46 protein-coding genes and 2 tRNA genes (1 of these 48 running past the window's edge) are annotated in these 57,671 nt (G+C 51.1%); 6 read left to right on the top strand and 42 right to left on the bottom strand.

Annotation, left to right across the window (positions count from 1 at the left end; genetic code table 11):
• The 15 genes from AB1483_10165 to AB1483_10095 all read right to left on the bottom strand — a co-directional run.
• A protein-coding gene (locus AB1483_10165) for a transketolase (protein ID MEW6412822.1) crosses the window boundary here: on the bottom strand, positions 1–1,569 show its 5' portion. Its footprint begins 444 nt before the window's first position; 1,569 of the gene's 2,013 nt are visible here — the first part of the coding sequence; its start codon is at positions 1,567–1,569; its stop codon lies beyond the left edge, outside the window.
• A 74-nt stretch (positions 1,570–1,643) separates the two neighbouring features.
• A complete protein-coding gene (coaE, locus tag AB1483_10160) occupies positions 1,644–2,228 on the bottom strand; it encodes a dephospho-CoA kinase (protein MEW6412821.1) in 585 nt (194 codons plus the stop codon).
• 119 nt (positions 2,229–2,347) lie between these two features.
• Entirely contained in the window at positions 2,348–3,040 is a 693-nt protein-coding gene (locus AB1483_10155) for a hypothetical protein (protein ID MEW6412820.1), read from the bottom strand.
• Positions 3,041–3,142: 102 nt separating this feature from the next.
• Positions 3,143–5,863 carry a DNA polymerase I gene (gene polA, locus AB1483_10150; GenBank protein ID MEW6412819.1) on the bottom strand — a complete coding sequence of 907 codons (2,721 nt, stop codon included), beginning with the start codon at positions 5,861–5,863 and terminating at the stop codon, positions 3,143–3,145.
• Positions 5,863–6,474 (bottom strand): nicotinate-nucleotide adenylyltransferase, encoded by a 612-nt coding sequence (gene nadD / locus AB1483_10145; protein MEW6412818.1) that lies wholly within the window; start codon positions 6,472–6,474, stop codon positions 5,863–5,865. The genes polA and nadD overlap by 1 nt, the downstream gene beginning before the upstream one ends.
• Entirely contained in the window at positions 6,458–7,393 is a 936-nt protein-coding gene (gene bamD / locus AB1483_10140) for an outer membrane protein assembly factor BamD (GenBank protein MEW6412817.1), read from the bottom strand. The genes nadD and bamD overlap by 17 nt, the downstream gene beginning before the upstream one ends.
• On the bottom strand, positions 7,390–8,034 hold the full coding sequence (locus tag AB1483_10135) for a lytic transglycosylase domain-containing protein (GenBank protein MEW6412816.1): 645 nt from the start codon (positions 8,032–8,034) through the stop codon (positions 7,390–7,392). Before AB1483_10135 ends, bamD begins: the two co-directional genes overlap by 4 nt.
• 3 nt (positions 8,035–8,037) lie before the next feature.
• Complete coding sequence (gene rimO, locus AB1483_10130; GenBank protein ID MEW6412815.1) at positions 8,038–9,366, bottom strand: 30S ribosomal protein S12 methylthiotransferase RimO; 1,329 nt, start codon at positions 9,364–9,366, stop codon at positions 8,038–8,040.
• 1 nt (position 9,367) lies between these two features.
• Entirely contained in the window at positions 9,368–9,964 is a 597-nt protein-coding gene (locus tag AB1483_10125; GenBank protein ID MEW6412814.1) for an outer membrane lipoprotein carrier protein LolA, read from the bottom strand.
• A 36-nt stretch (positions 9,965–10,000) separates the two neighbouring features.
• Complete coding sequence (locus AB1483_10120) at positions 10,001–12,325, bottom strand: DNA translocase FtsK 4TM domain-containing protein (protein ID MEW6412813.1); 2,325 nt, start codon at positions 12,323–12,325, stop codon at positions 10,001–10,003.
• 102 nt (positions 12,326–12,427) lie between these two features.
• Positions 12,428–12,703, bottom strand: a complete 276-nt coding sequence (locus AB1483_10115; GenBank protein ID MEW6412812.1) for an HU family DNA-binding protein — start codon at positions 12,701–12,703, stop codon at positions 12,428–12,430.
• 138 nt (positions 12,704–12,841) lie between these two features.
• Positions 12,842–16,288 (bottom strand): putative LPS assembly protein LptD, encoded by a 3,447-nt coding sequence (locus AB1483_10110; GenBank protein MEW6412811.1) that lies wholly within the window; start codon positions 16,286–16,288, stop codon positions 12,842–12,844.
• Positions 16,281–17,471 carry a hypothetical protein gene (locus tag AB1483_10105; GenBank protein ID MEW6412810.1) on the bottom strand — a complete coding sequence of 397 codons (1,191 nt, stop codon included), beginning with the start codon at positions 17,469–17,471 and terminating at the stop codon, positions 16,281–16,283. Before AB1483_10105 ends, AB1483_10110 begins: the two co-directional genes overlap by 8 nt.
• 93 nt (positions 17,472–17,564) lie before the next feature.
• Positions 17,565–18,335 (bottom strand): fumarylacetoacetate hydrolase family protein, encoded by a 771-nt coding sequence (locus AB1483_10100; protein ID MEW6412809.1) that lies wholly within the window; start codon positions 18,333–18,335, stop codon positions 17,565–17,567.
• 95 nt (positions 18,336–18,430) lie between these two features.
• Positions 18,431–19,801, bottom strand: coding sequence for an MATE family efflux transporter (locus AB1483_10095; GenBank protein MEW6412808.1), 1,371 nt, complete (start codon positions 19,799–19,801; stop codon positions 18,431–18,433).
• A 163-nt stretch (positions 19,802–19,964) separates the two neighbouring features.
• Here AB1483_10095 and AB1483_10090 point away from each other — a divergent pair, with 163 nt between their 5' ends.
• Positions 19,965–20,630 carry a hypothetical protein gene (locus AB1483_10090; GenBank protein MEW6412807.1) on the top strand — a complete coding sequence of 222 codons (666 nt, stop codon included), beginning with the start codon at positions 19,965–19,967 and terminating at the stop codon, positions 20,628–20,630.
• A 37-nt stretch (positions 20,631–20,667) separates the two neighbouring features.
• Entirely contained in the window at positions 20,668–21,327 is a 660-nt protein-coding gene (locus AB1483_10085; GenBank protein MEW6412806.1) for a hypothetical protein, read from the top strand.
• Positions 21,328–21,338: 11 nt separating this feature from the next.
• On the opposite strand, the gene AB1483_10080 is transcribed toward AB1483_10085, so the two are convergent.
• The 14 genes from AB1483_10080 to AB1483_10015 form a co-directional block, all read right to left on the bottom strand.
• Complete coding sequence (locus AB1483_10080) at positions 21,339–22,925, bottom strand: M3 family metallopeptidase (protein ID MEW6412805.1); 1,587 nt, start codon at positions 22,923–22,925, stop codon at positions 21,339–21,341.
• A gap of 3 nt (positions 22,926–22,928) precedes the next feature.
• The gene (gene aroQ, locus AB1483_10075; protein MEW6412804.1) at positions 22,929–23,369 is read right to left on the bottom strand and encodes a type II 3-dehydroquinate dehydratase; all 441 of its coding nucleotides are present in this window, start codon (positions 23,367–23,369) and stop codon (positions 22,929–22,931) included.
• Positions 23,362–24,474: a 3-dehydroquinate synthase gene (aroB, locus tag AB1483_10070; GenBank protein MEW6412803.1), complete on the bottom strand. Its 1,113-nt coding sequence runs from the start codon at positions 24,472–24,474 to the stop codon at positions 23,362–23,364. The genes aroQ and aroB overlap by 8 nt, the downstream gene beginning before the upstream one ends.
• Positions 24,455–25,024, bottom strand: coding sequence for a shikimate kinase (locus AB1483_10065; GenBank protein ID MEW6412802.1), 570 nt, complete (start codon positions 25,022–25,024; stop codon positions 24,455–24,457). Before AB1483_10065 ends, aroB begins: the two co-directional genes overlap by 20 nt.
• Before the next feature lie 10 nt (positions 25,025–25,034).
• Positions 25,035–25,880, bottom strand: coding sequence for a shikimate dehydrogenase (locus tag AB1483_10060; protein ID MEW6412801.1), 846 nt, complete (start codon positions 25,878–25,880; stop codon positions 25,035–25,037).
• Positions 25,877–27,220 (bottom strand): 3-phosphoshikimate 1-carboxyvinyltransferase, encoded by a 1,344-nt coding sequence (gene aroA / locus AB1483_10055; GenBank protein ID MEW6412800.1) that lies wholly within the window; start codon positions 27,218–27,220, stop codon positions 25,877–25,879. The genes AB1483_10060 and aroA overlap by 4 nt, the downstream gene beginning before the upstream one ends.
• Positions 27,220–28,233, bottom strand: coding sequence for a 3-deoxy-7-phosphoheptulonate synthase (gene aroF, locus AB1483_10050; GenBank protein ID MEW6412799.1), 1,014 nt, complete (start codon positions 28,231–28,233; stop codon positions 27,220–27,222). The genes aroA and aroF overlap by 1 nt, the downstream gene beginning before the upstream one ends.
• 121 nt (positions 28,234–28,354) lie before the next feature.
• Positions 28,355–30,154 (bottom strand): arginine--tRNA ligase, encoded by a 1,800-nt coding sequence (argS, locus tag AB1483_10045; GenBank protein ID MEW6412798.1) that lies wholly within the window; start codon positions 30,152–30,154, stop codon positions 28,355–28,357.
• A gap of 109 nt (positions 30,155–30,263) precedes the next feature.
• Positions 30,264–31,589, bottom strand: a complete 1,326-nt coding sequence (locus tag AB1483_10040) for an MFS transporter (GenBank protein ID MEW6412797.1) — start codon at positions 31,587–31,589, stop codon at positions 30,264–30,266.
• Between the two features lie 16 nt (positions 31,590–31,605).
• Positions 31,606–32,451, bottom strand: coding sequence for a diaminopimelate epimerase (gene dapF / locus AB1483_10035; GenBank protein ID MEW6412796.1), 846 nt, complete (start codon positions 32,449–32,451; stop codon positions 31,606–31,608).
• Between the two features lie 92 nt (positions 32,452–32,543).
• On the bottom strand, positions 32,544–33,752 hold the full coding sequence (locus AB1483_10030) for a PLP-dependent aminotransferase family protein (GenBank protein ID MEW6412795.1): 1,209 nt from the start codon (positions 33,750–33,752) through the stop codon (positions 32,544–32,546).
• Between the two features lie 259 nt (positions 33,753–34,011).
• A complete protein-coding gene (locus AB1483_10025; GenBank protein ID MEW6412794.1) occupies positions 34,012–34,566 on the bottom strand; it encodes an Ig-like domain-containing protein in 555 nt (184 codons plus the stop codon).
• Between the two features lie 276 nt (positions 34,567–34,842).
• Positions 34,843–36,255 carry a type I glutamate--ammonia ligase gene (gene glnA, locus AB1483_10020; GenBank protein ID MEW6412793.1) on the bottom strand — a complete coding sequence of 471 codons (1,413 nt, stop codon included), beginning with the start codon at positions 36,253–36,255 and terminating at the stop codon, positions 34,843–34,845.
• A 100-nt stretch (positions 36,256–36,355) separates the two neighbouring features.
• Positions 36,356–36,428 (bottom strand) — tRNA-Thr (locus tag AB1483_10015).
• A 230-nt stretch (positions 36,429–36,658) separates the two neighbouring features.
• On the opposite strand from AB1483_10015, the gene AB1483_10010 reads away from it, so the two are divergent.
• The 4 genes from AB1483_10010 to AB1483_09995 all read left to right on the top strand — a co-directional run bounded on the left by AB1483_10010 (position 36,659) and on the right by AB1483_09995 (position 40,885).
• Positions 36,659–37,315 carry a DUF5752 family protein gene (locus tag AB1483_10010; protein MEW6412792.1) on the top strand — a complete coding sequence of 219 codons (657 nt, stop codon included), beginning with the start codon at positions 36,659–36,661 and terminating at the stop codon, positions 37,313–37,315.
• Positions 37,312–38,553, top strand: a complete 1,242-nt coding sequence (locus AB1483_10005) for a glycosyltransferase (GenBank protein ID MEW6412791.1) — start codon at positions 37,312–37,314, stop codon at positions 38,551–38,553. The genes AB1483_10010 and AB1483_10005 overlap by 4 nt, the downstream gene beginning before the upstream one ends.
• A 9-nt stretch (positions 38,554–38,562) precedes the next feature.
• Entirely contained in the window at positions 38,563–39,336 is a 774-nt protein-coding gene (otsB, locus tag AB1483_10000; GenBank protein ID MEW6412790.1) for a trehalose-phosphatase, read from the top strand.
• Between the two features lie 118 nt (positions 39,337–39,454).
• On the top strand, positions 39,455–40,885 hold the full coding sequence (locus AB1483_09995) for a trehalose-6-phosphate synthase (protein MEW6412789.1): 1,431 nt from the start codon (positions 39,455–39,457) through the stop codon (positions 40,883–40,885).
• 256 nt (positions 40,886–41,141) lie between these two features.
• Here AB1483_09995 and AB1483_09990 read toward each other — a convergent pair.
• From AB1483_09990 to AB1483_09930, 13 genes are all read right to left on the bottom strand, one after another.
• A tRNA-Leu gene (locus tag AB1483_09990) sits at positions 41,142–41,230 on the bottom strand.
• 312 nt (positions 41,231–41,542) lie between these two features.
• Positions 41,543–44,287, bottom strand: coding sequence for a TrlF family AAA-like ATPase (locus AB1483_09985; protein MEW6412788.1), 2,745 nt, complete (start codon positions 44,285–44,287; stop codon positions 41,543–41,545).
• Between the two features lie 66 nt (positions 44,288–44,353).
• Positions 44,354–45,379, bottom strand: a complete 1,026-nt coding sequence (locus AB1483_09980; GenBank protein ID MEW6412787.1) for a thiamine-phosphate kinase — start codon at positions 45,377–45,379, stop codon at positions 44,354–44,356.
• Positions 45,380–45,450: 71 nt separating this feature from the next.
• Complete coding sequence (locus AB1483_09975) at positions 45,451–46,752, bottom strand: phosphotransferase (GenBank protein MEW6412786.1); 1,302 nt, start codon at positions 46,750–46,752, stop codon at positions 45,451–45,453.
• An 18-nt stretch (positions 46,753–46,770) separates the two neighbouring features.
• A complete protein-coding gene (locus tag AB1483_09970) occupies positions 46,771–47,487 on the bottom strand; it encodes an HIT family protein (protein MEW6412785.1) in 717 nt (238 codons plus the stop codon).
• Between the two features lie 547 nt (positions 47,488–48,034).
• The gene (locus tag AB1483_09965) at positions 48,035–49,093 is read right to left on the bottom strand and encodes a hypothetical protein (protein ID MEW6412784.1); all 1,059 of its coding nucleotides are present in this window, start codon (positions 49,091–49,093) and stop codon (positions 48,035–48,037) included.
• Between the two features lie 40 nt (positions 49,094–49,133).
• Positions 49,134–50,699: a hypothetical protein gene (locus AB1483_09960; protein MEW6412783.1), complete on the bottom strand. Its 1,566-nt coding sequence runs from the start codon at positions 50,697–50,699 to the stop codon at positions 49,134–49,136.
• A gap of 13 nt (positions 50,700–50,712) precedes the next feature.
• On the bottom strand, positions 50,713–51,654 hold the full coding sequence (locus AB1483_09955) for a cytochrome c3 family protein (GenBank protein MEW6412782.1): 942 nt from the start codon (positions 51,652–51,654) through the stop codon (positions 50,713–50,715).
• 317 nt (positions 51,655–51,971) lie between these two features.
• On the bottom strand, positions 51,972–52,676 hold the full coding sequence (locus AB1483_09950) for a hypothetical protein (protein MEW6412781.1): 705 nt from the start codon (positions 52,674–52,676) through the stop codon (positions 51,972–51,974).
• A 290-nt stretch (positions 52,677–52,966) separates the two neighbouring features.
• On the bottom strand, positions 52,967–53,764 hold the full coding sequence (locus AB1483_09945) for an endonuclease (protein ID MEW6412780.1): 798 nt from the start codon (positions 53,762–53,764) through the stop codon (positions 52,967–52,969).
• Between the two features lie 22 nt (positions 53,765–53,786).
• Positions 53,787–55,112: a DNA methyltransferase gene (locus AB1483_09940; GenBank protein ID MEW6412779.1), complete on the bottom strand. Its 1,326-nt coding sequence runs from the start codon at positions 55,110–55,112 to the stop codon at positions 53,787–53,789.
• A 105-nt stretch (positions 55,113–55,217) separates the two neighbouring features.
• On the bottom strand, positions 55,218–56,432 hold the full coding sequence (locus AB1483_09935; GenBank protein ID MEW6412778.1) for an MFS transporter: 1,215 nt from the start codon (positions 56,430–56,432) through the stop codon (positions 55,218–55,220).
• A 131-nt stretch (positions 56,433–56,563) separates the two neighbouring features.
• Positions 56,564–57,271 (bottom strand): RNA polymerase sigma factor, encoded by a 708-nt coding sequence (locus AB1483_09930; protein ID MEW6412777.1) that lies wholly within the window; start codon positions 57,269–57,271, stop codon positions 56,564–56,566.
• Positions 57,272–57,671: the final 400 nt, after the last annotated feature.

Genomic DNA, 57,671 nt, shown 5'->3' with positions numbered 1-57,671 from the left:
TTCGCCGCGATAGCGGTAAACATTGGCCTCACCGAAAACGAACGGCGTATCCGGCTTCGTGACAATGGGAGTAGCCTCACGGGCAAAGCGCAGATATTTGGGACCAACAACATCGAAAAGCAAAGCCCGGGTCATCTTCTCCGTCTCGACAGCGTCGCAAGGAACCGCCACTCTCATATTCGGAAGACCGGTCATTTGAAAAAGCGCTTCGAGTTCCTGATGCGTGGCGCCATCCGGCCCAACCGATACTCCCCCATGAGCGCCGACCACCAGGGCATTATAATCGCCGTAGCAGACCGAAACGCGAAGCTGGTCGAGATTGCGGGCGGACGAAAAGACACCATAGGTGCCGAAGACCGGCAGTTTGCCTTCTTTGGCCAAACCCGCTGCTATGGTAGTGGCTCCCTGTTCAGCCACACCGACAGAAATAAAGCGCTTCCGTCGCTCCGCGTGTTTTTTGTAGAAGTCGGATATGGTGATAGAATCGGAAATGTCCGCGCCGATACAGACGACCCTCTCGTCATCGCCATATTTGTCAAGCGTCCGGCCCATGCCTTTGCGGGTTGGATCCATCTCCACTTTCATATTGTCAGATTTATTCCACCAGTAATCGCGTTTGAATTTCGGAAGACCGTCATCGAGTTTCCTGTCCATTTCGGCTTCGTATTCGGCGCCATAGGCGATGAGCGCATCGACGTCGATTGTCTTCTCCAGCCCAAGCTCCTTAAGCGCTTTCCCCAGTTCTTCCCTGCTCGGCGGTTTGCCGTGCCATCCAACCACGTTTTCCATAAACGATACACCGCGCCCCTTGTTGGTGTGACAGATAAGCGCGACGGGTTTGCCGGTGTCGTTGTTGTTGCGGGCTTTGTCCAGCTTGCTGACGATATCACTCATGTCATGACCATCAACTTCGAGCACGTGCCATCCAAAGGCCTCGTACTTATCCGCCAGCGGGTCGATATTCATGACCTCTTTCACTGCACCGTCAATCTGAAGACGATTTTTATCTATAAGCAGAATCAGGTTGTCAAGCTTGTGATGGGAGGCCGACATGGCCGCTTCCCAAATAGACCCCTCCTGCTGCTCACCATCGGAGCTAATTACGAAAACGCAGTAATCCTTTTTGTCGAGCTTTGCGGCCAGCGCAATGCCGACCCCGACAGAGAACCCCTGTCCGAGCGAGCCGGATGAAATTTCCACCCCGGCGAGATCTTTACGATGCGGATGTCCCTGAAAAGGCGAGCCGAGCATCCGGAGCTTCATCAGTTCACGCTCGGGGAAATACCCCGCGAGCGCCAGCGACGTGTACAGCGCCGGGGCTTTGTGGCCGGCTGACCAGATTATGCGGTCACGGTCTTCCCAATCGGGATTCTGGGGATCGTGACGGGCTATCTTAAGATAAAGCGCGGCGCAGATGTCCATTATTCCCAGTGTACCGCCGCTGTGACCCGACTGCGCCGAGCAAAGCGCCGTGAGGTTCAGACCCCTCATGTAATTGGCGGTTTCTATGAGCTTTTCGATAGTATATTCGCTTTTATGGATATTTCGAGAGGAGCCGGTCGTTGTCATTTTTCAAACCTCTTGATAGGTAATATGCTGTACCAGTCAGTTAACACAGGATTAATGGTAGCAAATATATCAAATTAGTCAACCGATTTGGCGATAACCTTTTGAAGTTTCAGTTTGAGCTCTTGCGGTGTTCCGTTGTTGAAAATAACATGGTCCGCGCGCTTGCGCTGCTCGGTATAACTGAGCTGCTGTCTCTGGCGGGCGAGTGCGTCTTTGCGCCCTATCCCCCGCTCTGCCAATCGCCTGAGTCGAATTTTCTGCGAAGCGTGTATCAAAATCACTTTGTCAACGACCTGATCGAGATTCCAGTAAAGCAGCAGGGCGGCATCGATCACGACGAGCCTGTGCCTTTTGGCCAATGACTTCATCTGCCGGTTGAGTTCTTTCAAAAGGTATGGGTGGACAAGTCGGTTGAGCATGTCGCGGGTGTCGTTATTGCGGAATGCGAGCGCAGCCAGCTTTTTTCGGTCAAGCTTGCCTTTCGGCGTCAGAATCTCATCGCCGAACCGCTTGACCAGTCCTTTCAACAGAGCCGGATTCTGCTCGACCACCTCGCGGCCAATCTGGTCGGCATCAATAACCACCGCCCCCATTTGCTTCAGGAGCCTGGCTGCCGTCGATTTGCCGGAGCCGATTTGACCGGTAATCCCAATAATCATATCAGGCAAGAAACGTAAAATCGGGCTTTTAGACAAGTCGAAGTTTGAGGGCGGACATCTCTAAAGCAAAAAGGCCCGGCATTTGCCGGGCCCATTAAATTGTACTGTGACAATAAGTCTTAGTTGCCATCTAAACTAAAACTATAGGTCAATCCGGCGGACAGGAACGTCTTGTATTGGTCGAATCCGAACGGTATCATCCGAAGGTTCGAGTTGGCATCGTAGTAGTTATCCGAGTCGAAACTTGAGAATATTCTGTGAGTAACTTCGGCAAAAGCAGAAACCCGTCCGCTCACCGGTACTTTGAGACCAAGGGAAGTCGAAAGATCATAGTAGCTTCCACCGGGCGAATTAGACAGATATTGGGCGTTGGAGATAGCCCCCTCTTGAATGTACCGTATATCGGAGACGTTGTTCGATCTTTCGAAATACCCGAATCCGCCCGTGAAGGTGGCGTACGGCTTCAGACCGGGACCAATGTGCGCTTCGGCGTAGGGGGCAATAGAAACACGAAATGAGTACTCCGTGCCCTCAACAAACTGCGGGTCGCCAAAAAGCTCATCGATGCTTTGCACGGAAGTATTATATAGGTTTTTCACATAGCCCAATGTGGTACGAATGGCAAAGTTCTGTGAGACATAGAAGTCGCCCGCAACAGCTCCTCCGAGGAACCGATTACCGGAGGCTAAGTCCTGTGTCTCGGAGAGGTTGATCAGCACCATCGGGGAGACATCGATTCGCTTGACACCACCTGCGGCGCACAGCGGAGCCATAAGGGCAATAACGGCTATCACTAATATCTTTTTATTCATAACACTTCCCTTTCAATTCTCTACAGGTACCTTCATCATATATAACGGAGACCGGACGGCAAAAGTTGTATCGCGGCGGTCATTTGACGGAAAGTCTGCGACTTATTTGGCGTCGAGCCAGTTATCCCCCACTCCGAGGTCGGCCACAATAGGGACTTTGAGCTTCACCGCCTTTTCCATACCATCTTTGACCAGCTGCCTTAAATCGTCGAGTTCGCTCTTGTGAGCGTCGAACACCAATTCGTCGTGAACCTGAAGAACCATCCGGGATTTCATTGACGCCATGTTCTTGTGAATCTTTATCATGGCAACCTTGATCATATCGGCGGCTGTTCCCTGAATGGGCGTGTTTATGGCAATGCGTTCGGCAAACTGCCTGACATTAAAATTCTTGCTGGTTATTTCGGGTAAATAGCGGCGCCGATTGAACAGCGTGGTCACATAACCCTGCTCGCGCGCGATCCGTTTCATACTGTCCATGTACTGGCGTATGCCGGGGTAGCGCTCGAAGTAGGTATCAATGAACTCTTTCGATTCACCGAGGTCAAGTTCGGTCTGTTGCGACAGACCGAAAGCCGACACTCCATAGATGACCGCGAAATTGGCCGTTTTGGCCGCTCGACGCATCTGAGGCGTAACTTTTTTTATGTCCACGCCGTACACCTCGGCTGCGGTGCGGGCATGAATATCTTCTTTGTCGCGAAACGCTTTAATAAGACCCTTATCTTCGCTGTAGTGCGCCAGTATTCTTAGTTCGATCTGGGAGTAGTCGGCAACAAGTAAGACGTGGTCGTTGTCGGCCGGTATAAACGCTTTACGTATCTGGCGGCCTTCTTCGGTGCGCACAGGGATATTCTGAAGGTTAGGGTCGGTGGACGACAGTCTGCCCGTTGCCGCGATAGTCTGGTTGAACGACGTGTGCACTCTGCCGGTCCGCGGGTTGACCAGCCTGGGAATTGCGTCGATGTAAGTTCCGGTGAGTTTGGTTAGTTGCCGATATTCCAGAATCAACTTTGGAAAGGGATGTATCTCCGCCAGTTCCTCCAGTACTTTTACGTCGGTCGAGTAACCCGTTTTTTTGGTGGTCTTCCCTTTGGTAGGCAAGTTTAGTTTTTCAAACAGAATGTGCGAAAGCTGCTGAGTCGAGTTGATATTGAACTCGCCTCCGGCGATCTTGTAAATCTCTATTTTTAGATTATCAATTTTCTTATCCATCTCGCCGGACAGGCCTGACAGAAAGTCAGTGTCAACCCTGATTCCCGCCTGCTCCATGTCAGCCAGTACCTTCACCAGAGGCAGTTCAATGTTGTAATACAGATTGTTCATCTCGTGATCGTCAATGAGCGGAGCCAACTTACCGCGCAGCCGGAAGGTGTAGTCGGCATCTTCGGCGGCATAGAAAACAGCTTTGTCCACCGATACGGTATCAAAGGTCTTCTGGTTCTTGCCGCTGCCAATCAGATCCGTGATGGGCTGCATCTGATAATCAAAATACTTCATGGCAAGGAAATTCAGAGAGTTTTCGCGGCTGGAAGGATCAAGCACGTAAGACGCCAGCATGGTGTCAAAACCGATTGGCGTAATGTCTATACCGCAACGCCGTAGGACATGCAGATCATACTTTATATTCTGCCCGCCCTTTTGCACTCTGGGGTTTTCCAGAAGCTTCTTCAGCTCTTTGATAGCGCTGTCAAAAGGGAGGTTTTTGTTTTTGTCGAAAGTGTGGCCAAGCGGGATGTAATATGCTTTACGCGCCTGTCCCGCCAGAGAAACACCTACGAGGTCAGCTTCGAGGGCGTTGATGGAAGTCGTCTCGGTATCGACGGCAATCTCCTTCTTTGAGGAAAGCTCTTTGACAACTTCCTTTAACTCCTCGAGGCTGGAGACGCATAGATACTCCACGTCGGCGACTCCCGGCGCGGCGTCTTCGACCGTCGAAGCCTGTTGTTCGGGAAGTAATTGTTTCAAGAGCCGGTTGAATTCGAGTTCTAAAAAGAGCTTTTTGGCCAGTTCGTAGTTGATTTCTTTGCGCCGGATCTGCTCCACATCGAACTCCATCGGAACATCCGTCTTGATGACAACAAGCTCTCTGGATAGCAATGCCTTATCTTTATTGCTGCCGACTTTTTCACGAACGCCTTTGGCCTTTATCTTGTCGCTTCCTTCCAGAACCGCTTCAAGCGAACCAAACTGCTCCAAAAGTGTATCAGCCGTCTTCGGTCCGATGCCCGGTATGCCGGGAACGTTGTCGGAGCTATCCCCCATTAAAGCGAGCTTGTCAATGACGAGCTCCGGATAGACGCCAAACTTCGCCTTTACTTCTTCCGGGCCATATTTGTCAGCTTCACCAGCCGAGCCTTTGGGATTATATATACCTACGTTATCAGTTACGAGTTGGAAGAAATCCTTGTCACCGGTGACACACCAGACCCGGTGACCTTTTTTCTCAGCCTGTTTGGCCATCGTACCGATAAGATCATCCGCTTCGTATCCCTCCCTTTCGAAGCTGGCGATATTGAGAGCCTCGACCGCCTGGCGGATTCGCGGCAGTTGCTCCACCAGCTCATCGGGCATTTTCGCACGGGTCGATTTGTACTCCTCGTACATTTCATGCCGGAAAGTCGGCTGCTTGGTGTCGAAAGCGACGGCAATATAGTCGGGCTTTTCGTCGTTGATAATCTTGATCAGCGAGTTAACGAAACCATAGGTGGCTGAGGTGTTTTCGCCTTTTGAGTTAATGAGCGGGTTGCGAATAAACGCAAAGTAAGCGCGATAGAACACCGCGGAGCCATCGACCAGGTACACTGTCTTCTTGGAAGTCATCACCGGTACAACTTTCGCCTTATAATATACTCTTTGATTTCGCTCCCCACCCATCGGTCCAGAACGCTGAGATCACCACCTTGGCCGATCAACTGTCTGATTTCGCTCGATGACACGTTAACCGCAGAGGTCTCGACAAATTCAATACGGCTTAAAACAGCGTCGCCATGGTGATCCAAGGTGTATGACGGCCTGGTACCGGCCACGATATGGATTTCATCGAATATTTTCTCGAACCGGTGCCAGTTTCTGATTTGCGAGATGTTATCGGCGCCAATGATGAAATAGAACGTAACCCCCGGGTGCCGTTTCTTGACGGCCCTGATAGTATCAAGGGTGTATCCGGAAAGATTGTTTTGCTGTTCAATCTTAGAGACACCAAGACAATCATGATTCGCGACGGCAAGTTTCAGCATCTGCACCCGGTCTTCGAAGGAGGCGTAGATGGTGCCTTCTTTGAACGGGTGGTTACCGGCCGGGACAAGCAGGACCCCGTCGAGGCCTTTGGCAATGCAGATGTCGTTGGCGAGTGTGATGTGTCCCGTGTGGACAGGGTCGAACGTTCCCCCCAGAATTCCCCAGTTTTCTCCTTTTTCAGGAGTTGTCGTCATCTTTTTTGATTTCCGCAGACGGCATGGCCTTGAGTTGCTCGAGCAGCTTGCGAGCGTCATCTACTTTTTCGTGGTCGGGGTAAGTTTCCAAAAATGATTCGAGACGCTCCTTGGCCTGGGCAAACTCCCCGGCCTTGTAAGATTCTTCACCGCTCTTATAAGCAGCCTCGGGAGCTTTTTCCAAGGCCTCGGCCGCCCACTCGTGTTCGGGAAAAACAGCCGCAAAGTTAGCGAATTTTTTGGAGGACTCAGAGTACATGCGCCGTTTATATTCCATTTCCGCGATCTTATAGGTGGCCTGGGGCGCAAATTCGGTATCGGTGAAATCATCCACCACCTTCTGAAAATATATCCCAGCCGACTCGTAGGCTCCCAGCCGGTTATAGACAACACCGCTGTTGTAGTATTTTTTCGCAAGACGAGTACGGGCGAGCAAAAGATACCGCTGAGCCTCAGGCACGAGTTCCGCCTCGGGATAGTCGATAATGAAGTCGTCGAACTGCTTGATGGCCGTCTCAAGATCGGATTGGTCGAGCCCATAGTGCCGAGGAGTGCCCTCAAAGAAGCACACCGCCTTCATAAAAATAGAGTGTTCGAAATAAACCGATGACGGATAGTTCACCAGGAGTCGGTTGAACTCAACCTGGGCCAGCTCGTATTCGTGGTTGCCGAAATATGAGAGCGCCAGGTAGTACTGGGCAGTGTCGACCATTGACTCACCGGGATAGTTGTAAACAATAGCCTGAAAATATTCGATCGCATCGAAATAGTCTTTTTCGCTGTATTTAGCTTTACCCTTATCAAACAATTCCCTGGCAGTAAGATTGGCAAGACTGGGTCTTCCGCCGCAGCCAACAAAATTTGACACAAAAATTGTCAGGAGCGTGAGCATGATTGCGTGAGCGAGTGTGCGTTTCAAACTTTATATGTCTCCTTGAGCATCTTGTAGTTCTCCATGACCTTGTTCAGGTAGCCCTTGGGCAGCGGCTTGTTTTCCCGAATCATCCCCCTGAGCTTGGCCTCTCCCATATTATATGCCAACAGGGCTTTTTTGATGTCACCAAACTTAAGAATTTGCTCGAAAAGATGGAATGTCCCCAGCTTGATATTAGTTTCGGGTTCCAGCAGCATCTGTGAGCCTTCCCATTCCAGACCGGTGCGGTCGGCAAGGTCTTTCCCGACAAAAGGCACCACCTGCATCAGCCCACGAGCGCCTTTATTGGAGATCTGACCCCTTTTGAAGGATGACTCGGTCAGGATTACAGCCAGAACGAACATCGGATCATAATGATATTTCTTGCTTTCGCTATATATGACATCGGTGACCTGGCGGACTTCATCATCATTGAATCCGATCTGGAAATCATCGATCGCCTTAAAAATCTGGAGCTTTTCCTCGAGCTCGTTAATTCGGTTATGCTGAAAAGACACCTGTTTTTCAAGGTCAAACCTGTTTTTGATCAGATAAACCAGCAGACCCGACTGGATCAGGTATATCACAACCAGCAGCACGGCTATGGGTTTGGATAGAAATATGCCCAATTTGTCGAATTGTATCATAGGCTATTCCCTGCTAAAGTGCCCTTCTAAATCATATCCCTGTGAGGCTGTAATGGTGACGCGACAGATATCGCCGATCCCGGGATTCCCCCCTGTGACATACACTTCCTGGTCAATCTCGGGACAGTCCGCACAGGTGCGTCCAATCGCGCCGCCATCATCACAAATCGCATCTATGATAACATCCCGCTGACTGCCTATCAAGGAGTTATTTTTGGCAAAGGCTATTTCCTGCTGCAGCATCATAAGCTCATCGAGTCTCCGGAATTTCTCCTCCTCAGAAATCTGGCCCGGGAGATCCGCCGCCGGCGTATCGTCTTCAGGCGAATAACCAAACACCCCCAACCGGTCGAACTCAAAGTCCGACACAAAGCTCTGCAACTCGCCGAACTGCTCGATGGTCTCGCCGGGGTACCCTACTATAAAAGTGGTTCGTATGGTCGCCTCAGACGAGGCTCGCCTTATTTTGTCCAAAAGTCCGATAATCCCATCGCGGTCGATTTTGCGGTTCATGGACTTCAGAATTTCCGAATTTATATGTTGCAACGGCAAATCGAAATACGGAAGGGTCTTGCTGCCGGATACGAGATACTCGACAAGCCCATCCGCAACATGGGCCGGATGAAGATACATCAGGCGAATCCACTTCACCCCCTCGATCGACTCCAGTTCTTTCAGGAGAGAAACGATGTCGACCTTCGCCGACGCCGGGTAGTCGTGGCCATACAGAGTTGAGTCTTGAGATACGAGTATCAACTCTCTCTTGCCGTGCTCGGCGAGATACCTGGCCTCGGCCAAAATCGATTCCATTGGGCGACTACGATACTGGCCCCTGATCCTGGGGATGGCACAATAAGCGCAAAGATTATCGCAGCCATCGGAGATCTTAAGGTATGCGTAAGGAGAGTCAGCATCAATGAACCGTTCGCCAAAATCCAGATAAGCCAGTCGGCGGGAATCCACTACCACCGGCTTGCTTGAAACTGTACCTTTCTTGACAGCATCAGCGATGGCATCGAGCTGACCCAGCCCGAAAGCGCCGTCCAACTCCGGCATGCCCTGAAGCAGTTCTTCCCCGTTGCGTTGCGAAAGACAACCGGTGGCGAAAAGAGTTTTAACGCCGGCGGATTTCTTCAGTTGGCCAAGGCGCAGCAACTCGAAGATGGACTCCTCCTTGGCCGGAAGAATAAACCCGCAGGTATTCACGATAATCGATTCCGCCTGCTCGGGATCGAACACCGGCTGATGGCCATCGGCCATCAACCGCGCCGAAATATAATCGGCGTCGACATCGTTTTTCGGACACCCCAGCTTATGGATATAGAATTTCAAGCTACAGCCTTACTCTCTCGACAGAATCCGGAAAATTGGGTTGAAACCACGTATCATCACAGTTAAGACGATAATCCTGTTTGAGAAACAAGATGGTATTCGCTTCTTCGTTAACGTCGAGATAGTCAAATCGTTTCAATCTTTTCGTGTCTTTGTCAACCGTAACATACAACGAATCGGGATAACTACCGCCGCCTTCTGATTTCCTGACGAGCCGATAGCGATGGTTCTTTTTCACTACGTGTGTGTTATAAAAGTCGCCGAGCTTTATTATGAAGGAAAATTCCTCGTCACCGGCTGAGGTCGGCTCCATCTTTTCGATAATTACCTGGCCGCTTCCTTCGGAATAACTATACCTGTATTCACCGTCACACAGAAATTTATCTTGTCCGATCTCGATATTATAGCGACCATCCCTGGCAAGATAGGCGGTGCCCGTAGCCGTATCAACCTGGTCGAAAACATCGGACTCGATAATGCTCATAAATTCAAAATGAGAGCAACCATCCTCCCCGAGCATGGCTTTTATCTGCTCGAAGACATCCGTATCCGCTGAAATACCGGTTGTCAGAAGCAGCCCGGCTACCGTCGCCAGCATTGTTCTCATAATTGATTTATACATAAGATATTTCAATCAGTTCTGTTCGGAATCGACAATGGTCGACCGGTCAGGAGAGGCGAACAGAGTCTCGAGGTACGACCTGTCGACCAGAACGTCGCGTGCTTTGGAGCCGTCAAAGGACGAGACGATGCCGGCCTGTTCCAGTTTGTCGATGAGACGGGCGGCTCTTTGATAGCCGATTCCCAAGCGCCTTTGCAGAAGCGACACAGAACCCTGTTTATGCCTGACGACAACCTCGGCGGCCTCCTTAAACAGCGGATCGCCGAAATCTACATCGGCCTCCTCGGTTGCCTCGCCGGTCGCCTGGGTGATGCTCTCAAGAGCCATCGGCTCGAGACCCTGATCTTTTATAAACTTGACGATGGCCTCTGTCTCCTCGCTCGAGACATATGCGCCGTGAATTCTGACGGGTTCGGGCTGCCCCGTCTGCAGAAATAGCATATCACCATTACCCAGCAATTTCTCGGCGCCGTTGGCGTCAATAATCGTTCGTGAATCCACCTTTGACGACACCTGGAAGGCTACTCTCGCCGGGAAGTTGGCCTTGATAAGACCGGTGATGACATCGACCGATGGTCGCTGGGTGGCCAGAATCAAATGGATGCCAACGGCACGCGACATCTGTGCCAGTCGCGTGATTAGCATTTCCGTACGGGACGAAGTCGCCGACATCATCATGTCAGCCAACTCGTCGACACAAATCACAATGTATGGTAACTTATCTTCTTCCTTCTGCTGCTTCTGATTGTAGTCAACGATGTTCCTGACAGAAAGATTGGCCAACTTGCGGTAACGGGTTTCCATCTCCTTAACGGCATCGGCGAGCACTTTCTCGGCTCTTTTGGGATTGGTCACCACCGGCCGCCCCATGTGAGGTATACCACTGTAAACTGACAACTCGAGCATTTTGGGATCGATGAAAATTAAACGCAACTGATAAGGGTGCAGACGGTACAGTAGCGACGTAATCATTATATTCAGACAGACTGATTTGCCCGACCCGGTCGCTCCGGCGATAAGAAGATGTGGCATCCTGGCCAGATCGGCGACGAACGGTTTACCGGATGTCGTCTTACCCATAGCCAGCGGCAATCTCAGCGATGGATTGTGGAACTGCTCGGAAACAAGAATGTCTTTCAAATAGACAGTCTGGGCCTGCCTGTTTGGTATCTCGATGCCGACCGCTGCCTTTCCCGGTATCGGCGCTATGATACGGATTCGTTTGGCCTTGAGCGCCAGCGCAAGATCATCGGACAGGTTAAGAATCTGATTTACCTTAATACCGGATCCGGGCTTGAATTCGAAGCGGGTAATCACCGGCCCCGGATAGTGACTTATATTCCCCTCAAGTCTAACTCCAAAAGTCTCCAGAGTCTCCCGTAGCATCCGGGCGGTCATGTTCAATTCATCGGTGTCAACCGATGTCGTCTCATTTGGATTCTCGTGAAGAAGTTCCACGGATGGATAAGTATAGTCAACCGACTTTAGCTGAAGCTGCTGGGCTTTTTTCGCGGCGGAAGTTTTTCGTTCCCCGCTGATTCTGTCCGAAGGTTCCGGGCGCTCTTCTTCGGTTACATCATCGCTGGCTTCTTTTTCAGGTTCCCCATCGAGAACTTCGTCATCTTGTCCCACCTCTCCTTCATCTTCTTCATCTTCCTCACTCTCATCGGAACTGCCCCTCTCAAAGAGTGTCGTGAGCCAGTTGAAGCTGAAGATGGCTCGACCAACCGAGACGAAGGCGTCGAACACTTTTCTAAACGCGCCCGCTGATGGAACCGGCATTTTGACCGACAGCGCCGGGGTAATTGACGTGTAGAGTATCAGTAGAATTAAGATAATACCGCTCAAAACGATATATGAACCTGTCTCACCTATTAGTTTAACTGAGAAAGCCGTTAACCGGTCACCGAGCAGGCCACCGGCGAAGTCTTTTTCCGCTGTAATCTCACGCGTGGTGTACAGATGGATGTTATAAATCATGGTAGCCAGAAGCGAGGCTACGAACAGCAGAAAGCTGTTGAGACGAAGTTTCTCACCGAATTCCGACGCGAAAATGCGGAGCGATACAAGGATTAGACCGAAGGGAACAAAAAATGACAGCCAACCCAGCGCGGCCAGCAACAGGTATGAAAGGTAGGCTCCGACGATACCCGCCTGGTTACGGATCTGGATCTCATGCAGTTTGAGGCCTTCGTCAATTTGTCCCGTGATTCGCTGGTCATCGATCCCCCTGTGAGTGACGAGCGATACCAGAATCAGCAGGGCCAACAGAAAAAGAACCACTCCCCACGCCTTCTGACGGCGCTCTTTGGGTTTGCGACTTTTCTTTCGAGCCATACGTCGGTCAAGTTCGAGAATGTAGCGGTAAAAATCAATTAAAAATCAATGAAAAAGGCAGGGCATAAGCACCCTGCCTCGGGTAAATCACGGTTGTCAACGTTACTTCTTGACTTCTTCCTTGAGATTCTTTCCGGCCTTGAAAACGGGGACGCGCGTAGCGGGAATTGAGATCGTCTCACCTGTCTGCGGGTTACGTCCGGTGCGGGCCTTGCGTTCGGAAACCGAGAACGTGCCGAATCCGGCGAAGCTTACCTTCCCACCGTCTTTGAGCTGCTTGGTGATTCCAGTCATGAAGGCTTCAAGGGCTTCGGTTGCCTGTTTTTTGGAAATAGTGGCGGTATCAGCCATCAAAGCAATCATCTCATCTTTAGTCATAGCTATACTCCAATTTTCAATTAAAGGTTAACAGATTCTAACAGTAATAACGCTAAAAACTTCTCCAACCGTAGTATTGTCAACTAAAATTGAAAAAAATGTGAGTGAAAACGCGCTAAAATAAAGGCTTTTCGGCTTTTACTGGAGGCTTTCCAGGAAGGTGTCGTGGTTGCTGTCGATCTTTATTTCAGGTATCTCGGTAACGAAGAGTTTGAAACCGAAGCCGCGGTTTGAGCCTATCGGGACCCAGTAGAGACTTCCCGACCAGCAATGGAGCTGGCGCACAATGTTCACCGCGTTGTTTACGGTCAGTCCGCGTTCGATATCGTACTGCTGCGAATAAGTTATCGAGGTCGTCGGCGTTAATTTAAAACTAAGATTCATGCGGATGAAACTCCGCTTGGTCCACGCTTCTCCACGGCCGGATTCAGTATAGCTGTAGGTCGCCGTGAGACTCCACCCCGTCGCTCGCGTGCCACCAGTCTGCGTGGGTGCGACTGGCTGAGCATAATCGGCAATTGATTCATAGTCGCGCAGTGAACCTCTCTCGACTTGCTCGTCCGGGTCATCGAAAAGAAAGTTCTTTCCGGCTATCCTGAAATTCGCATCAACGTTAAAGTAGGTTAAATATGGCGACCAGAAATCGAGCTCGTCGTTTTCGGGATTGTAGAAAGTGTGCGTCATCGAGCCGCTAAGGCTCTGTATTATCGGCAAAGCCGAAGAACTGAAACTCGTTGAGAGATTCGAAAGAGGTTTATCTTCCTTCTCAAAATCGTAAGAGAAATTCGACGAAACGGACAACAGATCCTTGTTTACCTCGTTTTCTCCCTTGCGATACTTGGCTTGGAACAGGTTCTCCAGCCTGAAGCCCATCACCGAGCTTTTTTTGCTGCCGGCTCCGCCGCCGGCAAAAGCACGAACCTCCGGGTGCAGATCTATGTCCGGGTAGTAGGTATAGGAAACTGTTGGTGTGATGACGTGCCTCAAACCGGTCAGACCGGCGATATTCGGATACACCGTTCCATACAGCTTGGTATTCGCGGAGACACCTGTATTCCATGCATATGTGCGGTAAGTAGTAGAGGCGTCTATGGCTTTATCTATTGACTGGTCCGTTTCATATATCCTGATCCATGTCTCGGAGTAACTGAACCTCGGCGTTAGATTCAGATAATTGCCGAATTTGATACCCGGAAGAGTGATGCTCGGATTGTGATTGATCTGTGCGTACTTTTTTCGACTGCGATAGGAAAGAGTGTCGACAGTCTCAACCACAGTCGTATCCCAAGGAGTCAGCGAACTGTCTATAGTCGTATCGATCGCTAAGACATAAGTTGAATCCCGCGTGATTCGACTGGAAAAATTCGTCAGGTTGGGCGAATAGCTCAGGACAATATCGTTGTACCACTTTTTGACGAGCTGTCCTGACTCATCTTTGGAGCCGCTTCCGAACGGCCAAATCCTGGGAAATGACATTGACAGATTCGGAATATTGTCCGTCCGGGATTCAGCATCCAGATCGACGTTGTGTGTAACGGTACCGCTAAGGGAAATGCCGTTAGCGAAGCGTTTGGAGAACGACAGTTGCGATTTGGTATTCCGGTTAAGACGTTCCTCAAGGTTCTGCGAATAGTCGGTATAATAAGATTTGTCGGACTGAAAATCGGCACTGGACCTGATAGAAAACGATGGCGAGAAGGTGTGGTTGTAGACACCCCTGAGTGTCCATCGGTTCGATTTTGATTCCGAGGCTACCGAAGTACTGTACGCAGTCTCTCTGGCGTAGCTTCCCGCTAAATAGCCATCCAGAAGGTATCTCTTCTTGAAGTCCATCCGGGTGTTAAATGCCAACGTCTGCTGTATTTCGTGATAGTCCATTGAAGCGCGCAAGTCCCAGTATTCTGAAGCAGCCCAGTAGTAACCGACATCCCTGATGTACCTGTCCCCCGTTTGGAACTGACCGAAGGTGAACGGCAGAAATCCGGAGTGTCGTCCTTTTTTGAGCGGGAACACATAGTACGGCAGCGCGAAAACGGGAATTCGTTCAACATAGAATACGACCGGTTTGGCTATCAGCTTATCATCCTGAATCAGCTTCATGTGCTTTGAATGAAAATGGAAATGCGGTTCCTCGGCGTCGCATGTCGTATAGCGACCGTCATCGACATAAACGATACGCTCCTGCTCGCGATACAGCTTGTCGCCGTAGTAGAGTCCTGCCTGATAATCGGATTTGGACTGGATTATGCGGCCCTTCTCGGTATCTATAGAATACAAAAGGTAATCGCCGTAAATTTCCTGAGATTTGTCGCGCAGAATCACCGGGATGCTGTTTGGTTGTATCTGCGCCGCGACACTGTACTTAGTACCGACAGTATCCTGATCAAGATAGGCCGAATATGCTTCGATGATCTTTTGCCTGGTATCGAACGAAATCTTATGGGCATCCAAGGCGACAGTACCCGATTGAACGTGCGATGCCCGCTCCAGATAAATCAGGGAATCGGCTATATGGTATTCAATGAACTTCCCGTTATAATCGATAGTGTCCACCTGCATCACGAGAGCCGTATCCGCAGCGCGTGTTTTCGATGTTATATACCGTCCGACAGCGCCACCGACAACGTCTACCCTCTCCAGCCCCTCCTGCTCGATATAGAAACGAATCGTATCGCCCGACACACTGTTTTGATGCGTCTCTGCGCCGCCTCGGGGCGATGGGAAATACCATGAGTAAGCCTGCCCCCAGCAGGTGATGTTACTGAGTTCACCCTGATCGAAGTCGAGGATTATCCGATTTCCCGAAAGAATCGACTCATCGTAGTAACCTTTGACCGTATCGATGGGCTCTTTGAATTCTCCCCTGGCGGTGTCAACCACGTCTATGCGCGACAGCACGTCGTTTTCCGAGTATATGGCGATCAGGCTGCCGGAGACGGTCGATTTGCCGCGGATCAGCGAGGGTTGATCGAACAGGTCCACCGTGTTGGTTTCAGTTTTCATCACGGCGCAGCCCGAAGCCGATGAGAACTCACTCGAGGTTATCTTTACGTCACCATAAGCCTCAGCCGTCTTCGTCGCCGCGTCATACTCAACCGTATTGGCGATTACTTCGATCATATTCACACTGTCGGGGTACTTGATATAGACCACCGGGCGTTGTTCCATAATGAAGTACTTGGCTTTATCGGAGAAGAAGGCATGAGTGCCGACAGCGTACAGCGAGTCAAGATATGACCACAGCTCGACTCTCTTGCCCAGAGCCAGCGCTTCCTCAGTCGTCAAGTCGTAGAAGACAGAGTCGGACTCGAGACGGTAATCCCTTTCGTCGATAAGCACGTGGCCGTTCAGACGAACGTTTTCCCCCTTAAGCCAGCGAGCGGAATCGCAGTAGATGAAGCCGGTCTCGGTCTTGAAGGCGACATGGCCGGTGACGTAGGAGATGTAACGGTTATCACTGGAAAGGACGACCTCGAACTGGTCGGCGTGGTGCAGAACGAGCTTCTGTTTTTGCTGGGAATAACTTGTTGTCGCCAGAGCAAGTATCGCCAAGAGCGTGATTATGTGACCTGTCGACTTAGGCACTCTCGAGTATCCTTTTGAGTTGTTCGCGGTATTGTCCAATGATCCCGCTTTCGGCGCCGCCAAGTTGAGCCAGTTTCGCGCTGCCGCCGCCCTTGAGGCCGGCTTGTGCCGTCAGATTTTTCGCTATCTGCGACGCCTGCATCGAACATCCTTCCGAAACCGCGATAATCAATCTGCCTTCCGTAAACAGCACCGCGACGCCATTGACAATCTCAGCCGTCTGCCCTGCCAATTGACCGGCCAAACGCACATCGAAACTCCCTATGTTCTCGCAAACCAACCTGATGCCGTTATGCTCGGTTGCGCTTTTCGCCAATTCCTGCGCTCTGGCCGGCAACCCATCTTTGAGTACCCGGACCAATTCCTGTTTGACTGCCTTATTTTCTTCTTGAAGCTTGATCAGCTTCTCCGGAAGGTCAACAACGTTGCACGTCAGGCTCTGCGCGATTCGATCGGAGACATCGTAGCGCGTCCGATAGTCCTCAAACGCTTTAACACCGGAAAAAAATTTTACCAGCGGCCGGCCGCGCAATTTTTCGGTTCCGATAATCTTGATGATTCCGACCTCCCCGGTTGTTGCGCAGTGAGTGCCTCCGCAGGCCGAGTAGTCCAGCTCTCCGATCTTGATGACACGGATTTCACCTCCGCGGGTCGGCGCCCGGCGTAGCGGTGTATCGGCCACCTGGGAACTGTCGATAAATAGAATCTCGATTGGGAGGTTATCAAACACTATCTGCATTGCGAATTGTTCGGCCTCGTCGAGTTGCGCCGCGCTTATCTCTTTCGTATCGAACTCAATAGCTCCGTATTCCTCACCGAGATGAACCGAGACCGTATTGAACCCGAATAAACGGACAAAGGTCTGGCTGAGAATGTGCTGCGCGGTGTGCTGCTGGCGGTGCCTTTGCCGACGGGATTTGTCAATAACACCCTTAACCGCGGCTCCGACACTGCCAACAGGCCGCCCTGAAATGTGCCACACCTCGCCGGAATTACTCTCGATTACATCGACTATCTCGACGTCATTCAGTCTGCCGGTATCATGCTGTTGACCGCCTGATGTAGGATAGAAAGCCGAACGGTCGAGCACCGTGAAAAAGCGCTCCTCGTGCTGACCACCGCCGACAATCGTAGCATCGAATTCCAGGAGGAAAGGATCTTTGTAATATAGTCTTGTCGTCATCTTATCTTATGATACTCTGATTCGCTCAATCGTTTCTACAATTTTTCCCCGATTTGGACGACATTGACCGAGCAAATTCCGGCCGCACCCGGATCAAGCCATGGTGTTGCGAAGGGTACCTATCCCCTCCAGTTTGACCTCGATGATATCGCCGGATTTCATCGGCGCAATTCCGGCCGGGGTTCCGGTGGAAATCAGGTCACCCGGATTAAGGGTCATCACCGAAGAAATGTAACTTACCAGATACGGGATGTCGAAGATCATGAGCGAGGTTCTACCCGACTGCTTTACCTCACCGTTCAGTACGCCCTCAACCAGAACATCCTGATACTTCAAGTCCGTCACAATCCAGGGGCCGACCGGGCAGAAAGTATCAAAACCTTTGGCCCGCGACCACTGGCCGTCTTTCTTCTGAAGGTCCCTGGCGGTGACATCGTTGACACAGGTGTAACCGAATACGTACTTGATGGCGTCATCGCGGGAGACCCCCTTGGCTGTCTGACCGACTACAACTCCGAGCTCAGCCTCATAATCAACTCGCTGGGACTGCGGCGGATATATGATTTTCTCGTCCTGACCGATTACCGATGACGGCGGTTTGAGGAAAATCAAAGGGTATTCCGGGGCCTCGTTGGCAGATTGAGAAGCCTTAACGTGGGCGTGGTAATTCAGTCCGATACAGACCACCTTGGAGGGCTCGACCGGAGCCAGCAGCTGTACTTCATCGAGCTTGTATTTATCGCCTGTTTCCATCCCCCCAAGCCAGGGAGCCTTGTCCAGGGCCGTCACATTGTCGACTTCAAGAGAACCGTATCTTGGCAGATTCTGCCCCTTTGGACTGAAACGAACATACTTTTTGTTCATATCTCAATTTTTCCCTTTCGACCTCGCTTCGAGGATCAGTTCGATTGACGAATTATAAGAATAAATAGCGATATTCCGGGGGAAGCAACATAATATCAGACTTCTTTGGTTTTCCATCGTCCGAGCTTGAATACAAAGGCGAGAATAATCCCCTTGGCCACTGAAGTGAAGGTGAGGGTCCACCAGACTCCGTTGATGCCCCAGTCAAGATGGAAAGCCAGGTAATAGGCCAGAGGGACCCTGGCCAGTGATAGCGGGATCATGACCAACGTCGGCGGGAGGGTATCGCCAGCTCCCCCAAAAGCGCCTTCAAGAACAATTTCCAGCGCCATAGCCATCTGAGAGATACCGAGAATGATCAGATAGTCAATTGCGATCCCGAGCACTTCGGAGTGATCGGTGAAGACGGCGGCGATCTGTCTGGGGAAAATTATGAATATCACAGATATGACAAAGGTGATGGCGACCGCGATGCCAACCGCACCCCACGCGCATCTGGCTGCCCGATCCGGTTTTTTGGCGCCCAGGTTCTGGCCGACCATAGTCGAAGCGGCGACCGAAAATCCGTAGCAGGTCAGATATGAAAACGATTCCATCCGATTTCCTATTCCCATCGCGGCGGCAGCGGCTTCCCCGTAGACATGAACAACTTTGATGAGAAACCAATAGACAACGACAAAGATAAACTGCTGACTGGCGATTGGCATACCGATACGCGCGATCTTGATCATTGAGTTAAGATGCGGCGTTATTGAGAATGGTTTGTCAACCGGGTATCCGAGTTTGCCTTTCATCAATAGAATCGTGATAACCGCCGCGCCGGCCGTTACTGATATAGATGTTGCCAGGCTGGCGCCCGCCACTCCGAGAGCAGGTATCGGTCCCAGACCAAAAATCAAAAGCGGGTCCAGGGCGGCATTCAGAAGCACCCCTCCTATGCCAACAAGAGTGGGAGTCCGGGTATCTCCCGAAGCACGAAATATGGCGTAGACCAGGTCCTGCCCGAAAAAGAAAAGAGCCGAAGCAAAAAATATCCTCAAATACGGTGAAGCCAGCACATGGGTGGCCGGGCTGGTGTCCATGAAATTAAGTATGCTCGGAGTGAGCAGGTATCCCGCCGCGCCAAAAAACAGCGACAGGACTACGGCCATAGCTATACCCTGCTTTATATAGTACGTGACTTTATTATAGTCCCGGGCCCCGACATATCTGGCGACCAGAGCCGTAATACCGACGGAAATAATGGTCATAAGGGCGTAGACCGTCCAGGTAATCACCATCGAACTGGTGACAGCATCCTGGGCGGTAGGACCCAGCCTGCCGACCCAGTAGTAGTCGGTCGAGGATAGGGCGAACTGCATGAACATGGCCAGCACAACCGGTACGGCCAGACTGAAGATCGACCTCGAGATCGAACCGTTCGTTATTTTATCATCCGGCTGTGTTGAGAATGTCGATTCCTGCATTTTTTCGCGCGCGATTTGAGTATTTCGGAATAAGGTAGCCTTTCACGGTTGTTGTCTCAAGCTAAATCTTATCGACACCGCCGCTTGACAAAGACTGTTCATCCCATTTTATTAGGCAGACAGGATTGTCTTATTTACCTTTATACACCAAATGGGGAGGTCCATGCGGACCCGTCACATAGCCACAACTCTTGCCATTTTCTTGCTGCTTGCGTGTGGCTCCATATCGTCAGCGCAAGACTCCACGAAAAGCTCCACGCTTTTTGAACCCCTGACGATTAGAAAGACCAAGCTGAATCTCATACCATTTCTAAGCGCGGCAATGGTGGTCGGCGAGGCATCGCAAAAGATAGAGCAGATTAACAATGAGTTTTCAGAAAGGCTCCTGTGGTCCGGCGGGCTTTCGCTGGTTTATCACCCGAAACCGGTGTTTTCTATCGGGCTCAACCTGGAGTATTTCCGAAAGCATCTCCCCGGTGAGTGGGAGGCCATCCGCGGCGGCATAATTTCGGGTAGCCTTGCTATCTATTCGTTGAAGCACGTCAAGTCCATCCCCTATGTCCGGATCGACTTTGGCATCGCAACCGGTACTCTTCCGGACTATTCCGGAGACGATGATCTCGGGCTTGGCACCCATACTTACGGCCGAGCCGGGGTAGGTGTCTTTATCTTTCGAATGAAATCAATAAGCACCAGGATTGAGCTGTACTACAGCATAGTTTTTTCCGGCGAAAATAAGCCTGAGGGCCTTGATGGTCAGGAAATAGGTTTCGATGCTGAGCGGGTCGGTCTCGAGATAGGCCTCGGTATTCCGCTCTTGACGCGTTGAAACGATAGCAATCTCGTACACTTTACAGGAGGGATTCATGCGAACACGCAGAACGTTTGTATTGGCAGTAGCACTATTGCTGGCGGCTTTCAATACCGTCCACGCCGGGAAGAAAGACAAACCTGAAATTGATACCAAACCGGCAAATATCGTCGATTTAAAACTGAACCTGGCTCCGTTTTTGACAGGTGGTGTGGTTATCGGAAAGACAGCGGAGTTGATCGACGATTTTGGCGGCGATGACGTTGATAAGGCACTTTATGGCTTCGGACTGTCGCTGACATATTACCCTCAGCCACGCTATGGACTTCAAGCGAGTATCCAGCGCGGCTATAAGACGGTCCCCGGTGAAGATGTGAGCAATGGTCAGGGATGGTTCTATTCGGTCAGCGGTATATATAACCTGCGGACCCTCACTCGATCCATTCCCTATGCTCGTCTCGATGTTGGGCTCTTTACGGCAAAGTGGCCACAAAGCGGCCCGGACTTGGAGTTGGGTACGTATTCTTTTATACGGTTAGGTTTCGGGTTGTTTTCGTATTCATCGAAAAGCTATAACATGCGATACGAGTTATATTACACGCGGGCTTTTTCCAAAGGCAGACAGATCGACGACCTGTGGGGCTACGAGGTCGATTTCTTCGGCGAGTGCATCGGCATCGAATTCGGCATCGGCATCCCGATAATGAAACGCTGAGGGTATATACTCTACAAGCCTATCCGCTTGATGAAATAAGCTGGATTGAATTCTTCGTCCGTTCCCCGCTTGAGCAATTCCCGCCAGTCGTACCGTCCGCCGAAACGGTAGTAATTCTGAATCAGAAACGCGCTGGTCATGGGGTTGTCAACGAAGCTGCCGTAATTGGTCTTTAGAAAGTCTATCGTCTGTGCGGCCACAATGTCGGCATACAGATAATTCTGCAGATAGACGGGGTGGGTCGTGTAGTGGAATATGGCCGCCCACGGTTTCATATCATCATGCCGGGGTAACATCATGTACTTCTCAAACAGGTCCCAGTAAAGCTTGTTGATATCCCGGTTGGGATTGGTGTAGGCTTCAAGTTCGAAATAAAGCCTCACCAGTGTCGTGCGCAGGTAAATGATATCCTGCGCCCGCTTCGATTTTAGATAGGAATCTATCAATTGCTCCGGCATGTGGGCATATTCAGCCAGCCAGAATTTGTCATCCATCAGAGCGGAAATTGTCTGAGCCATAGCCTCGGACCAGGCGCCCTGAATATTGTTGATGAATAATGGATTGTCCTGCGCGATCTGCGTGTAGTGAACGGCGTGCCCGATCTCGTGGAAAAGCATCCGGGTGCTGTACATGCCATCATACAGGCTCGCCAGTACGCGGACATCATGAGGCGGCTTGATCGGAAACGCGAACGCGAATTGCGACTTTCCCTGCCTGTCAACCAGATCGTAGTAAATGGGCATCTTATCGAGGTCAAAACCAACCCCTTCGAGACTCCGCTGGATGTAGTTCATCTGGGAATCAGCCGGGAAAAAGCGATCCACCTGCGTCGTTATGTCACCGTAGGAATAGGACAGGTCCCAAATCTCCGGACGGTCAACATTGAGGTCGGTCGCAATTCTTTTAATTATCTCAAGGTAGGGTTGAGCGCTGAGCGAATCCAGTTGTCTTAACAGCGCCCGATAGTTAGTCATGTCGATTCCGTTGGCACCGAAGCTAAGGGCGATGTAACTATTATAGCCAAGACGGCGTGCCCGTTGGTCCCGCATCCGGAGCAGTTGTTCGAGACCTTCGGCAAGTTCATCGCCGACCGAACACCACGCCCGGTACGCAAGCTCCCGGCGGGTACGGCCTGGATCCGTGCGAAACACGCTGTAGAGGTATCCCGAGGTCCTCTCAGCCCCCTCGAATTCCGGACGGTAGTTGATATTCACCACTTCCAGCGAATCGCGCAGCTCGCTTATGTCCCTATCGGTTTCAACCTTGCCAACCAGAACGGCGCCGAAAAGTATGTCTCTTCTGCGCTGGTTAAGCTCATCGGTAAGCAGCGCTCCGCCCGAAGACAACTGCTGGTAGATTTCGGGGCCAGAGACTACCTCACCGTAAAGATTTTGATAGTAACGAAGAGAGTCCGATTCACCGGTGGTGTACAGTTCCCACATGGCCAGAGAAATGCGGTAATCGAGCCATTCCATTTTATACTCAAGAGAATCAAGCGTCGTAAGCAGGGCTTCCTGTGTCAGCGGCTGCTGAGTACACGAGACGAGTCTAATCAAAATCATACTCACGGCAATTATGAAAAAGCGCGCCACTCTCATGAACTATTCCTCTTTCGACAGGTCACTGAAATAGCTGAGCGCCATAGCGTAACCGTAGAATCCGAAACCGACCAGATGTCCCAGGCACACCGGCGCAATAACCGACTTGTGTCGGAACTCCTCCCGACTATAAATATTCGACAGATGGACCTCAATCGTGTCAATGCCGACCGCCGCAATAGCATCACGCAGGGCGATACTATAGTGGCTGAACGCCCCGGGATTGATAATCATGCCATCCGCATCAAACCCCTTAGTGTGAATAAAGTCGATCAGTTCGGCTTCAGAATTGGACTGAAAAAACTCAAGCTCGACTTTTAGCTCGGCGGCCAGCAGAACCAGCTTGTCGTTGAGATCCTCCAGGCTCCGGGAACCATAAATTTCCGGCTCTCTCCTGCCCAGCAAATTGAGATTAGGACCATTAACAACAAGAATTTTAGGCATTGCGTCCTCCGAAAAGCCCGTAAACCTCTAAAGCCGATAGCAGTGATTTATATACCAGATCCCTGTTTATTCCTTCCGCAATGATAGGCCTTCCCGGTTTTTCAAGCAAGATGAATTTTGCCGTCAGATTGCCGCGTTTCTTGTCGACCTGCATTGCCTTCATTACCCCGGCAGCATCGATTCTGCGCCGTCTCACGTATTTCAGGAAGCCGGTCAAGATTTTATCATACTTTTTAAGAGTTGCCTCTCGACGACGGCTAAGAATGCAGCTAAGATCGACTGCCGCCTTCAATCCAATGATCAGGGCCTCGCCGTGGGTCAGCTTTCCGAACCCGACAGTCGCTTCTATGGCATGCGAGAAGGTATGGCCCAGGTTGAGAACCATTCTCTGTCCCCTCTCGGTCTCATCGGCAGCGACCACTCTGGCTTTATACCCGGAGCACTCAACGACCACTTTCTGGAGCATGCGACCCTGTTGATCGACCGGCCAATCATGAATATCGTATAACCATTCAAGTACCGGGCCGCCCATCAGACCGCCATATTTGATGACCTCTCCAAGTCCCGATATCCACTCTCGTGTCGGGAGTGTAGCCAGATAATCGATGTCACACCAGACAATGGATGGCTGCCAGAACGAGCCAATAAGGTTCTTTCCAAGCGGATGATTGACACCGGTCTTGCCGCCGATCGCTGCGTCGACCATTCCCAGCAGTGTCGTGGACACAATACCCCATCGAATTCCACGCAGGGCGGAAGATGCCGCGAAACCGACAAGATCGCCTGTCACACCGCCGCCACAGGCCAGAATTAAATCCGAGCGGGTGACTTTTTCCGCAAAAAGCAAATCATGAATTTTGTTAAGCTGTCTCTGGGATTTAAACCGTTCTCCCGATGGCGACACAATTTCGACAGTCCTGAAGTCCTTCTCCAGCGACTTTTGAAGGATATGACCGTGAAGGGCATAAAAGTTGGCGTCGTAGAAAACAAAAAGCCTGGCATCGCCGGCAATCCTGCGAAGTCTCGCAGGTAGTTTGGAACCGATCCCGGAGCCCACCACGACGGGATAGCTGCGTTTGTTCAAATTAACGACTATTTCGGGCATACATTCTTACCAGTTTTGACTTCAATTCGGTAGTCGATTTATCCGGGTCCTTTCCGGTGGTCGAGAAAGTCAGATGCGCCGTCTTGTAGTTTTTCTGACGTTTGGCTAATAGCGATTTCATCCGCTCCCTCAAGACAACCCGACTTTTTTTGGCATCCATGCCCCCCTGCACACGCAGCTTTGGACGAGCCGGTAGTCTGCTGATACGCTGGAGTAGTTCGTCCTGGGCGCAGCTCAGGTAGATAACTACACCACTCTGACTGAGAAGCCCCCGCGTCCTTTTGTTTTCGAAAGCACCGCCCCCCAGGGCAACCACCTTGCTGTGCAACCGCCGCTTGACTATCCCTTCGACGGCCTGCTCTTCGAGGTGACGAAAAGTCTCTTCCCCGTCCTCATCAAAAATGCGAGGTATACTCTTGCCGGCCGCCTGTTCGATTATCTGATCCGTATCGTAGAACTGTACCCGGAGCTTGCGCGCCAGCTTGCGGCCGATGGTCGACTTACCGGAGCCGGAGAAACCCACCAGAAATATATTAGCGTTCTTCAGCATTACAGACCTGCTATACCCCGCCAAACACTTCACCATAAACAGGTTCAAATTCTACCTTTATGCCTGTCCACAGTTCGAGCGATCTGAGAGCCTGCCCTATTAACATGATAGAACCATCGTACGCTGTCAACGCCTGTTTTGCGGCCGAAGCAACAATTTTGTTGCCCCGGTTATAACTGAGGTCACAGTAGATTTTACCGGCCAGCCAGTTAAATGATGACGGCAGAGGGGATTCATCAAGATGGTTCCATCCTCCCAGAGGAGTACAGTTGACAACGATATCGTACGGTTCGTAACTCTGCGGGTCGTAGTCTTCGATTAAACCACCTTCGATATTGAGACTGGGGATATTCTCCTGGAGACACTGCTTGAATTCCGCGAACTTGACGGCACTTCGGGCGAACACACATACTCGCCTCATCTTGAATCTGGTAGCCAGGCTGTGAACGATTGCTTTGGCAGCGCCACCTGCCCCAAAGACAAGCGCCGCTCCGCCGTGGAGCTTATCAGAGTGCTTCAGCAGCGGCAGGGAGAAACCATAGCTGTCTGTGTTGTAACCAAAGACTCGGCCGTCTTTGATACCGATGGAATTGACCGCGCCAACCGCGACGGCAGAGACATCAACTTCATCCAAATACTCCGCAACCCTGTTCTTAAAAGGAATCGTGACCGAGAATCCATCAATGCCGCTCTTGAGAACCTCAGGGAAGTCTATATTGAAACGACGCGGGGCGATGTCATGGGACTTAAAATCGCAGGGCACCCCGGTAATTTTGGAAATTGTCTGGAAAATTTGCGGTGAGAGTGAGTAACCGATTTTATGGCCCACCACTCCAAATAAGTACTTATCTTTCATGCCGTGACTTTATCCAGCAGGCTATAGAAGCCGGGGCACGAGATCTCGACAATATCCGGATTGTCGATGCTGGATGGCCCTATCAGGAAAAGCGAAGCAACTGAAAAAGCCATCGCTATTCGATGGTCGCCGAACGATTTAAAGTCGGCGGCCGTCAGCTCCCTGCGACCTTCAATTGCCAAACCGTCTTCGAGTACGCCGCATTTGACGCCCATGAGTTTAAGATTCTCGGTAATTGCCTCGAGCCGATCCGATTCCTTCGCGCGAAGCTCACCGGCATCACGAATGACCGTGGTACCATCGGCAAAGGCAGCGACCACCGACAGCGCCGGGATTTCATCGATAAGCTCGACGACCGAGTCGCCTGCTATCTTGCGCGCTTTCAGCTCTCCCCCTGTCACGGTGACACTTCCCCGGAGTTCTCCCGAGACTGTTCTCTTTTCAGTGATTTCCACTTTACAGCCCGCCGCCCTCAGGTAATCAAGAAATCCTGTCCTTGTCGGATTCAGCCCTACATTTTCTATAGTGATCGTTTTTTTCGATACCGCCGCGCCGGCCATGAAAAATGCCGCCGTCGAAAAATCACCAGGAATGTCAACCGTGCCGCCGTTTACGCGTGTCTGCGAGGTTATACGGATCTCCTTTTTGAACGACTCCGGCATGTGCATTTTCTTTTTTCTCGGATCGACCGGATCCTGAACCATCACCGGTTTTATTTCTCTCACCTCGACACCTTCACCAAGTTGTTCCAGCATTATTTCGGTGTGGTCACGCGTGATGGTCTTTTCGCGAACGTTCACCGAGCACGAAGATGCCAGCCCGGCCAGTAGCACGGCGGATTTGACCTGCGCCGACGGAATCGGCAACTCATAATCGAACGGCAGCAGCTTCTTCCCGCTGATTTTGACTGGCAGCTTGTTTTCTTTGGAGAACACCTCCGCGCCCATCGCGCTCAGCGGCTCGATCACGCGCGCCATCGGACGTCGTGAAAGCGAATCATCACCGGAGAGAGTTACCGTAAGATTCGAGCCGGCGATGATGCCGAAAAGAAGTCGCGCGGTCGTTGCGGAATTGCCGCATTCGATAAGCGTATCGGGAGCGATGGTCAGCGTCTCCGGGGGACTCAAGCGCATTATCCCGTCCTGCTCGCTAACCCGCACTCCGAACGCCCTGGCGGCTTCGAGTGATCTCAAACAGTCGGCATTGCGAGGAAAGTTGATAATCTTGATATCGCCTTTGGACAGTATCGACAAGAGCGCCGCTCGGTGACCTATTGATTTGTCCCCGGGGACAGATATTGTACCGCCATATTTTTTTGTCGGGTGAATCTTACGGGGCATCAGAATGTCCTGTCGAGTACCGCTGCAATCGCCTTAACCTGATCCATCATGCTCTGAAACATGTCAGGGGTGATTGCCTGAGCACCATCGGAGAGCGCATTGGCCGGATCATGGTGAACTTCGACAAGCAGACCATCGGCGCCAACCGCGACAGCCGCACGGGAAAGCGGAATAACAAAGTCCTTCCGGCCGGTACCGTGACTGGGGTCGGCAATTATGGGCAGATGACTGGTGCGTTTTACATATGGAATCGCGGAGAGGTCGAGCGTATTTCTTGTTCGGTCGGCGGATATCCTGACTCCTCTCTCACAGAGGATCACATTCGGATTGCCCTCGGCAAGAATATATTCCGCGGCCATCAGAAACTCCTCAAGAGTAGCTGACATGCCGCGCTTGAGAAGAACCGGTTTCCGTGATCGTCCGGCTTTGCGAAGCAGTGAGAAATTCTGCATATTGCGGGCGCCAATCTGAATGATATCAGTGTACTCCGCGACCAGGTCCAGCGTCTCCGTGTCGAGAGCCTCGGTGGCTATCAATAGACCAAACTCCTGCTTAACTTCACGGAGGATTTTCAATCCTTTCTCTCCCAGCCCCTGGAAACTGTATGGTGATGTCCTTGGTTTGAACGCCCCGCCGCGAAACACCTTTGCGCCCGCTTTTGACACCGCCTCCGCTATCGCGAAAGCTTGCTCGCGGCTCTCCACGCTGCACGGCCCAGCCATCATCACACACTCTCGTCCGCCAATGCGGACACCGCTGATGTCCACAATCGTGTCCTCCGCTTTGTGATCGCGGCTGACCAGTCTGAAAGGGGGAGTAACGTGAATTATGTCTTTCACGCCAGGCTGAGCGAATATCTTATCGGCATCAACTTTCGACTTATTCCCGGTTACACCCACCACTGTTCTCTGTGTGCCCGGTATCGGATGGGCGGTGAGCCCCATTGACTCGATAACAATACAAACCTTGGCGACCATCTGGTCGGTAGCGGTCGTCTCCATTACAACTAACATTAATAAGTCTCCGTAGATACCGTCAGTTTAACAGCCCGGCCTTTCGAGCCAGGGAATTTTCATAGCAACTACATAAGGTATTTTTTGCCGGATAGAGGCGCAAGTGATTATTCGCGACCCGTTACATCTCCTCGGGGGCCTTTAACCCCAGCAAATAGAGACCCTCTTTTATCACCACTTGAACCGACCTGACCAGCGCCATGCGAGCAGCCGTGAGGTCAGCATTATCGGATATAATCTTATCGATCTTTCCGCTTTCATCCTTGCGTTGATATACCTTATTGAAAGCGCCCGCCAATTTCAACAGATGAGTGGAAATAAAATTCGGCTCGTAATTTCTGGCCGCGTCCCTTATTGCATCTGGAGCGTCTGCCAGCAACTCCACAACCCGCTTCTCCTCCTCGTTGTCGAGAAAACCGATGTTGATATCCGGCGATATTTTCCCCGAATAGTTGCGCATAAGTGAACAGAGTCTCGCGTGCGTGTACTGCAAATACGGACCGGTCTCTCCTTCGAAACTGAGTACTTCGTTCCAATCGAAATTGACATCCTTCTGACGCCTGACTGAAAGCTGAGAAAATATTACCGCGCCGGTGCCGATCATAAGGGCAGTCTCATCGATATTCTTCAAATCCGGGTTCTTCTCGAGGATTTTCTGTTTGGCCAGATCAACGGCCTGGTTGACGACATCCTCGAGGAAAACGATATTACCCCGCCGGGTCGACATGGTTTTCTCACCGAACTTGACCCATCCAAAGTCGATATGTTTGGCCCGGGGAGCGATTCTTCTGGATTCTGGCACATTCTCCGCCTCCTCGAGCATTTGGACCACCTTGAAAACCTGCTTGAAGTGATCGGACTGAGCCGAAGCTACAACATAAAGCGCCTCGTGAAAATCGTATTTCTCGGCGCGATATAACAGGCCGACAATATCCCTGGTAGCATACAACGTGGCGCCATCGGCTTTGCGCAAAAGACACGGCGGCAGTTGCGGGTCGTGAAGGTCCACTATGAGGGCGCCATCGGAAACCGATGTCAGCCCGACTTTCTTCAGACGCTGAATGACCGGCTCTATTTTGTCGTTGAGAAACGCTTCACCGGTTGTCCAATCGAACTCTATTCCCATAATGTCAAATACACGCTGCCACTCCGCAAATGAGATATTCCGGAAACGTTCCCAGAGCGCCCTTTCCTCCGGCCTGCCATTTTCCAGATTCTTAAACGCCTCTCTTGCCTCCTCAGCAAAATCCGGGTTCTTTTCTTCTTCGTCATGGAATTTCACGTACAGATTCAGCAGGTCGGAGACAGTCTCCTTGCCCACGGGCAAATCGGCTCCCCATTTCCGGTAGGCGACAATCATCTTGCCGAACTGAGTCCCCCAGTCGCCCACATAATTGATACCGACGGCATCATAGCCAAGCCGTTGGAAGATTTTCCTTAAAGAATTACCTAAGATGGTGGTACGCAAGTGCCCGACACCAAACGGCTTAGCGATGTTGGCGGAACAGTACTCCACAAGCACGGTACGACCCCTACCATCATCCGAAAAACCGTAGGCAGCGTCCGCTGTGATAATATCCCGTAGAGTTTCCGCTCCTTCCTCGGCAAAGTCGGTTCTGGCATTTATGAATCCGCCGGTCGCGACAGTCCTCACCGGGGCGCTCGAAAGCAATGCGTCGGCGGCTTCGGATATTTTCTCGGCTATGTTCTGCGGCTTATCACCTAAAAGACCGGCATATTTGAAAACCGGCAGAGCGAAACGTCCCATTGTTGGGTCTTTTGGCTTCTCGAGATTTTGAAATACAAAACCAGAGTCGAAAATACTCTGCTGACCCGTTTCGAAATATTTCTCCGGGTATACAGTCTGAAAGGCTTCACTAATCGCCCTTGAAAATATCTCTTTGTATTTGCTTTTGCTCATCAGCCTGATTGTCTATCGTAAAGTTATTGAGAAGGCTAAAAATAACAGTTTTATCCGTCAAGTCCAGAATTATCAGCCAGTTCGGGGCGAATATTTGACGCACTCGTCACTACGATCCATTGTCGCGAGCAAGCGTCCAGCCTACAGAACTCCCGCTTCGTATCTCGGATTTTCGAAAGAAGCCGAAAAACAGGACAGTCGAAATAACATATAGCACAATCGTAATATTCATAGTCACTGTATAGCCGTAGGCCTCAATGAGACTTCCGCCAATAGCCGCTGAGAACATCCACGAGGATGTCCAGGCGACCTGAAGTAGTGCGTTGACCAACCCCTGCTCCTGCTTCTGCGACATCTCCATGCCAAAATTCGTGACGAGCGGGGCTCCGAGATTCATCAGACCGCCCCTGAAGATGAACGCTATGAAAGCCAACGGCAGCATATAGCTGTACGACAATACCAGCATGAACGGAATTGACGCGATCTGCGTGATAACGACCGTCCTCACCAGCCCGAACCGTTTAACCAGCAACGGGCCGGATAGCGACCCGACAAGCATGGCAAGCTGGACCACGAAATAGTACAGACCTATAGTATCCGGAGTCAGGCCGAACCTGTCCCGAAAGTACAGGTTCAGAAACGGAATAATCAGTCCGGCTCCTCCCCCAAGTATGAAATTGCTTATGGTGATTTTGAAGTAGAACCAGCCTCGCTGTCTTAACTGGGCCCAGGTGATATTGATTTTGTTTTCTTCCACTGAAGGTTTTGCCGCCTTGATCAGAAAAAACGGTATTACGGCCATCAGCGCCACCACAATACCCAGATACATGGTTAACTGGTAGCCGAGGACGATATCACCCGTGAGATCGCCAAGAACCATCACCATCTTCCCCGAACCGATCGACCCCGCCATGCCCGCCAGCAACATCATTCCGAATGAAAACGAAAACAAATGCGTACGTTCCGTCGGTGTTGAATTTCGCATATAGAAAGGCGCGGCCGCCACCCGGTAAAACGCGAAAGCCATGCCGCTGAGAACGGAGAAACCCACCAAAAGAATAAACACCTGATACGTGGCTATGAAGAAACTGAACCCGGCAAATAAAATCCCGCTGATAATCAGCAGCGGTTTCAGTTTGACCCGACTCATCAGTATGGCGGCCGGAATCGCAATGACCGTCATTCCTATGGCCCGGGAGGAGACAACAAAACCTATCTCCCCTTCGTTAAATCCAAGCTGCTTGAGATACAGATTCAGAAGAAGCTGAAATACGTGGAAGTTGATACCCATAAGGAAAGAACCGAACAGGTAAAGACGGGCGTTGCGCGAAAACATTTTGACGTGCGACAGATATTCGACCACGCCCGTTCTCAGCGCGCTTGATAGTGAGCCGATGTTGGATTGTTCGGGAGGTGATGATATCGTGGTAGGCATGGAGCTATCGACAACTCTACAGTTGGAATGTGCCCTGTGTCACATGTACGACCGGCCCGGTCAGCCTGATAGTGTCGGTCTTCTCAATCCAGTGAATATCCAGAGAGCCGGTATCAAAAACTACCTCGCACCTACGGTCCACCAAGCCCAGCATAACACCGGCGCAGGCCGATGCCGCTGCCCCGGTTCCCGATGATCCGGTAGCCCCCGCACCTCTCTCCCAGTCACACACCAATATCTCGCGGGGAGTGACAACCTTGACAAACTCAACGTTCGTCCGATTCGGAAAGGCTTTGTGGACTTCCAGATCAGCGCCGAGAGCTTTCCAGTCGAAGTCGAAATTGTCGACGAAAAGCACCGTATGCGGGTTGCCCACCGACAAACATGTCACCGGGAGATTTACCGTACCCACCTTGAGCGGCGCATTTATCATATAACGCTGACTAGTCTTAACCGGAATTTTCGAAGTGTCGAACTCGGGCCGGCCCAGATCAACGGTCACCAGGTAGCCGTTTTTTATTTTCCTGCCGATTTGTACCCGGTCGACACCCGCACCTGTCCGAAAAAGAAAGTCGCTTTTTTGCCGCTTTCCGCTTTTCAGAAATACGTGGACTCCCGCGATACGCAGACCATTTCCCGATTTCTCGGCCCAACTGCCATCGGCGTTGTAGATGTCCACTTTGTAGTCAATTCCACGGGCTTTCGACAGTACCAGTATACCATCGGCGCCCGCGCCCGTGCGGCGATGGCAGAAGGTCCGCGCGATATTTGAAAGACGACGTCCGGACAGACTGGCTCCGGTTTGCTCTATAACGAGAAAGTCGTTTTGTAGAGCGTGGTACTTGGTGAATTGTATCTGCATAGGGCTAACGAAATGGCTTTTTGGCGCTTCTGGCAATTTAAAAAAGCCCGCGTTGCGGGCTTTTTGTATTTGCTGAGAACAACAGGTCTCTGCTACATATTCTCTTTGAGTAATTTTCCCAGCCGCGTGATACCTTCCACGATTCCCTCGAGCGTGGCGTTAGAGAAGTTCAGTCTCATGGTGTTCTGACCGCCGCCATCCGGGAAAAACGGCGAACCATAAACATATGCAACCTTCTGCTCCACAGCCTTGGGCAGGAGGTCCTTGGCTGATACGTGTTCGGGTAGTTCTACCCACAGGAAGAGGCCGCCCTCAGGCTCAGTCCATCTGACACCATGCGGGAAGGTTTCTTTCATCGTTTTGAGCATCACGTCGCGCTTGGCACGATAGTCAGCCACTATTTTCTTTATGTGCGGCTCCAATTTGCCGGCCGCGATAAACTCATATATGAGATATTGACAAAGTGTGTTAGTGTGCAGGTCGGTACATTGTTTGACTTTCTCGAAGTGTCCCATTATGGCCTTGGCGCCATTCATCCACCCGAGCCTGAGTCCGGGGGCGACTATTTTCGAGAACGACCTCAGCGCTATCACCTGGTCGCCGCCCAGCGACTTGAGTGTCGGAACACGCTCGCCGGTAAAACGAATATCACCATAAGGATTATCATCGACTATCGGAATATTGTAGCGCATGGCCAGATCAATGAGTTTTTTGCGACGTTCCAGAGACATCGTAATACCGGTCGGATTCTGGAAATTCGACACGGTATAGATGAGTTTCGGCTTGTATTTTATGATCTTTTCTTCGGCCTGCTCTATAATCATTCCCTCGTTATCCATATCAACCGTTGCATAGCGGGCCTGATAGTAATTGAATGCCTGCAAAGCGCCAACATAGGTTGGATACTCAGTAATGATATAATCGCCTCTGTCGACAAAAGCTCTCGCCACCAACTCAATCGCCTGTTGCGCACCGGCGGTTATGAGAATGTTGTCCACCTCGCACACTGTGCCGCGTTCAGCCGCGCGCCGGGCGAGAAGTTCCCGAAGCTGCGGGATACCGCGCGACAGCGTATACTGAAACGCAGGAGCTCCATGCTTGCGTACAACCTCGTCCATAGCCTGCCTGAGGTCCTCAAGCGGAAACAGCTCAGGAGCAGGAAGACCGCCGGCAAACGAAATCACGCCCGGTTGGGACGAGATCTTGAGAATTTCACGAATAATCGAAGACTCCAGCCTTACGACGTGCGGCGCTATTTTCCACTGCTCGACCTGTGTCTTGTTGTTTTGTCCGACGAGCATTGCTCTGTCATCCTTTCTCTGGTTATTGTAAAACTTTTACTTACGACTCTATTTCCGAAAAAAGTGCTTTTTGTCCACACGGATTATAGTAATCGGGGCTGGAAAACACAACGGAAAAAGGAATCACCTGCCCTCGTATGTCATAGGACAAAACAAAACGAGGTACATAGACAGATCTATCTGATATCATTGATCCTGAGATTCTATCTCTGCGACACCGCCGCCGATCGCGCACACCCACTCGCGCCATGACAATAAATCAGGGACCCGTTGTGAAGAACGACATGTAGCAACCGGCGTCATACCCGCTCATATCCATCGCGGTGCCATCATGCGCCCGAATCTCCCCGGTAAGGATGATCATGTGTTCCGTATTCGGAAGAAATGCGGAATCCGCGTGAAATACACAACTATCCGATGTGGCATTCCAGTGCATTGCACCGGTATAACTGACACTGTCGATCCAGTCCATCGTGTGATCATCGGGCGGGTTGCCCATCTGGCCGCCACCGGTTGAGTCGTTTCGCTGCATAAGCGAATCCATGCAGGTTTGAATCCCTGAAGCTCCCACGACACGCATACTCCTGTTCACCGAGGCTGTGTCCATGGGGCGATTGAACTTAATCCCCAACGCTCCGTGGCGGTTAACATTACTTTCACCATTGGCCGGATATACATTGTCAATAGAAGGCGTCTCCAGACCATACTCTGCAACGACCGGATCGATAACTTGCTGTTCGTCATAGCAGGCAAAAAAGCTGAAAAGAGGTAATAAGGCGATTATTGCGGTAAGAGACTTGAACGATGATTTCATGCGAGCTCCTCTCGAAATGTGCCAGTAATAATTACTACTATCTCCATAGGCGCTGCCCAACCAGCGCGAGAGGTGCTCCGAAAGCCTTTTCTTGAAAATGAGGTCGAAAGCGAGTACTTCGACCTATCCAAAATAATACGTAATCGCCCCTGTATTTTGTTGGCAGGAATTTTTGCGATGCTCGGCTTCGTTGAGGCAATCCCCGCAATAGACGCAAACCACTGTACTACAGACCCTTAGGGTCAGCCCGTCACCGACGCGCTGACCGAATCCCGGCTAAATGTCATAGTACATTTGGAATTCGTATGGCGTGGGTCTGATACGAATCTGCGTGACCTCATTCCGTTTGATTTTGATCCAACTTTGGAGCAAATCTTCGGTAAAGACGCCCGAAGCAAGCAAATACTCATTGTCGGCCTCGAGGGCATTCAGCGCCTTGTTGAGCGAGGTCGGCAGAAGGTGAATTTTCGCCAGCTCGTCTTCGGGCAAAGTGTCCAGATTCTTGTCCAGCGGCAGACCCGGGTCAATCTTGTTTTTGATACCGTCGATCCCAGCCATCAGCATAGCCGAATATGAGAGATACGGATTCATGGTACCATCGGGAGGGCGGAACTCGAACCGCATTGTTTTGGGATCGCGCTGGTACCCCGGTATGCGTATACACGCCGTTCGGTTGCCGACCGAATAAGTACCGGCCACAGGCGCCTCGAATCCCGGCACGAGCCGCTTGAAGGAGTTGGTCGAGGGGTTGGTAAAGGCCAGCAGGGAGTCAACGTGCTTGAGGATTCCGCCCATGTAATACAGTCCAATCTTGGAGAAACGCGCGGGACCTTTGGCATCGTAAAAGATCGAGCCTTTGCTGTCGGCCAGGTACTGATGGACGTGAAGCCCGGACCCCGGTTCGTTGAACAGAGGTTTGGGCATAAAGGTCGCCGACATCTTGTTGCGGAAAGCATGATTCTTAATAAAATATTTGACCAGCATGCTCTGGTCGGCCATTTTCAGAAGCGGTGCGAATTTTATTTCAATTTCGTGCTGACCGGCCGAGCCAACCTCGTGGTGGTGGTATTTCAATTCAATCCCCACCTTCGACAGCAATGATGACATCTCGGAACGCAAATTGAAACTACGGTCCATCGGCGGAGCGGCATGATACCCCTTCTTATACGGTATCTTAAAGCCGAGGCTCTCCTCATCCTGCGCCGCGTTCCACTCGGCCTCTTCGGAGTCGAGGTAATAAAAGGCCTGATCCGGTCCCTGATAAAAGTTAACCTTGCTGAACAGGTAAAATTCGAATTCCGGCCCGATTATAGCCCGAATACCCGGTTTCACTTTATTCAGATATGTTTCGGCGTCTTCGGCTACACGACGTGGGTTGCGCGAGTACGGCTCGACCTTATCGCGCGAGTCCATGATATCACACATGAACGAAAGAGTTGGTCTTTCATAAAACGGGTCGATGAAGGCCGTCTCGGCCACGGGAAGGGCAAGCATATCGCCGCGCTCGATGGATGAGTAGCCCGGCAGTGAGGATCCATCCACGCCCACCCCCGTTTTGAACAGAGTTTCGCTCAGTGCCGATACCGGGATAGTGATGTGGTGCCACAAACCGGGCAGGTCGATAAACTTGAGGTCGATGAATTCAATTTTGTTATCTTTAGCTAATTTCTGCAGACGTTCCAGTTTCATGATTTCCTCATAGGCCGTTTATGGTTAAAATGCGCCATAATTTAACCTTTTTTGGCGATTGCGCAAGAAAATCCGGCGACTGCATTGAATACAAAAAAAGAGCCACCGAGCGGGATCGAACCGCTGACCTGCTGATTACGAATCAGCTGCTCTACCAGCTGAGCTACGGTGGCCGAAATTGTGTTGATGTCGAAAGCGTTCGGAATAAAAGCAAAAATCTAAATTCCCGCAATGGAAAAAATCCAAAGAAATTGAAACGTAATTACCTTAAGCTTGTTGTAATAATAGAGCTTAACAGGTTGAATTGACCGGCTTAAGCTTAATAATGCAGCGAATACAGGGTGATTTGCCCGATAGCAGGGCTTTTTCTAAAGATATGAGCTTACCCACCGAAAAAACTAATATGCCCTTTGAAGTCAAAGACTGCACACTGATTACAAGAATGGGCGGAGTCGATACGGCCGTAAACCTGCGCGAATTGCGCGAAAGAATCGCGATATGTCCCGAAGATTGCCTGTTTCATCACTTCAGCGAAACCCTCATTCGACCTTCCTTCGATGATCCGGAGTTCCGTAACGACTTTGCCGTCTGGTCTGCCCGGTTTCTGCGTGACCGTGTATTGGCCGAACGCCTGGGGATTCTTAATCCCTACAAATTCAAATCCTTTCAACTCCTCCGCGAGACAGTCGTGGAAATTATCGATGACCGCCTGAGCGAACTGCCATACATACCATCGGTACCCAAAGGGGACGATTTCATCTTCATGCGCGCCGCAACGGTTGTTTTCAGCAGCGGCGTCGTGCTGACAAACCCGGCTGAGCTTGTCGAAATACTTCCGAGTATTAGTTACAGCTCCATCTATTATCACTTCATCGAGGCCAGACGACGTACCGAGAGCCGTGTCGACGATTTCACAGCCTGGTGTCTTGGTTTTGGCAAAGGATGTGAAGAACTTATAGGAGCCCTCAAAAGTATCGACTTCTACTACCTGACCTTGCCCGAGTTGAAAAAGACTCTGATAGACACTGTTGAATCAATCACTTCAAAGGTGGATGCATGAACGGACGGTCGCTCGATGCATACGAAGAGGTCGCGGGCAAAGTGGCGGTGTCGCAGTTGAGGCAACTGGCCAACAGTCTTGCCGGCGCCTCCGTGGTTCATGTTAATTCCACCAAGGCCGGTGGCGGAGTAGCGGAGATACTGCACTGGCTGATCCCCCTCATGAACGATCTGGGAATTCATGCGTCATGGGAAGTTATCGATGGCCACGAGGATTATTTCAACGTGACCAAGGCCTTCCACAATGGTCTGCAGGGGAATCGCGTGACCCTCACGCCGTCAATGATACGTACGTATGAAGAGACGGTCGCCTCCAACGCTGACAGACTCCGGCCAATACTCGAAAAGGCCGATTTTGTATTCATCCACGATCCCCAGCCGGCCCATCTACTTGACTTGATGCCGCAGCGAAAGGGCAAGTGGATATGGAGATGTCACGTCGATGTCAGCCATCCCTATCGCAAAGTCTGGAATTACCTCAAGACGAAAGTTGACAGTTTCGACGCGAGCATTTTTTCGATGCCTATTTTCGCTCAGAGTCTCCCTCACCCACAGTTCATAATTGCCCCGAGTATAGACCCGTTGAGCGAAAAGAATCGCGAACTGGCCCAAGCGGAGGTTGATCGAACCCTGAAGGAATTCGCGATCTCTCAGGATTTACCGATTCTCACGCAGATATCCCGTTTCGATCGCTTCAAGGATCCGGTCGGTGTCATCGAGGCGTTCAATCTGCTCGACGGGGCAGTGGAGGCGCAGCTTGTGCTGGCCGGCGGAGGCGCCACAGATGACCCCGAGGGCGACGCCGTCTATCAGGAAGTCATGGACTTCGCCACCGGCAACGATAAAATATTCGTTTTGCAACTTCCCAGCGATGCTCATAGAACGATTAATGCTTTGCAACGGGCATCGACAATCGTAATACAGAAGTCCCTGCAGGAAGGGTTCGGGCTTACCGTGACCGAGGCCATGTGGAAAAGCAAACCGGTCATCGGCGGCAATGTGGGCGGTATCCGACTTCAGGTGCACAATCATTACACCGGATACACCGTGGATTCGCCGGAAGGCGCCGCGTTGCGCATCCGTGAATTGCTCAGACAACCGGAGCGAATGGAAAAGATTGGAGCCACCGCCAGACAATTCGTCCGGGACAACTTCCTTTTGACGCGGCACCTTCGCGAGTATCTCACTCTCATGCTGGGCTTCAAGGTAGGTTTGGAGAATACGCTCATCAGAGTATAATAAAACACGATGAAACTCTTGAATGACAAATTCAGTCTCGACTCATTCTTCGAACGTCTTTGTACAGCCGAGAAGCCGCTCTTGATGCTGGACTACGACGGCACCCTCTCTCCGTTTACGACTGACCGCGAAAGCGCTTATCCCTACCATGAGCTGATACCTGCCATGGAAAGACTCTTCGAAAGCGACAAAACGAGGGTTGTCATTATCAGTGGACGATCGATTGAAAGTCTCAAGGGACTGTTGGAATTCGACCGCCTTCCGGAGTTATGGGGCTGTCACGGTCTGGAGCGTCTGACGCGCGATGGCGAGCACTCGGTTATGCCTCTCGAAGACGCTGTCAATGAGAGGCTGGGCGAATTGTATCCGTGGATCAGTCAAAATGGTCTGATAGATATAGCGGAATTCAAGCCATCGGGCGCCGCCTTTCACTGGCGCGGCCGGCCCGAGAATCTGGTCAACGAAATCAGAGACAAGGTTCTGAATCGCTGGCAGGGTGAGATAGAGAATTCGGGTCTGGAAATTCACAATTTCGATGGCGGCGTCGAAATCCGCGTCGCGGGAACGAACAAGTCAACACCTGTAAAAACCCTTTTGGAGCAGACTGATGGAAACATCCCGGCCGCTTACCTGGGCGATGATTTTACTGATGAAGACGCTTTTGGCGCTCTCAAGGGGCGCGGCCTCAGCGTCCTCGTACGGCCACAACTTCGCGACACCGCAGCGGATCTTTGGCTTCAGCCTCCATCGGAACTGAGTGACTTCTTTCAACGCTGGCCGTAAAATCTCCCGCGTGTTTGCTTTCCCCCGAAAAATTCCGTATTATAGGTGAGGCATGAATTAAAGCTCCTCGCCGGTAATCCACGATAATCGCAGGGTCACTTTAGTCCTGGAGGTTCTTTTGCAGAAACCGGAAAAGAAATTATTCGTTGTTTCCAACCGTCTGCCCATCATTGTCGACCGACACGAAGACCAGTGGCTGGTCAACGCCAGTTCCGGCGGCCTGATAACGGCTTTGGCGCCACTGATGCGGGCCAATCACGGCCTCTGGATGGGCTGGCCGGGCTGCCGGCCGGAAGCTCCGGTGGAACCTCTACTCGAACAACACAGCAGCGAGCAGGGATATACTCTCAAAGCGGTTAGAATCAGCGATGAAGAAATTGAAAAGTACTACCGGGGATTTTCCAATCAAACCATCTGGCCCCTGTTTCACGACCTGATCGGTTATGCCACGTTCGATGCCGAAAACTGGGAGGTCTACAACACCGTCAACGAGAGATTTGCCGACGAGATATCGCAGCACGTGGCCCCGGAACATTTTGTCTGGATTCACGATTATCAGCTTATGCTCGTAGGGCATTATCTTCGTGAGCGAAAGGTAATCACCGAACTGAATTTCTTTTTGCACATCCCCTTTCCATCGCACGATCTGTTCAGGCGAATACCCTGGCGGACGGAAATTATCCAGTCGCTTCTCAAATACGATCACCTCGGTTTTCAGACAACTCACGATCGCCGCAATTTCGTCCACTGTGTCAGGGCCCTCGTACCGGAGGCATCGGTCAAGGGCTACCGCTACCAGACCGAGATCAAACTTCACGGCCGCACTATCAGGCTGGGCACGTATCCCATAAGTATCGATTTCAACGAATTCAACGATCATGCCCGCTCGAAAGATGTTGCCGAGTCCGCCTGGTTCGTCCATGAAAATCTGCCCGGCCGCAAGCTCGTTCTCGGGCTCGACCGGTTGGATTACACCAAAGGTATTCCAGAGAGATTCCTCGCTTTTGAGCGCGCTTTGGAGAAATATCCCGAGCTCCGCCAGAACGTATCGCTCGTCCAGATAGTCGTGCCGAGCCGAACAAAGGTTCCTGAATATCGCGACTTGAAAGAATACCTCGACACCCTTGCCGGACGAATCAACGGGGAGTTCTCCGAACATGGCTGGGTTCCCATCCACTACATGTTCCGCGAGCTGGATCGCACACAGCTTCTGGGCTACTACCGTGCCTGCGAAATTGCTCTGATTACTCCTCTTCGCGACGGTATGAATCTGGTGGCCAAAGAATACTGCGCCAGTTCGGTGGAAAACAATGGTGTGTTGATCTTATCCGAATTCGCCGGCGCCGCAGAACAATTGGCAAAAGGGGCCCTGATGGTCAACCCGTTCGACCTCGAGGGAACCGCAGATGCTATCTATGCCGCATATATTATGGATCAGCAGGACCGTCAGAGGCGCATGCGGACCCTTCGCTCCGAGGTGCGACGCAATGATGTTCAACGCTGGATTTCGTGGTTTCTGGGTTCGAACACCACTTTATTTGAGCCTTAACAAAGATTTCTTCTCCAGATAAGATGGAATTGGAGCTTCTGTCGGCTGAGCGCGGACAAATCCAGCGACGCTGGTACCGGAAGCCGGACTCGAACCGACTTGTCGGCTTCATACTCCCCTCGTGGTCGCTGCTAAAAGTGGGTCTGGATAAATTCAACGATGTTGGTGCCGGAGGCCGGACTCGAACCGACTTGTCGGCTTTACGTTGTCCTTGCGGTAGATGCTGAACGCGGGGTCTGGTTAAAACCAACGATGTTGGTGCCGGAGGCCGGACTCGAACCGGCACGCCCCTTACGGAGCAAGGGATTTTAAGTCCCTGGTGTCTACCAATTCCACCACTCCGGCAATTGGTAACGCGGCAAGAAGTTACACAACTTTTGATAAGGACGCAAGAAAGATTTAGCTTAGCTTTCCTTGTTTTCTATTAAGGGCTTGCGATTCCAAGGCGTAGTTAACACGGTTCGTTTGCCCCGCAACTCGCTAGTCAGGCGGGCGTACAGCCCACCGCTCCTGCGTTTCATACAGATTCTGTGAAATTTGATCCCCCTACTGCATTGGGATTGATGCTGGATGAGTAGCGAATGTGCTGCCGCCCGTTCAGTGTAGGAGGATTGGGAATGTGGTCAATTGCCTAAATGGGCAATGACATCGCGCATATCACAAGTTGTACTTCTTTCGTTTGTGATCGTACGTGGAAGGACCACCTTCGAGGTACTTAATGACTTGATCCCGGATATCAGGCTGGTTCATGGATCCAGTAAGAAGCACTCGGCCCGATGAAGCATCGGCTTCCATGATGCAGAAACTATCCGAGTCCGAGGCTACAGCTACAGAAGAATTGTGAGTAGTGAAAATGAACTGCCTGCGTTCCTTCGTGTTTCTGACCTTGTAACATACGTCTTCCCAAATTGAACGGAGGTCCAGAGAATCTTCCGGCTGATCGATCACGATTGGGAACTTGCCATCGCTTAGGGCCATCAGAAGCAGAGCAACTGCTTTCTGCCCCGTGGAGAGCTCTGCCAACGGCTTGTACTCGGAGCCAACTCTGTAGCTGATGGATGGCTTGTCGTCAGGTGTAGACTTGTGCTGAAGCGCGAGAATATCCTCGTAGCTATAGCTGTCCAATAAGTGATTGAAGAGCTTCAGTATCTTTTCTTGTTCAACATTCGATGGCTCACTTATGCATCTGGCTTCATCGGTTGTCTTTCGCCCCTTCCATTCATATGCCAAGATGGATCTGATTAAATCCCTCGGGGCCACCTTGGATGCGATTGCCTGCATTTCCTCATCTCGGAGCCAACTACCCTTCTTGAAGCGCAGCAGATTCTCCGCGAATATACTTGTATCGGCTTGTTCTGACATCTCGACATTCAGCAGGCCGCCTGAACTGCTGTTAAAATAGTCACATCTAGTCTTTCTGGCCTCGAAGTATGCCTTTCTGTTTTCCTCCAGGCGTGAGACGATTTGCCTTCTTCTCTCAGTGATTGTGCGCAGTAGCGAGGCCTTCCCCTTGAGGAGTGCAATTTCTGCATCCAGTTTTCCAAGCTGTGCCACGATGTTCTTTCGCTGCTCGCTTAGCACCACTTGATTCCCGCCAGCCTGTTTTACTAGCTTGTCATATTCCTGTTTTACTGGTGCAAACGTCTTTTCGAAATCTGCGATTTCCTTGACAATGCTGACAACGCCAGCAGCTACAGTCTTAGCGAGATCCTTTAAACCGGACACTACTGCAGTGTGCGTACTATTGACTACGTCTGCCGTCCTTTTCACTCCAGGATCATTATTAGCGTCTTCTCCTTCGATTTCTGGCGAAGTCAGATCTTCTATCTCAGGTATGAAGTCTTCAACTTCGCCCTTTAGTCCCTCCAAGTAGTTCCGCTGATTAACCAATGCGCGGCCAATGGATTCCTTCTTCTGATACTCCGTGAATGCCTTATTAGTAAGCTGACGTTCCGCTACGCCCAACTGCTGTTGCACCGACTTCTTGCGCTCTTCAACCGACCTGACTTTGTAGTGCGCCCTCAGCGCTTCGGAGTACCTTCGATCAGCTTCGATCAGATCCGATAGGGCTCTTTCGGTGTTTCGAACGTACTTGTAAAAATCGAAGAAGCGATCTATGAAGTGACGCTGCTCACGCCCGGATTTGTCCTCTGCTATTTTTATTATCTCGTTCTGGCTCAGAAATAGCACCGGAAAGGCTTCGGCCACTTCGAAATGCACTTCATTACCAGCCTCGATGTCACGCACTACAACGAGACTACCTTCGTTTGGCTTCAGCTCACGCTCCACCTTGTACCTCTTGCCAGACTCGTCGCACAGAATCGCACTCACTTTGCCGTAGGTCTCAAGGCAATTCGCGAGCTTCTGCTCATGATCCAACTTGAGGTCGGGGTTTGATGGGGATTGATTAAGCACAAACCTCAGGAACTCCACGCATAGTGATTTACCCGATCCCTTTGCGCCTAAGATGCTATTCAACCCATTGTTGAAAGCAAATGACTGATCACTGAGAAACCCGCCTGTTACTTCCAAACTCTGAACAATGGGATAGCTAATCTCAGCGTACTCGTGAGGCTGTCTTATGCGCGTGTCTCTATCTACAAGACATTGACGTATGTCCTCCAAAGTGATATTGCTTTCCACCTTGAAGAAAGAGCATGTACTGCCAATGGTGTCGAGGCTATGAGAGTCTGAGCTTTGAACAACCCCCAGCCGCCGGTAGTGGTAATTGGGATCATTTCCATCCAGAAGGTCAACCACTCGGGTTTTCTTCTTTTTCTTATCTGCATCGCGAAAATTCGCCTCCGATGCTTCTGCACCTATTAGGCAGTGCCTCGGTTTCTCGAATATTGCCCTGCGAGTTTCTCCCTTGATGTCCCCCAGAACTCCCTTGGTTGAATGACAATGGGCGAGGATCATTATTCCAGAGGCATCATATGCATCCAACCTATCGGCTACTTGCCCTACGGAAAGCTCCGTACATAGAGTCTTTTTTCCTTCCTTGTCATAGACTTCGAGAGTATTGAGAAACTGATTGACGTGATCCGTGCCTTTTTCTTCACTGAAGAGACAAAGGACATGTACTCCCTCTTCTCCTCCAGTAACCAGAAGCTCGACACCAGGGAAGACTACCAGCGGTGTCTTCTCGGCGGCGGACTTCAGACCGTCGGCCCAATCACCGGTCTGATGGTCCGTTACCGCAATCGCCGCCAAATCCGCCTTAAGAGCTGCATCCACAATCTGCTCTGGGGTTGCTCCTTTGTCCTTGTAATCACCTGAGGCTGGTGTATGAATGTGCAGATCGACTCTCTTGTATCGAAGTCCTACCACCTTCATTCCTTCGTTAAAACGCCCAACCTCAGAAAAGAACCGGTCGACTCCACCTCGATCGTAGTTATCCAATTGCACGCATATTCAGGCTCCAGTTCCGTCTGAAAGCCGCATGATGAAGACCGTCTTTGCAATTGATCACTCAAACAAGTCTGTGCGAAGCATATATTCAACATGATCATTACTGGCAGTGTTATACGACGTCTTGATGAAATTCTCGTTACGTAGGATTTTCAATCGTCCGTAGCGCCGATGGGACCTGCCAGTGATTCTTGGCTCTCCATCGATGGCACGACCCAATCTTGTATAGGGTATCTGTTCTTGGTCGGCTAATCTCCTCAACTCACTCACTCTTTCCGGCGGTACCGTTACAATTACTTGCCAATCGCCCCAGAAGTACATCAGATTCCAAGGGTCAAGGTTGTGACTACTGGCCGCCTGTTTGACATTCAGCGGCAAGCACTTCTCGGACAGCTCTAACTCGACCCCACAGATCGATCTTTCGCATATGTTCCATATGGCACCGAGCACGCCGTCGGAGTTGTCTGAGGCTGCGGAGACAACACTAGCTCGCCTAAGAGTGCTCATCTCACGCACCTTTGGTGCCGGTCTTACTAAAGCAGTTCTTTCGCTTTCGGAAACATCGGCAAGACCCACCTGATTCGCCCGTAGAAAAGCAGATATGAACTGACCACAAGAACCTATGGCGAATATCTCGTCGCCTGGTTTGCACCCCGATCTTCGGAGAATCTCTCCCGATTGTGCACCACCGATTGCGGTCCCGTGGCAGCCGAATTTCGAGGCTGCCCGGATATTGCCCCCGGCGTTCGCTATCCCCATCTTCTTGCACGCATCCGCGATTCCACAGAAGAAGCTCTGAAAGTCGGCAACAAGCAAGTCTGGAGGGGCCTCTACCGAACTTGTAAAGGCAATCGGGTCGACCCCGGCCGCCGCCAAGTCACTGACGTTGATTAGGACCGAATACCACCCCCAAGTCCGGTACGGTTCAGAATCAAGATCCCACACTAAGGGCTTGGGAGCCGGATCGGACGTAATAGCGATCTCGCTGTGACCGCGCTCAAGGCGGACTGACGCGCAGTCGTCTCCAAGCGTGATTGTGCCTTTCCGATCGCTGCTGAGCGGCAGAACCACTTCCTGCAGCAAGCGGAATTCTCCAACATCTTCTAGCCGATTGCCTTTCACACTCCTTGCCTTCCATGATTATAGTACTAAGGCTATGTACCAGTCAACTTTGGCAGGACATTCTTTCGACAATAGTCGGATAGACCGAGAACGGTCAGATGCGCAGATACCTGGTTTTCAAATGAGTCCAGATGTCTAAGAAGTCCAAAAGCTGTCAAGAAGAGAGGAAGGACATATTCAATGTCAAAGTCCGACCCTTCACCCAAGCGTCCGATGGCCAATTCTCGCAAGTCCTTAATCAACTGATAATACTCATCACACTGCGCGCTCCCCGAGTTTAGCTCCGATCTGAGGTTACCTCCGATAGCACGAGACAACTTCAGAATTGCCGAGAATGGGATATCAGGCTTCAGAAAGACGAATCTGAAATTACACTCCATCAAGACGAAGTCTTTGGCAACATGAGACTCGTCCTCTGCCCAGCCGAAGTCAATTACTCCGGGAGATCTATCGTTTTGTATGATGATGTTTAGCGGGTGAATGTCTCCATGAACTGCGCCAAGAGTTAGTCTCGGCCTCTTGTACCGGAGTTGATCCATCAGCCAAATGGGATTGGTCCAACTCCTACCAAACTGCTTGGTCATCTGTTCCGTATGAGGTCCCCAAATTGCTGCCCATTTCTCGCGTTCTCCCCTACTCCAACCCCGCAAGTATCTCTTGTATTCGCATAGTATGTTTCGACGCCTGCACAGCCTGCCACTGCCAATTCGGAAGTGCATGTCGTCTAAACGGTCAAAGGCAGTGGTCACGAATTCACTCAATGATGTATTTGCCAATGTCTCTTTGCCCCTGAGCACATTGGCCAAACTACTCACTCGCAAACCTAACAGTGGTCGATATCTGAAGGCTTTAGACGAGAAAAACGGCGACCAGAGCACGGAGTACTCTCTTCGCTGATTTGCCTTATCCAAATGAATCGGAAAAGCGAAATTGGATTTATCCTGTCCCGCGTAGGAAGCAACCTGCATGGCACGATTCCATTCATCATTGAGCTTGTCGAACAAGCGTCCCTTCTTTATGGTAGGTCGAGATATCTTCAAGACCATAGGATTCGATGGGTGGTCATCTGGATGGTTTCTATAGAAATAGCCTATTGTGACAGTGGCACCACTAAACCCCGGTGCAGCGCCAACCCGCTCTAATGATACGAGTTTGAGATTGATTGGAAGATTGCTGTACCGTCGAATGTGCGGATAGACTTTGGCTGCTAACCGTCTGGTGGTTGCAATGTGTCTGAGGAATTTGCGTGCCGACCACTCAATACAGCTTAACTGATCTTCGTCGACTATTTCAGCAACAATGTCTCTGAACTGTGGAATCTGCTCAGTTGGCACATCTACCCCTTCAAAACTCTAACTGGAATGCAGAATCGAACGATCAACCCGAAGCTTGTGGACCGTTTCAATCAGCCAAGGTTCAATTGTTTGATATGAACGCCAATCCCATGACTTCTGCACGCCGTAGAGCTCTGCAAGACGCCTACGCATGTACTGCGATGGGAAATCACTGTCTTTGGAGTCTCGCAGATCAATGAGACCTGTGGATCCGTGAGTATCCCGGGCCACAAGGTAGTTGTCGGCGTTACGAAGCTGGAGCCAGGCGTCAATCAAATCAGTGGTGTCTTGGCAATGCCGGCCGAGGAGCCGACCACAATCAACCTGCGATGGCACCGGGACGATATGGACATGCGCGTGGTATATGCCGCAACCATGGCCCGTACCACACTTGGCTCCATGCTCAAAGACAATCGGAAATCCCAGGGTTGACACCTTTCCGGCCAGGCGGTCAATAAGTGATATGAGATGTTTGAGGTCACGAGCTTCAAGACTCGAAATAGTCTCGACGTGCTGCTTAGGCAATACCAGCAGGCTGCTTTTAAACAACTGGCCAATTGTGGGAAGAGCCACAAAAGATTCCGTTTCGCAGATAACGCGAGAGGCGAGCGTTTCCCCGTACACCCTAGCGAACCGCGATCTTATCGGACTGTCTAATTCAACACAGAATTCACAATCCACATCAGAGGTTCGTTCCTGCATCACGGTAGACACCGCGACATTCTGTTCATCCATTAGTAATTCCTCTCATACTAGCGTCGACTTCTGTGCCCAGACTAAGAGCCGAATTGCTGCACCTCCACCCAACAAAATAGCAATAATACTCGGATGACTAGACCATGCAAGCAAAATAGCTCCTTTCAGACACCCGTCCAGCAGACGGAGTGAAAAGGTGCACCACTAATCGCGACGAAAGCTGCCACCCTTGGGACCATTTTGGGACCACTTTCAGTCCAAATCAATCAAAAACCTCCCAAAGTAATACTTAAACAATCGCACCCTATCTAATTGCCGTGCTATGGAATGCGCTGAACGCCAATCAGATGCATTTTCGTCGCGATCAGTTTTTAAGTCCCTGGTGTCTACCAATTCCACCACTCCGGCAATTGGGTATGTTGATTTTGACAGGCGCGGGTAATGTATACAGGCGCAGGAGTATACGCAACTATAATTTCCCGGTCCAACCCCGCCCTTGCGTCCCGCTGCCGCGTTTGCCAAAAAAAAGCCCCTCCCAAAATGGAAGGGGCCTTGTGATAATCTCGCTTATCCAGCCTGAACCGACCTATAGCATCGGCACCGGCAAGCCGGAAACATAGTCAATCGAGGCCTCAATAAGGCTGCGGGCATAATTGAAATTGTGAATACCTCTGGACTGGTCCTCCTCAACGTATACATAATTATAAAGCGCCCCTGCCAAATGCGGATCGGCAATAGTGCCACTGAACGGCGAGCCGTCGTCAAGAACTCCCTGGGTAGTCAGCAACATCGCCAATTCCTCAAGCAGACCGTCCATTTCAGTCTGGTATCCTTCAATATCGCCATCACCGTCGTAGTCTTCATCAGCCGCGAAATCAAACTCCTCGACATCCTCACCGTGACAACTGCTCGTTGCGCACACGCCGACGAGAGTTTCGTCTATGCCCTCGACTGCCATGTTAAATGAATGGCCGCCCAACTGGTAACCAACGTGCGTTCGCGGATCGCCCATGTGACAACCGACACAGGCATTATCCACCTGATTGGCATGCGGCGACAGCGGGAATTCATAGTCTTCGCCGGGGAATTCGTAACCACCTGTTCCGTCAATCATATCGGACTGATTGCTGTGATGCGGTCCGAACCTGCTGTTCACCGATTGATCGGCGGTAATAGCGCTGCCGGCGAACCTCGACTGGTGGCAGGCGGCACACTGGTTGGCAGCGCCATGATCGAACACAGCACCGTCTATAAGGGCGACCGCTTCGGTCTGGCGAAGCTCCAGGGTGCCCGTCTCGTGAGGATTGTGGCAGGTGAAACACCCAATAGCGCTCACACTCGCAAAAGGCACATCGGGAAGCGTGCCGGTCTCCAGGAAAGACAGGTAACCTTCCTCATTGTGGCATTTGGTACAGTCAGTACCGCCTCGATTGGTATAGTCAATGTTGTTTCCCGACGCATGAGTCGAGTTTGCCCACTCTCCCTGCGCCTGATCGAGATACCCGCTGTGACATGCCAGACAGTCTTCACTGGCGTTAGCAAAGTCATCATCGTACTCGACATTGCCCGATATCTCCCGATCACATCCGGCCGCGATCAACAGAAGCAACGCCAGGCCGGCCGCTAAGTACTTGAGTCTATCCATCTTTCCTCCTTGTTATCATCAAAACGCCACCTTTTATAGCCTATAAATCGTACGAAATTCCCACTCGCACGATATTGTCTGTGTAGTATTCGTTGTAGATGGGCGAAGTATCGCCGAGATTATCGAAGTTGTGCGAGCTATACTCGAATTCCAGCCCAAGCCCGCTCTCGAGACGATACCGACCGGTAAACCGAACGGAAAAACTCTCCACATCCAGATCCTGCTGACTGCGAAGATACATACCGCCAAACCCGAAAATGAAATTGCGATATTCCGCCGTGGTCAGTTCACCGTTCAACACGTGTTCATCAAACTCGAAAACTCCGGACGCGTTCTTGTATTCACCGTTACCGTATGAATAAGAACCGGTCGCCATGCCATATTGGGAAAGCTCAACCGAAACATCACCGGCAAAGCGGATATAGTCAGTCGAACTGCCGATATCTTCGTTGTCCATCTGCCTGTTTTGCACCTTCACGCGCAGCCAGCCGAAATCGGCGCGATACCGCGCCGATGCCCAGCCGTTGCTTCGCTCAGTGGTACCGGTCAGAGTCCGGCCTTCATCTACATCCATTTCCTCCGATCCATACCCGGCCTTAAGACTCAACTTATCCACCGGCATGAACCAGGCGGTTATGGAATAGCCGTTGCCGGTCAACTCGTCGGAGATATCATCGTTAAGTCTATATTTGTAGCCGGCGGTAACGCCACCGCGACGGTGCCAGCTTTTTCCGATATAAACCGCATGGGTAATATTATCAGCATCGGTAGCATCTCCGGTGCGCCTCGCCCGGTCGAAAATGAAGCTGTATCTGACCAGGTACCCATCATCGTTGACAAAGCGCACTCCACCCCAGAAGGTGTGGGCCTGAAGGGTATCGACGCGCCTCTCGAAAGCGTTGCGATAATACTGGTAGCCGGCGTTGACCGTCAGATTCTCATAGTTCGGCAAAGGCATAGAGCCATCGGCCCGAAAACGAATGGTGGAGCGATCGTTATCATAGTCGACACCGTCGGAGAACGTAGTGCGACGAAACTCGATCTGACCGACCCGCCGATTTTCCTGAAATGTCAAACCGGCGTGATATGACCAGAGCGAGTAATCCACACTGTCGGCGATTATCCCGTCCTCCGGCACAAACAGCTTCAACATCTCGCCGTTTTTCTTGATGACTCCCAGCCCGGCGAAGAATTTCACCCAGGGACGGGCCCGCCACCACAGTTGACCGCTTGAGCGGTAACGATGAGTCTCAAAGTCACCATTGAAGTCATACGGTCGCCGATAACCATTGTGCGTAAACCCTATCCCCCACGCTCCCGTCTTCGAAGCGCTCAGAGCCACATTGCGGTTGCGAAACGCCGCATTCCGAATATTCGCCGAGAAATTAAGCCCGTTGTCGAACCGATACGAAAACTGCTCAAGGGAAAGGTCAATCCCCTGGTAGAGATTGAAAGTATTCTGGTTTAAGCTCTGGTTTCCCTCCGTGTCCAGAAAGAGATAGCCGACCCTGACCGTACCCCCGTAATTGTCACTCTGGGCATTGGCGATGACTGCCACTAACAGGACAGCGACTACAATCGTGAAAACACCTTTATAGTATTTCATAACGAGCCACCTCCTATCGATAGTAATGGCAGAAGCAGTCATCGGGGCCGCTTCCAAGTTTACTGCCAAGCTGCGGATCGAGCAGATACAGGTTATCGTATGACCCGTGAATTTCGCTGTGACAGTCCAGGCAAGCATACCCGGCCATGCTACCGCCGTGAGCCGTCAGGTGCCCGGGGGGAGTTCCGTGACACTGCAGGCACAGGCGATCATCCGGCTGATTGAGCAACCGGTCATTGGAACTGCCGTGAGGTGAATGGCACGATACACAGCCACTGCCCTCAGGAGTGAAAGAACTGGTCGCCTCATGTTCGAACAGATACGGTCCGCTCTGCAGCGGATGACAGTTGGTGCAGATGACGCCACCGCCGTGTCCGTAGTCCGGCTCACCCGCCGACACCAGACTGTGACAGTCAATACACCCGATATTCTGTCCAGTCAGAGGATGATTCGACCGTTTGCGAAATTCGTTGACCACCGCGACGTGACAGGTTCCGCAGAATCCACCGCTGGGGTCAATCAACAGATACTCATTGGTTCCGTGAACCGTGTGACACGATGTACACGAGAGGTCCAATCCGGCGTGCGGGTCGAACCCGGCCGTGTAGGCCTGCAGATGCGCATCGTGGCAATCCGTACATATCTTTTCGACCCGGAAAGACTCCATTACCGCCGGATTGCCGATCGTTCCCCGACCCGGATCATCCAGATGCATATCCGCTCCTTTGTGACAGGAGACACAGGCAATCATCATGGAAGGATTGTCTACGGTCGAGGAAAGCCTATGTGTGGTCGGCATCAGGCTTTTATCGAAGTCCTCATGGCAGGCAAGACAGTCTTCATCGGCAACATCCAACGTCTGACCACCCACCTGCGAATATGACGATATGACGGAGAAGGAAACGACTAATAACGGCAGGGTAAATTTCAAAACCCTGAAAACATAAGGAGACATGCATCACCCCCGATTCAAAAGAATCACGTTTCCTCAACATAAACCATGTTGACAATTCATGAACAATTTTTCGACTCTAATAGTCAACAAAAAAAGAGATAAAAGTGATATTTTTTGACCAAGGAGGTCCAGTAGTTCCACAATCATATACTAGTTAGTATAGTATTATTGAACACAATATGTGTTGTCGCTCTCAATGGAAAAGCTTCGACAATCTGTTAGGGGGTTGTTGAATCGGTCAGACAATTAGGGGGCCCGATGGCCCCCCCTTAACTTTGCGCCTGTGTTAACAGGTCAAGTTTAGACCGGTGATGTCTCTAACGCAACTTGACTCTGGCGTCCGCCGGCATCAGTCTGACGCCAGGCTCACGACTGGCGCTAACCGGTGGTTCGGCCATGTCCCAATTGGCGACATCTGATGGATCACCGCCCGTGAAGGTAAGTCGCCAGTAATATTCGAGCGGGTAGTATCCGGTCCAGTCAGGCGTCCAGTAGTCACAGTAACCATAGATGTCATACACATTGCTTGACACCTGCGCTATATCGCTCTGGAACATGGACAGGTAGTATATCCATCCATCCGAATAGCCGAACTCCTGATAGATGAATTGAATCACGAGAGGATCACAGTAGTACTGCATCGCGGCAAACGCGAAGTACCCGTTCGGATCACATCGGACTGTCTCCACGGTATCCGTTACCACGACCGTATCGTAGTAATTGTGATCAATCGTCACCGTGTCATACAGGAGCGTGGTGTCGTAAATGTAGTCGGTCTCCGTGATAGTGACCGTATCCACCAGCACGAGAGTATCCTCTAAAACGACAGTATCAACTCCCTGAACGGGGTTCGGAGCTGAATCGACAACGGTGTCGATTCGTACGATGGTATCGAATACATACTCGGTTTCGGTTTCGTGGACATACTCGGTCGACTCAACAATCTTTTCTTTTTCGCAGCCTATCAGCACAATCACGACCGTCAGGATTGCCAGGGCTGCCAGAATAGTTACTCTTTTCATATCATTCTCCGTTGCGCAAAAACCTTTGCTTCCAACCCTGTCGATGCAAAAGTCACGCCAACTGTCGGCAAAACCAATCCATATTTGTAAGTGCCACGGCAGCCATGCGTTACAGCGAAGCAGCGGGGAGCCACCGAGAACCTATTCGGTGTAAAAATTTGACATTCAGATGCAGACAAAGAGCAGAGATGCGGGTGTTCACAATTTGAACAGTACTGCTTTCAGGCCTCTAGGCCACGCCAATACAGACAGATCAATTGACTCGACTCAATGGCAGTCTCTCAAGGATATTATTCCGATAGACGAGAGCGATAACCCCGGAGTTCGGCATCAGATACTTGGTCAGGTTCTACCAAGCGATAATGCCTCTCGCCAGCCACACGAACCCCTCCGTTGCCAAGCTCAAATTCGAATAGAGCAATGACCTCCTCACGCATAAACTGAGCGCCAACGGGCCGACACACGAGTTCAGGGAACTTGTGCTCGCACATCGCTAAATCCTGCTCTATCTGAACCACACTCAAGCGGTCCTTCCCACCTTTGGCCTGAACTGGAATGACGTATTGAACCCCCCTTTTGTCTACGCCAATGTAGATTTCGTCCGTCTCTATCTGTCCCATGTTGGGTACTGTTGTTCGCAAATGACTCTGCAGAGAATAGCAAGTGATCCCTGTAAACACATCAACAAGTCTGTTGTATCTCACCTTAGCCAGAAGAGCCTGTTCATCACTCAAAGAATGCTTGCTAACGATCCCTGGAGTAGCATCGGGAATTTTGGTCTCAGCAATGTTTTCGTTGGGATCGAGAGAGATGTCGCGCACTAAGCTAAAACGGTACCTCCCTCGCCCCGCTGCTCTGATTATCCAGGTCATTCCTTTAGGCGCTTTTGCTCTCACTTTCGCTGGCAAACTAGATCTGTACCTAAAACTATATACTACATCGCCCAAGTTTTTGGGGTATTCGATCCCCAAGTCTTCGGCAACCGCTACTATGTCCGAGCGCTCAAAACTAATTTCGCTGGCTCCAGATCTAAACTTGGAGAGAAAAATCCGCTCAATAATCTCATTGTATTTGCTCTTTGACCCCATATCCTCATAACCTCGCAACACACTAACCGGGCCACCGAAGCAACAGGACCTCTTCACGCAACTGCTCACCGGTGGTTGTGGATAAACGAGTTCTGAAAAGATCAATATCGGTTACTTCATACCCTAATGACTCTGCTATTTCACCAAGTAATTGCCCGGTTCTAATCATGACTCTCAAATAGGATGCCTGATCTCCGACGACATAAGCGAGCCTCGCCCCGGGGCTCAACCTTTCTCTAAGTTCGGCAAAGTGCCTCGCCATGCCCCCAAAATAGAGTTTTGTTAAACGCCCGTAGAGACGTTCAAACCCCGATGTTTTGCCGAGTTCAATTCTTCTGATTTCGATGTCCCTCGCGATATTCTCAATTCTGGGGTTTCCCCTTATGTATTTGTCGTCCTCATCACCTGCAAATACCCCACGAGTATTCGAACGAACAAAGGACTTCTTCAGGTCTCGCAGATCCTGCCTTGTTGATATGTAACCAAGAAGGACAGACTCTAGGCGAGTAGTCCGAGTATAATCCTTTTCATTCGGATACGGCGGCGAAGTGATCACTGTATCAACAGAGCGACCGTCAAAAGATTGAGCAATAGTGCGTGAATCCTCGCATCGCACGGCGGCCTCCGTCGGGCCACAATCCGCTACAACTCGTAGGTCCCGACACATTTGAAGAATATTGTTTAACCATGCCGAAATCACCCCGGCATCTTGCTTTTTCACCCTGCTTACCCCCACTTCCGGTCCAAAATGGAGGTTGCTTGCGCCATAAACAACTGTTTTGGCCAAAGCCAGTCTTTCGTGTTGATGATAGGTAACTTCTTTGCTTTCTTCTATGGTCTCCAACAAAACAATGGCTTTGTGAAGTGGTAGCGGACTTATAGAATTCTTGATTAGAAGAGCCATGCTTTCTTCGGGAAGGGTGCGGAGTCGACCCGCGTCGCAGGACGACACATTTTGAGCAGCCGAAAACAACTCACCGTTATCTGAGAGCCCATGTTTATGAAGTTTCTCCAAGGCTTTATCGTAAATTCCCCTTGCATGAGTCTCCAAACTTCTCGGATTTATTGCCCAATCGGTTTTTGTCCGAGCAAATGCGGCCACGGCTGGATTCACTTCCAAACCTATGCTTGCTATACCCAATTTCTTACACTCAACTACCGTTGTGCCGGTTCCACAGAATGGATCCAGAACGAACTGCCCCCGCCTGGCATCGAAACGTCCCAAATACTCTCTTACCAAATGCGGTGGGTATGACAGTACAAACCTAAACCAGTCATGCACTGGCCGGTCTTCAGCAAGTAGCTGATTGCTTCCGTTCCCCATCAGTTTTCGTTTAATCTCGGCCATCCGCCAAAAGAGACCCAGCTCTCATGTTGTTTGAAGTTCAGCCTATCAACGCTAATTTAAGCACACAACCCGGCAGTGCAACTAAAATTGTATCACATTCTTCGCCTACACGATGTGTCCGTTCCGCGGAACCCGCAAGGCGAAGAGCATGTCGACGAAAACGATCACCGCTCCGGAAATGAACGTCACCTCATACCCGAATGTCGCCCACAACACACCGCCCACCACAGGAATCACGACCGCTGTCACGTGATTGGCTGTCATGCCAAACGACAGGCAGTTGGTGAGATCTTCGGGGGTAGAGATTTTTTTCAGGTAGGATTTCAGCGCAATCGACGAACCGAACAGAACGTGATCGAGAACATAGAAAGCGATGAGAATCGGCAAAAAGGTAACGTAGGCGTAGCCGGCGAAAATGAACACCAGCACGAAAGAACACCCCGCCAGAACCACCCTCTCCCCTATCCGGTCGGAAAGATTGCCAAGGAATCGATTTGTGAATATCGTTACGCCCGCCGTGGCCAGCATGAGACTCGATATCACGGTTATGTTCAAGCCGTGATTTTTCACGAGCAGGAATATGGCGAAAGTCGTGAATATGTGTCTTCGACAGCCCCTCAAAAATGAGAGAGTGTAATAAAGCCAGTATTTCTTCTGTATTCTCAACTTTCGCTGCTCAGTCTCGCCGCGGTTGGACGGCAGCGCCACGGTCAGATACAGGCCGGTTGCCGTCACCAGGCCGCCGATAACGTAAAAAGTCGCTCTGAAATCCAGGAAAAACGTCAGAAGCAACACCAGCCCGGCGCCGACGAGCCCCGCCATGGCCTCGAACGACATCAGCTTCCCTTGTGTCCGTCCGAGTTCATCGACATTCGTGAGCGCAAGCAACTGCGATGAATTCATGGGTTCGAAATAATGAAATCCAAAGGACATCAGCACCGTGGCCAGTCCCAGCACGACTATTGTCGGCGCCGCACCGCAAAGCAGAAGCCCCAGCCCGATAGCGGCAATGGAAATGGCGGCGATCTTTGATTCGGTAAAATAAACGGCGAGGGCACCCACGCCGAATGCCAGAAGCCCGGGGATTTCCCTGGCGGCCTGAATGATACCGACTTCGGTAGGCGAAGCTCCGAAGACTTCCACACCGAAATTGTTGAACATCACCCGCCATGCATAGAAACCGATATTAACGGATATTGCCGACAGCGTGACGGTAAAGACGGAGACTTTCTTGATGCCAAGCGACATAATCCGGTAAAGATAATCCAAATCGGGGAAAATACCGACAAGAAAATTCCGCTCGTCGCGGCTATCCAGCAAAAAAAGAGCCCGACAAACCACAATCCCCGCCGAAATCCGTTTATCCGCGAATGGCCGTTCCACCGGTGGAAAACGCGGCCAGGCCGTTTAACTGTAAAAGGTGCTGCCTAATGAAGAAAGTACGTCTGGTGTCAGACAATACCGAGGAAATGAAGTAATTGAGGGCACTCGCGCCGTAGTTCTTTGCGAATCTTGACCCGCGCCCGGTGCAGATACCAGCGAACGGTCGCTTCAGAAACGTTCAATGATGAAGCCACCTCGTCAATATCACAACCCTCGAGGTCCCTTAATACAAAAACGGACCGCTGCTTATCGTTGAGAGCATCAGCAGCACTAATGAGGTAGCCCGCAATTTGTTGACGACGAAACGACTCTTCGGGATCCTCCTGCGTGGTCTCCACTGATTCGTGAAATTCCTCCAGCGGCTCATGACGGTGTCGTTTGTGCTTTCGCATGTAATCGATTGAAGCGTTCACGGTGATGCGGTAAAGCCAGCTGTAAAACTTCTTCGAATCATCGAATCGCCAGACGTTCTGATACATCTTGACGAAAACCATCTGGGCGATATCGGCCGCCTCATCATAATTGCTGACCATCTTATAAGCCAGCGCCGTCACCTGACGGCTGTAGCTGTCCACCAGCTCGGCAAACGCCTGCTGATTGCCCTGCTGAATCTGGCTCACCAGTTGCTTCGCGCGAGTATCGTCATACGTGTCGGTCTCATCGACATCCTGACGATGCAAGCTGAGCTTGGGCGACAATTCCGGTTTATGATTGATTGGTCTCTTGAGCGACCGCCTTGAGGTAATCCTATTATTGCTTTCCAGAGCCCGACTCATTGGCTAAACTCCTTTGGTTTTATGTTTCGCCTTGTCACAAGTCCAGGTGCTTCTGGTACACAATCCGACCCGAGGACATCCAATTTTACGGTCGGTTAATCAAAGAATGTATCTGGTGTGGTATTGTTGGTTCTTATACGGGAGGAGGTCTGAACATCCCTGCGCCCCCAAGGCTCAGATCCTCACTCCCGGCTTGTTCCAACCCCCTTTTGAGTTTTCGAAGTCGCCGGGCACGGATCGTTTAGATTCTATCATTGACACGCATCCGTTAAAAACCCGACCTTGTATCTTGTCTTGGTCATTGGTTGCGTCAGATATTATGACAGACCGGGATGAAACTCTAACCCGACCGAGGCCGGAAAGCCTGTCTAGTAGATAAGTTCTCCCGGTCTGCTACAGG

This window comes from Candidatus Zixiibacteriota bacterium, assembly GCA_040756055.1.
Classification (GTDB): domain Bacteria; phylum Zixibacteria; class MSB-5A5; order GN15; family FEB-12.
This window is presented reverse-complemented; position numbering and strand designations above follow the sequence as displayed.

Coding starts and splice junctions, on each gene's coding strand:
- aroQ (MEW6412804.1), bottom strand. CDS start 23,369: ATGCCTAAAATTCTTGTTGTTAATGGTCCTAATCTCAATTTGCTGGGC.
- aroB (MEW6412803.1), bottom strand. CDS start 24,474: ATGCCCGAAATAGTCGTTAATTTGAACAAACGCAGCTATCCCGTCGTG.
- AB1483_09940 (MEW6412779.1), bottom strand. CDS start 55,112: ATGGCCGAGATTAAACGAAAACTGATGGGGAACGGAAGCAATCAGCTA.
- AB1483_10155 (MEW6412820.1), bottom strand. CDS start 3,040: ATGAATAAAAAGATATTAGTGATAGCCGTTATTGCCCTTATGGCTCCG.
- otsB (MEW6412790.1), top strand. CDS start 38,563: ATGAAACTCTTGAATGACAAATTCAGTCTCGACTCATTCTTCGAACGT.
- AB1483_10085 (MEW6412806.1), top strand. CDS start 20,668: ATGCGAACACGCAGAACGTTTGTATTGGCAGTAGCACTATTGCTGGCG.
- aroF (MEW6412799.1), bottom strand. CDS start 28,233: ATGTTAGTTGTAATGGAGACGACCGCTACCGACCAGATGGTCGCCAAG.
- AB1483_10080 (MEW6412805.1), bottom strand. CDS start 22,925: ATGAGAGTGGCGCGCTTTTTCATAATTGCCGTGAGTATGATTTTGATT.
- AB1483_10125 (MEW6412814.1), bottom strand. CDS start 9,964: ATGCTGGCGACGGTAGCCGGGCTGCTTCTGACAACCGGTATTTCAGCG.
- AB1483_10115 (MEW6412812.1), bottom strand. CDS start 12,703: ATGACTAAAGATGAGATGATTGCTTTGATGGCTGATACCGCCACTATT.
- AB1483_09960 (MEW6412783.1), bottom strand. CDS start 50,699: ATGAAATACTATAAAGGTGTTTTCACGATTGTAGTCGCTGTCCTGTTA.
- AB1483_10005 (MEW6412791.1), top strand. CDS start 37,312: ATGAACGGACGGTCGCTCGATGCATACGAAGAGGTCGCGGGCAAAGTG.
- AB1483_10120 (MEW6412813.1), bottom strand. CDS start 12,325: ATGGCTCGAAAGAAAAGTCGCAAACCCAAAGAGCGCCGTCAGAAGGCG.
- AB1483_10135 (MEW6412816.1), bottom strand. CDS start 8,034: ATGATACAATTCGACAAATTGGGCATATTTCTATCCAAACCCATAGCC.
- AB1483_10025 (MEW6412794.1), bottom strand. CDS start 34,566: ATGAAATCATCGTTCAAGTCTCTTACCGCAATAATCGCCTTATTACCT.
- AB1483_10030 (MEW6412795.1), bottom strand. CDS start 33,752: ATGCTCGTCGGACAAAACAACAAGACACAGGTCGAGCAGTGGAAAATA.
- AB1483_10040 (MEW6412797.1), bottom strand. CDS start 31,589: ATGCCTACCACGATATCATCACCTCCCGAACAATCCAACATCGGCTCA.
- nadD (MEW6412818.1), bottom strand. CDS start 6,474: ATGACGACAACTCCTGAAAAAGGAGAAAACTGGGGAATTCTGGGGGGA.
- AB1483_09950 (MEW6412781.1), bottom strand. CDS start 52,676: ATGAAAAGAGTAACTATTCTGGCAGCCCTGGCAATCCTGACGGTCGTG.
- AB1483_09930 (MEW6412777.1), bottom strand. CDS start 57,271: ATGAGTCGGGCTCTGGAAAGCAATAATAGGATTACCTCAAGGCGGTCG.
- AB1483_10065 (MEW6412802.1), bottom strand. CDS start 25,024: ATGCTGAAGAACGCTAATATATTTCTGGTGGGTTTCTCCGGCTCCGGT.
- AB1483_09965 (MEW6412784.1), bottom strand. CDS start 49,093: ATGGATAGACTCAAGTACTTAGCGGCCGGCCTGGCGTTGCTTCTGTTG.
- AB1483_09945 (MEW6412780.1), bottom strand. CDS start 53,764: ATGGGGTCAAAGAGCAAATACAATGAGATTATTGAGCGGATTTTTCTC.
- AB1483_09955 (MEW6412782.1), bottom strand. CDS start 51,654: ATGTCTCCTTATGTTTTCAGGGTTTTGAAATTTACCCTGCCGTTATTA.
- AB1483_10100 (MEW6412809.1), bottom strand. CDS start 18,335: ATGAACAAAAAGTATGTTCGTTTCAGTCCAAAGGGGCAGAATCTGCCA.
- AB1483_10090 (MEW6412807.1), top strand. CDS start 19,965: ATGCGGACCCGTCACATAGCCACAACTCTTGCCATTTTCTTGCTGCTT.
- aroA (MEW6412800.1), bottom strand. CDS start 27,220: ATGCCCCGTAAGATTCACCCGACAAAAAAATATGGCGGTACAATATCT.
- AB1483_10010 (MEW6412792.1), top strand. CDS start 36,659: ATGCCCTTTGAAGTCAAAGACTGCACACTGATTACAAGAATGGGCGGA.
- AB1483_10095 (MEW6412808.1), bottom strand. CDS start 19,801: ATGCAGGAATCGACATTCTCAACACAGCCGGATGATAAAATAACGAAC.
- AB1483_10060 (MEW6412801.1), bottom strand. CDS start 25,880: ATGAAAGATAAGTACTTATTTGGAGTGGTGGGCCATAAAATCGGTTAC.
- AB1483_09970 (MEW6412785.1), bottom strand. CDS start 47,487: ATGGATGAACAGAATGTCGCGGTGTCTACCGTGATGCAGGAACGAACC.
- polA (MEW6412819.1), bottom strand. CDS start 5,863: ATGACTTCCAAGAAGACAGTGTACCTGGTCGATGGCTCCGCGGTGTTC.
- coaE (MEW6412821.1), bottom strand. CDS start 2,228: ATGATTATTGGGATTACCGGTCAAATCGGCTCCGGCAAATCGACGGCA.
- argS (MEW6412798.1), bottom strand. CDS start 30,154: ATGAGCAAAAGCAAATACAAAGAGATATTTTCAAGGGCGATTAGTGAA.
- dapF (MEW6412796.1), bottom strand. CDS start 32,451: ATGCAGATACAATTCACCAAGTACCACGCTCTACAAAACGACTTTCTC.
- glnA (MEW6412793.1), bottom strand. CDS start 36,255: ATGAAACTGGAACGTCTGCAGAAATTAGCTAAAGATAACAAAATTGAA.
- AB1483_10105 (MEW6412810.1), bottom strand. CDS start 17,471: ATGACGACAAGACTATATTACAAAGATCCTTTCCTCCTGGAATTCGAT.